General features: G+C 42.4%; 42 protein-coding genes and 2 pseudogenes. 17 read left to right on the forward strand and 27 right to left on the reverse strand.

Annotation, left to right across the window (positions count from 1 at the left end):
* Nucleotides 1-277: 277 nt before the first annotated feature.
* The 3 genes from OSCI_RS18015 to OSCI_RS18025 all read right to left on the reverse strand — a co-directional run bounded on the left by OSCI_RS18015 (nucleotide 278) and on the right by OSCI_RS18025 (nucleotide 6,629).
* Nucleotides 278-1,414, reverse strand: coding sequence for an adenylate/guanylate cyclase domain-containing protein (locus OSCI_RS18015; RefSeq protein ID WP_007356501.1), 1,137 nt, complete (start codon nucleotides 1,412-1,414; stop codon nucleotides 278-280).
* A gap of 35 nt (nucleotides 1,415-1,449) precedes the next feature.
* Complete coding sequence (locus OSCI_RS18020) at nucleotides 1,450-4,974, reverse strand: GAF domain-containing protein (protein ID WP_007356502.1); 3,525 nt, start codon at nucleotides 4,972-4,974, stop codon at nucleotides 1,450-1,452.
* Between the two features lie 101 nt (nucleotides 4,975-5,075).
* On the reverse strand, nucleotides 5,076-6,629 hold the full coding sequence (locus tag OSCI_RS18025; protein WP_007356503.1) for a sensor histidine kinase: 1,554 nt from the start codon (nucleotides 6,627-6,629) through the stop codon (nucleotides 5,076-5,078).
* Between the two features lie 685 nt (nucleotides 6,630-7,314).
* On the opposite strand from OSCI_RS18025, the gene OSCI_RS18030 reads away from it, so the two are divergent.
* Entirely contained in the window at nucleotides 7,315-8,637 is a 1,323-nt protein-coding gene (locus tag OSCI_RS18030) for an AAA-like domain-containing protein (RefSeq protein ID WP_007356504.1), read from the forward strand.
* Nucleotides 8,638-8,805: 168 nt separating this feature from the next.
* On the opposite strand, the gene OSCI_RS18035 is transcribed toward OSCI_RS18030, so the two are convergent.
* Entirely contained in the window at nucleotides 8,806-9,975 is a 1,170-nt protein-coding gene (locus tag OSCI_RS18035) for a LeuA family protein (RefSeq protein ID WP_007356505.1), read from the reverse strand.
* Nucleotides 9,976-10,276: 301 nt separating this feature from the next.
* A complete protein-coding gene (locus OSCI_RS31580; protein WP_157135578.1) occupies nucleotides 10,277-10,432 on the reverse strand; it encodes a hypothetical protein in 156 nt (51 codons plus the stop codon).
* A gap of 64 nt (nucleotides 10,433-10,496) precedes the next feature.
* Between OSCI_RS31580 and OSCI_RS18040 the strand changes: the two genes are divergently transcribed.
* The gene (locus tag OSCI_RS18040; RefSeq protein ID WP_007356506.1) at nucleotides 10,497-14,204 is read left to right on the forward strand and encodes an AAA-like domain-containing protein; all 3,708 of its coding nucleotides are present in this window, start codon (nucleotides 10,497-10,499) and stop codon (nucleotides 14,202-14,204) included.
* 24 nt (nucleotides 14,205-14,228) lie between these two features.
* Here the strand turns inward: OSCI_RS18040 and OSCI_RS18045 are convergent, their stop codons facing one another.
* From OSCI_RS18045 to OSCI_RS18070, 6 genes are all read right to left on the reverse strand, one after another.
* Nucleotides 14,229-16,844, reverse strand: coding sequence for an MBL fold metallo-hydrolase (locus tag OSCI_RS18045; protein ID WP_007356507.1), 2,616 nt, complete (start codon nucleotides 16,842-16,844; stop codon nucleotides 14,229-14,231).
* Between the two features lie 176 nt (nucleotides 16,845-17,020).
* Nucleotides 17,021-17,512 carry a DUF4385 domain-containing protein gene (locus OSCI_RS18050; protein ID WP_007356508.1) on the reverse strand — a complete coding sequence of 164 codons (492 nt, stop codon included), beginning with the start codon at nucleotides 17,510-17,512 and terminating at the stop codon, nucleotides 17,021-17,023.
* Nucleotides 17,509-17,934: a DoxX family protein gene (locus OSCI_RS18055; RefSeq protein WP_007356509.1), complete on the reverse strand. Its 426-nt coding sequence runs from the start codon at nucleotides 17,932-17,934 to the stop codon at nucleotides 17,509-17,511. The genes OSCI_RS18050 and OSCI_RS18055 overlap by 4 nt, the downstream gene beginning before the upstream one ends.
* Before the next feature lie 138 nt (nucleotides 17,935-18,072).
* Nucleotides 18,073-19,356 carry a hybrid sensor histidine kinase/response regulator gene (locus OSCI_RS18060; protein WP_007356510.1) on the reverse strand — a complete coding sequence of 428 codons (1,284 nt, stop codon included), beginning with the start codon at nucleotides 19,354-19,356 and terminating at the stop codon, nucleotides 18,073-18,075.
* A 3-nt stretch (nucleotides 19,357-19,359) separates the two neighbouring features.
* The gene (locus tag OSCI_RS18065; RefSeq protein WP_007356511.1) at nucleotides 19,360-21,195 is read right to left on the reverse strand and encodes a two-component system response regulator; all 1,836 of its coding nucleotides are present in this window, start codon (nucleotides 21,193-21,195) and stop codon (nucleotides 19,360-19,362) included.
* 42 nt (nucleotides 21,196-21,237) lie between these two features.
* Complete coding sequence (locus tag OSCI_RS18070) at nucleotides 21,238-24,933, reverse strand: GAF domain-containing hybrid sensor histidine kinase/response regulator (protein ID WP_007356512.1); 3,696 nt, start codon at nucleotides 24,931-24,933, stop codon at nucleotides 21,238-21,240.
* A gap of 530 nt (nucleotides 24,934-25,463) precedes the next feature.
* On the opposite strand from OSCI_RS18070, the gene OSCI_RS18075 reads away from it, so the two are divergent.
* Complete coding sequence (locus OSCI_RS18075) at nucleotides 25,464-25,745, forward strand: YiaA/YiaB family inner membrane protein (RefSeq protein WP_007356513.1); 282 nt, start codon at nucleotides 25,464-25,466, stop codon at nucleotides 25,743-25,745.
* Nucleotides 25,746-25,951: 206 nt separating this feature from the next.
* On the opposite strand, the gene OSCI_RS18080 is transcribed toward OSCI_RS18075, so the two are convergent.
* Entirely contained in the window at nucleotides 25,952-26,425 is a 474-nt protein-coding gene (locus tag OSCI_RS18080) for a TspO/MBR family protein (RefSeq protein WP_007356514.1), read from the reverse strand.
* 456 nt (nucleotides 26,426-26,881) lie between these two features.
* Between OSCI_RS18080 and OSCI_RS18085 the strand changes: the two genes are divergently transcribed.
* The gene (locus tag OSCI_RS18085) at nucleotides 26,882-27,523 is read left to right on the forward strand and encodes a hypothetical protein (RefSeq protein ID WP_007356515.1); all 642 of its coding nucleotides are present in this window, start codon (nucleotides 26,882-26,884) and stop codon (nucleotides 27,521-27,523) included.
* A 324-nt stretch (nucleotides 27,524-27,847) separates the two neighbouring features.
* On the opposite strand, the gene OSCI_RS18090 is transcribed toward OSCI_RS18085, so the two are convergent.
* Entirely contained in the window at nucleotides 27,848-28,423 is a 576-nt protein-coding gene (locus OSCI_RS18090; protein WP_007356516.1) for a hypothetical protein, read from the reverse strand.
* A gap of 550 nt (nucleotides 28,424-28,973) precedes the next feature.
* Between OSCI_RS18090 and OSCI_RS18095 the strand changes: the two genes are divergently transcribed.
* Entirely contained in the window at nucleotides 28,974-29,288 is a 315-nt protein-coding gene (locus OSCI_RS18095; RefSeq protein ID WP_007356517.1) for an FmdB family zinc ribbon protein, read from the forward strand.
* Between the two features lie 327 nt (nucleotides 29,289-29,615).
* Here the strand turns inward: OSCI_RS18095 and OSCI_RS18100 are convergent, their stop codons facing one another.
* The 3 genes from OSCI_RS18100 to OSCI_RS18110 all read right to left on the reverse strand — a co-directional run bounded on the left by OSCI_RS18100 (nucleotide 29,616) and on the right by OSCI_RS18110 (nucleotide 30,894).
* Complete coding sequence (locus tag OSCI_RS18100; RefSeq protein WP_007356518.1) at nucleotides 29,616-30,077, reverse strand: ferredoxin; 462 nt, start codon at nucleotides 30,075-30,077, stop codon at nucleotides 29,616-29,618.
* Between the two features lie 182 nt (nucleotides 30,078-30,259).
* On the reverse strand, nucleotides 30,260-30,646 hold the full coding sequence (locus OSCI_RS18105; protein ID WP_007356519.1) for a DUF1257 domain-containing protein: 387 nt from the start codon (nucleotides 30,644-30,646) through the stop codon (nucleotides 30,260-30,262).
* 38 nt (nucleotides 30,647-30,684) lie between these two features.
* On the reverse strand, nucleotides 30,685-30,894 hold the full coding sequence (locus tag OSCI_RS18110) for a DUF2997 domain-containing protein (RefSeq protein ID WP_007356520.1): 210 nt from the start codon (nucleotides 30,892-30,894) through the stop codon (nucleotides 30,685-30,687).
* Nucleotides 30,895-31,141: 247 nt separating this feature from the next.
* Here OSCI_RS18110 and OSCI_RS30110 point away from each other — a divergent pair, with 247 nt between their 5' ends.
* The gene (locus OSCI_RS30110; protein WP_155523385.1) at nucleotides 31,142-31,288 is read left to right on the forward strand and encodes a hypothetical protein; all 147 of its coding nucleotides are present in this window, start codon (nucleotides 31,142-31,144) and stop codon (nucleotides 31,286-31,288) included.
* A gap of 94 nt (nucleotides 31,289-31,382) precedes the next feature.
* Here OSCI_RS30110 and OSCI_RS18115 read toward each other — a convergent pair whose 3' ends face one another.
* The 6 genes and pseudogenes from OSCI_RS18115 to infC all read right to left on the reverse strand — a co-directional run.
* Entirely contained in the window at nucleotides 31,383-31,793 is a 411-nt protein-coding gene (locus OSCI_RS18115) for a GFA family protein (RefSeq protein WP_007356522.1), read from the reverse strand.
* A gap of 140 nt (nucleotides 31,794-31,933) precedes the next feature.
* The gene (locus OSCI_RS18120) at nucleotides 31,934-32,530 is read right to left on the reverse strand and encodes a hypothetical protein (RefSeq protein WP_007356523.1); all 597 of its coding nucleotides are present in this window, start codon (nucleotides 32,528-32,530) and stop codon (nucleotides 31,934-31,936) included.
* Between the two features lie 70 nt (nucleotides 32,531-32,600).
* Entirely contained in the window at nucleotides 32,601-33,728 is a 1,128-nt protein-coding gene (locus tag OSCI_RS18125; RefSeq protein ID WP_007356524.1) for a type II secretion system F family protein, read from the reverse strand.
* A gap of 96 nt (nucleotides 33,729-33,824) precedes the next feature.
* Nucleotides 33,825-34,922 carry a type IV pilus twitching motility protein PilT gene (locus OSCI_RS18130; protein WP_007356525.1) on the reverse strand — a complete coding sequence of 366 codons (1,098 nt, stop codon included), beginning with the start codon at nucleotides 34,920-34,922 and terminating at the stop codon, nucleotides 33,825-33,827.
* A 243-nt stretch (nucleotides 34,923-35,165) separates the two neighbouring features.
* Nucleotides 35,166-36,503 (reverse strand): annotated as a pseudogene (locus OSCI_RS18135) (GspE/PulE family protein); the annotation flags it as partial.
* Between the two features lie 42 nt (nucleotides 36,504-36,545).
* Nucleotides 36,546-37,053, reverse strand: a pseudogene (gene infC / locus OSCI_RS31585) (translation initiation factor IF-3); the annotation flags it as partial.
* Between the two features lie 672 nt (nucleotides 37,054-37,725).
* Between infC and OSCI_RS31590 the strand changes: the two are divergent.
* Nucleotides 37,726-38,022, forward strand: coding sequence for an alpha/beta fold hydrolase (locus OSCI_RS31590; RefSeq protein ID WP_007356531.1), 297 nt, complete (start codon nucleotides 37,726-37,728; stop codon nucleotides 38,020-38,022).
* A gap of 1,674 nt (nucleotides 38,023-39,696) precedes the next feature.
* Here the strand turns inward: OSCI_RS31590 and OSCI_RS31595 are convergent.
* Nucleotides 39,697-39,837 (reverse strand): hypothetical protein, encoded by a 141-nt coding sequence (locus OSCI_RS31595; RefSeq protein ID WP_234708771.1) that lies wholly within the window; start codon nucleotides 39,835-39,837, stop codon nucleotides 39,697-39,699.
* Nucleotides 39,838-40,454: 617 nt separating this feature from the next.
* On the opposite strand from OSCI_RS31595, the gene OSCI_RS31600 reads away from it, so the two are divergent.
* The 10 genes from OSCI_RS31600 (at nucleotide 40,455) to OSCI_RS18185 (ending at nucleotide 45,860) form a co-directional block, all read left to right on the forward strand.
* Nucleotides 40,455-40,763, forward strand: coding sequence for a hypothetical protein (locus tag OSCI_RS31600; protein ID WP_234708772.1), 309 nt, complete (start codon nucleotides 40,455-40,457; stop codon nucleotides 40,761-40,763).
* A 125-nt stretch (nucleotides 40,764-40,888) separates the two neighbouring features.
* Entirely contained in the window at nucleotides 40,889-41,014 is a 126-nt protein-coding gene (locus OSCI_RS32050) for a hypothetical protein (protein WP_007356535.1), read from the forward strand.
* Nucleotides 41,015-41,084: 70 nt separating this feature from the next.
* Entirely contained in the window at nucleotides 41,085-41,213 is a 129-nt protein-coding gene (locus tag OSCI_RS32055) for a hypothetical protein (protein ID WP_267880124.1), read from the forward strand.
* A 345-nt stretch (nucleotides 41,214-41,558) separates the two neighbouring features.
* On the forward strand, nucleotides 41,559-42,341 hold the full coding sequence (locus OSCI_RS18155; protein ID WP_007356536.1) for an HAD family hydrolase: 783 nt from the start codon (nucleotides 41,559-41,561) through the stop codon (nucleotides 42,339-42,341).
* 349 nt (nucleotides 42,342-42,690) lie between these two features.
* Nucleotides 42,691-43,908, forward strand: coding sequence for a DNA double-strand break repair nuclease NurA (locus OSCI_RS18160; protein WP_007356537.1), 1,218 nt, complete (start codon nucleotides 42,691-42,693; stop codon nucleotides 43,906-43,908).
* Nucleotides 43,909-43,993: 85 nt separating this feature from the next.
* Nucleotides 43,994-44,212: a hypothetical protein gene (locus OSCI_RS18165; RefSeq protein WP_007356538.1), complete on the forward strand. Its 219-nt coding sequence runs from the start codon at nucleotides 43,994-43,996 to the stop codon at nucleotides 44,210-44,212.
* 273 nt (nucleotides 44,213-44,485) lie between these two features.
* A complete protein-coding gene (locus OSCI_RS18170) occupies nucleotides 44,486-44,704 on the forward strand; it encodes a type II toxin-antitoxin system HicB family antitoxin (RefSeq protein ID WP_019487230.1) in 219 nt (72 codons plus the stop codon).
* Nucleotides 44,705-44,869: 165 nt separating this feature from the next.
* Nucleotides 44,870-45,238, forward strand: coding sequence for a XisI protein (locus OSCI_RS18175; protein WP_007356541.1), 369 nt, complete (start codon nucleotides 44,870-44,872; stop codon nucleotides 45,236-45,238).
* A 110-nt stretch (nucleotides 45,239-45,348) separates the two neighbouring features.
* Entirely contained in the window at nucleotides 45,349-45,561 is a 213-nt protein-coding gene (locus OSCI_RS18180; protein WP_007356542.1) for a hypothetical protein, read from the forward strand.
* On the forward strand, nucleotides 45,558-45,860 hold the full coding sequence (locus tag OSCI_RS18185) for a type II toxin-antitoxin system YafQ family toxin (RefSeq protein WP_007356543.1): 303 nt from the start codon (nucleotides 45,558-45,560) through the stop codon (nucleotides 45,858-45,860). The genes OSCI_RS18180 and OSCI_RS18185 overlap by 4 nt, the downstream gene beginning before the upstream one ends.
* Nucleotides 45,861-46,002: 142 nt before the next feature.
* Here OSCI_RS18185 and OSCI_RS18190 read toward each other — a convergent pair whose 3' ends face one another.
* The 4 genes from OSCI_RS18190 to recG all read right to left on the reverse strand — a co-directional run bounded on the left by OSCI_RS18190 (nucleotide 46,003) and on the right by recG (nucleotide 53,107).
* On the reverse strand, nucleotides 46,003-48,954 hold the full coding sequence (locus tag OSCI_RS18190; protein WP_007356544.1) for an ATP-dependent helicase: 2,952 nt from the start codon (nucleotides 48,952-48,954) through the stop codon (nucleotides 46,003-46,005).
* Entirely contained in the window at nucleotides 48,951-50,036 is a 1,086-nt protein-coding gene (locus tag OSCI_RS18195) for a DNA cytosine methyltransferase (protein ID WP_007356545.1), read from the reverse strand. Before OSCI_RS18195 ends, OSCI_RS18190 begins: the two co-directional genes overlap by 4 nt.
* Before the next feature lie 355 nt (nucleotides 50,037-50,391).
* Nucleotides 50,392-50,568, reverse strand: coding sequence for a hypothetical protein (locus OSCI_RS31605; RefSeq protein ID WP_007356548.1), 177 nt, complete (start codon nucleotides 50,566-50,568; stop codon nucleotides 50,392-50,394).
* Between the two features lie 40 nt (nucleotides 50,569-50,608).
* The gene (recG, locus tag OSCI_RS18205; RefSeq protein ID WP_007356549.1) at nucleotides 50,609-53,107 is read right to left on the reverse strand and encodes an ATP-dependent DNA helicase RecG; all 2,499 of its coding nucleotides are present in this window, start codon (nucleotides 53,105-53,107) and stop codon (nucleotides 50,609-50,611) included.
* Nucleotides 53,108-53,134 lie beyond the last annotated feature (27 nt).

A 53,134-nucleotide genomic window follows, 5' to 3' on the forward strand; every position in this document is an offset into this window, starting at 1 on the left:
GATTGTCATTGTCAGACTCTCCAAATGGGTATGATTACAACGGACGTTTTTCTAATCACAGCTTCCCACCTCATAGCTCTGCGTTAGCAAAAAATGAGTGGATTGTGAATATACTTTACGTTTCTTTACCGCTGCTCATAATTATAAGGGGAAATCTTTACAACAGCAAGGGGAATTTTAAGTTTTGAGTGGGAATTTGGTAGCTGACGGGCAAGACAATAGATGAGCTGGGTTGCTGGGTGCGATTTCTCATCGGTGGCAGCGGCAACGATACAAACTAACTTTTTTTAGCTTTTAGCCAATAGGTAATCATCTCTCCTTTACCTTTAACGGTAATCGTACCCCGTTCCTCAAATACATACTCATCTTTTAAGCGATCGTAAATAGCAGCAGTAACTTGAATGTATCCTGGTAATCCTTGAGATTCCATCCGAAAAGCAACATTAACGGTATCCCCCCACAAATCGTAAGTAAATTTTTTTGTACCAATCACGCCAGCAACCACTGGCCCTGTATGAATGCCAATCCGAATTTGAAAAGGTCGATCGAGATCGGTTTTAAAATCGCCGATCGCTGACTGCATATCCAAAGCCATGTTAGCGATCGCTTCTAGATGATCTAATCTGGGTATAGGCAACCCCCCTGCGACCATATAAGCATCTCCAATTGTTTTAATTTTCTCCAAACCGTGTTTTTCAGTTAGCTGGTCAAATCTTGAAAAAATCTGGTTCAATAAACTTACTAATTCTAGAGGTGAAGTCCTAGCAGCCATAGAGGTAAAATCGACAATATCAGCAAAAAGAACTGTGGCTGAATCAAATCTCTCGGCAGCAGAACCTGCGCCTTTTTTCAAGTTTTCAACTATCGCGGCTGGTAAAATATTTAGCAATAAATGATCGGACTTTTTTTTAGCAATGCGTAAGGCTAGTTCTGCCCTTTGTCGTTCTTGAATTTCGCTTTGCAATCGCCCAACACACTCTTGTAGTTGTTTAGTTTGCTCTTGGAGTAACCGTTGCTGATTTTGAATCATTAATTGATTGGCAACTCGCACCAACACTTCCCGCTCTTGAAAAGGTTTTGTAATATAATCAACACCTCCCACTTCAAAAGCTTTTACCTTATCTAAGACATGATCCAACGCGCTTAAGAAAATCACTGGAATCGATGAGGTTTGTGGTGAATCTTTTAATTTTTTACACACCTCATAGCCATTCATATCTGGCATCATTACGTCCAGCAAAATCAAAGCGGGCGGAAACTCCTGTATTGTTGTCAAGGCCCTTTGTCCGTTTAGTGCTTTGCGAACTTGATACCCTTCCTCAGTCAGGATTGTAGATAAAAGCCTCACATTATCAGGCGTATCGTCAACTACGAGAATACTGGCTTGAATTGTAGAAGCTTGATTGCTGTCCATGCCATTAGTTAGATAAATTTGTTGATGAAAAGATATTAACTCACGGGGTCTGATTCCGTCTGTATGCTGAGTGCCAATTTCGCTAACTCAATAATTTCATCAAATAGGAAATCCTTGGCTAAAGCAGTTATAGATTGTGCTGCCGAGGAAAATTCTACAGGTATTTCCTCACTTAACTGGAGAATTTTGTCGTCACAACATTCATTAGCTGCATCATAAATTTTTTCCACCCACTCTGGAGGCATTTGGGATAGTTGCAATTCTACAGATTGATTGTTGGAAATTATTTCACTCTCCGTTTCCGTGTTGAGTTTTACAGGAATAGGTTCTTCGTAAATGTAGCGCACTCCTAAAAGTTCTTCCATTTTACTAAATAATATATCTACCTGGAATGGCTTACGCATAAAATCATCACACCCAGCGGCTAAAATGGTTTTTCTTTCCTCTTCAAAAGCGCTGGCAGTCAGAGCGACAATGATGGTTTGTTTTCCGAGAGGATGAGCTTTAATTTTTTTTGTAGTTTCATAGCCATTCATCACCGGCATCTGCATATCCATCCAGATTAAGTGCGGTTGCCAATCCGCCCATATAGCAATAGCTTCTTCACCATTTCTAGCTTCGCGCACGAGTAGACCTAGTGGTGACAATAATCTATCTATGACTAAACAGTTATCTGCGCGATCGTCCACCACCAAGATGCGGTATTCTGGTTGATTAGGTTCTAAACCAATTACTTTGCGTTGTGGTTTAAGCAGTTGAACACCGATCGGATCTGCCAGATCCAGTTGAATATCAAAAGCAAATTTACTACCCAACCCAACCGTACTGGTAACGCTAATATCGCCTCCCATCATTTGTACAAATTTGCGACTAATTGGTAAACCTAACCCCGTTCCCTGTTGAGATTTCTGACCAGTTTTTGTTTGCTCAAAGGGTGCAAATAGCTTATTCATTTCTTCTGCTGCAATGCCTGGCCCTGTATCTTCTATTTCAAATTGCAGAGGAAGAGCAAGGGAGGATATCTCATTTTCAGACTTCAGTTTCACTCGCAAGGTAACGCTACCAGTCTCTGTGAATTTGATCGCATTTCCTACAAGATTAATCAAAACTTGGCGCAATTTTCCCTCATCTCCCTTAACAAATTGCGGTACTTCTTTACTCAGATCAAAAATTAGCTGCAATTTTTTAGATTCAGCTTTCAATCGGAATATCTCTTCTAAAGTTCCTAGTAGGCGGATTAAATTAAAACTGGCTTCATTAAGCTGACTTTTGCCGGCTTCAATTTTGGACATTTCCAAAATATCATTAATTAGCGAAAGTAAATGTTCGCCCGCACGATTGATAATTTGTAGGTGTTGCTGATGTTCATTTTTTAGAGATGAATCGCGCACCATCACTTGGCTAAATCCCAGAATTGCATTCAGGGGAGTACGCAATTCATGGCTCATAGAAGAGAGGAATTCACTTTTAGCAAGGTTGGCTGCATCAGCAGCTATGACAGCTTTTCGTAAGGCTTGCTCTGCCAATTTACGCTCGGCAATTTCAGTTTTGGCTTGTTCAAATAGCGTGCATTGCTGAATAGCTATTGCTAGCTGTACAGCAATTTGTCTAAGAGATTCTATCTCAGAAGAGTGCCATTGTCTTTGGCTGGAACAGTGATGAGCAATGAGTAAGCCCCATAAATTTTCCGCTTGTAAAATTGGAACAACTAGGTTGGCTTTAATTTCAAACTGGTTGAGTAAATTAATGTGGCATTCGGAAATATCAGCCGTATAAATATTGTCTATAGCTCGAACACGCCCTTGTTGGTAAACAGAAATATAGCGTTCCCGAAAGCAAGGATCGTTAATATCAATTCCCAAAATCTGCATCACACCTGTTGCTACTGACTCAACGGCTATAAATCCGCTCCAATCTTGATTAAAGCGGTAAATAACTGTGCGATCTGTTGACAGAAACTTACGCACTTCTTCAACAGCCATTGTCATCACTTCTTCTAAGTTGAGAGAGGAGCGAATTCGCTCTTGAATGGAATTAACAAGCCGTTCCCTTTTTAGTTGCTGTTGTAAAGCTGCTTCGGCGTGTTTGCGATCTGTAATATCTACCCCATAACCAACACATTCCACAGGTACGCCAGCAGCATCTTTGACCAACTTAACCTCATCGTAAATCCACCGATATTTACCATCTTTGTGCTGTTCCCGGTATTCATAAGAGATCGACTCTTTTTCTAATAGCTGTTCGTAGGCAGTAGCGACCATTTCTCGATCTTCTGGGTGAACGAGGCTATGCCAATCAAGGGAACCATCAACAAGTTCTCGCGCTTCATAGCCAATTAACGAAACAACGTTTTCGCTGACAAATGTTACGTCATAATTTCCGTCTAATTTACAGCTAAAAATAACTGCCGGAGTCGCAGCTAATAAATGTTGCAATCGCTCAGTAACAGATCGCAATTCTTTCTCAGCTTCCTTACGCTCGCGAGATTCCATTGCTAAAGCTGCCATTTGTGCCAAATAACTAGCGAAGTTTTGTTCATCGATCTTCCAATTTCTTGGTGTCCCCTGATGTTCTAAACAAATTACGCCTACAACTTGTCCTTGATGGGTAATAGAAACATCTAACATGGAGCAGATTCCCAATGGAATTAAATAAGATTCGGTAAACTCTTGAGTACGAGGATCGGTTTTAGCATCAACTGTTACGATCGACTGCTCTGCATTTACAGCTTGAAAATAGTTAGGATAATCAACAACTCTTAGTTCTCCACTCTGGGTATGTTGGTTAGCTGTCAATTCGTAAAGATCGGCACAGCACATCGCTGATTTATCTTCTTTGTAAAGCCAAACGCTACCACGAGCGACATTCAAGGTGCGAGTTGCTATTTGAGTAATTTCTTTGAAAGCATCGCCGATATTTCCTTCGTAAAGGCGGTCACTTTTTGCTAGTTCTAGTAAGCCAATTTGTTGTTCTGTTAAACGGATCTCTCTTTCTCTTAAGGCAGATTCAGCATTAATTCTTTCTCTAATTTCTGCTTCTAAGTAATCATTAGTTCTTTTTAATTCTGCCGTGCGTTCTTGCACTTTGTTTTCTAAGTTTTCGTAAGCATAGCGCAAAGCTAATTCTGCATCTTCACGCACAACAATTTCCCGCTGTAATTTGATATTAATTGCTTCTAATTCTTGAGGAGTTTTTAAAGATAAAAACTGCGGTAGAAGCGTTACCATCTGTCCAGCAGTAAAGCAGGAAACTAGAGCAGTAATTGCTTTCTCGATCCCGGAGAGCCAATAAGCAGAATGCCACAATGTCCAAATTTCTAATAAGTGACCCGTGCCGCAGAGAATAATAAATGCACCAAATAAAGCAAATATTGCTAAAAAAGGAACGTCGCGCCGCTTGTAAACAAAGTAAATTAGCATCGCCGGAATTGAGAAGTAGGCGAACGCAATTAAAAAGTCGCCAGTTATGTGCAGCCAAACCAGAGGCGTTTGCCACAGATAGCAGTGACCGTGCGGTATATACTGAGTTGGATCGAAGATGTTTTTGACTACTTGCCACATAAATATTTCCTGAAAGATAATATCAAGTCGGACAATAACTACATTATACAACCGTATTAATTAGTATGCACCACCCTAAATAGCCCAAAAACTTCCAAATATTACTGCTTTACCAAGACTTTTTCTGAACAGTTTGCTTGTTCGTAGATTTGTGACTTTAAGGGAATTTTAATGATAAACTCCGTACCTTTTCCCACTTCTGAAATACAGCGTAGCTCGCCTTCATGCGTTTTTATAATTTGATAAGAAATTGCTAATCCCAAACCTGTACCATAACCTATAGGCTTACTGGTATAAAATGGATCGTAGAGTTTAGACATTGCGTCAGAAGCTATGCCAACACCATTATCAGTAATGTGAATTTCCACCCACTTGTTATTAACTAAAAGCGTGCGAATGTGAATTGTGAGTCTTGAACAAATAAGTGCTGATAAGTTTTCAGGGGAATTTTGTTGGCAATGGTCTTTGAATGATAACTCCTGCTGGTGCTGAGCTAGCTGTTCCAAGGCATCAATAGCATTAGAAATAATGTTCATAAATACTTGGTTTAGTTGTCCAGCGTAACATTCTACTAGAGGTAAATCTCCATATTCTTTAATGATTTGAATAGAAGGACGATTTCGCTGTTCTTTCAAGCGGTGCTGTAAAATCATTAAAGTGCTGTCGATACCTTCATGGATATTTACTTCTTTCATGTCGGCTTCGTCTAACCGGGAAAATGTGCGTAAAGATTTAACAATTTCCTTGATGCGCTCGGCTCCAATTTTGATAGAAGCAAATATTTTTTGTAAGTCTTCTACGATAAAATTAAGTTCAATTGCGTTAATCTTATCTTGAATTTCTGGGGCCGGATGAGGATAACAGGCTTGATAAACCTCAATCAATCCCAACATCTCTTGGATGTATTCCTGAGCTGGATTGAGATTACCATAAATAAAGTTAACAGGGTTATTAATTTCATGAGCAATGCCAGCTACCATTTGCCCCAAAGAAGACATTTTTTCAGTTTGCACCAGTTGAGTTTGAGTGGATTTGAGTTGTTGCAAAGTGTTTTCTAGCTGATCAGTTTTTTCTAGAAGTTTAGATTGAGAGTAACGCAATGAATCTTCAGCTAAGGATCGATCGAGATTTTCGCGCTGCAAAAGTTGATTGGCAAGTTCTAAAGCCATCGTCCTTTCCTGTACCCGTTTTTCCAATTCTAGGGTCAATTGCGAAAGTGCTTCCTGAGCTTGTTTGCGTTCTCCAATTTCATTTTGTAAAGACAGATTTGCCGCTGCCAATTGAGCGGGACTTGGAATTGCCAAAATTTTGGGAATTAGTTCTATGATGACTGCTGCTGTACATAGCGAGATCAGCGCCGTAATTGCTTTGAGAAAACCAGAGAACCAATAATTAGGATGCCACAGCGTCCATATTTCCATAATATGGGTAATGCCGCAGCAGATAATAAAAGAGCCAAATAACATGAAAACCCAGTCAAAAGGCACGTCTTTCCGCTTTTTTACAATATAAATTAGCGTGAGGGGAATCAAAAAATAAGCTGCGGCAATCAGAGCATCAGACAGGACGTGAAGACTTACTAATCCTGGTTTCCAGAGGTAGCAATGACCGTGAGGAATGAAATAATTTGAAAACATTCCATGAACCATTTGCATTGAATTCAAGCCTGTTATTTGCTAATATTTTTTAGAGGGGCTTTTCTTGAGGATCGCAACCCTGATGGAACTAAAAAATGAATGAGTTTGGTTTTTGTAGTTAACACTTGCGATCGGTAAGATGCAGGAATGTTAGAATATTAAAGTTATATTAACTTAAATTTACTCAGGTTTAACGCTCTTAATTGTCACCTCTTGAGTTTTGCCTTCACAGTCAGATGTGACACCGATATGACATTTTGAAGTTTAAGCAAGCATAATTGAGTGCAGCTTTCTTTCAGATAAGTGCTAGCCTTTCTCAAAAAAGATTAGCAATTTAGACATTGACAAAACAAAAAAAATATGTATAAGGCAGTTAGTGTGGCTTGCGATCGCTCTCAACTTCGGACTCAATCAACTGTGACGAAATCCTTTTCTCAAACAATGTTACTATTTTTAAATGTTTAACTTTGAGTGCAAAGTTCTGATTTTCGCGGCTGGGATAGACTGGAAGCGATTACCTTGCTCGCACAGTAACTATTTCTCAAGCTAATTAGTTATAAGCTAAGTTGAGAAATAAAAATTAACTTATTAGCCTCAGATTATTAGGTAAGGCTGTGGTTAATCCAACCGACTTCTCAGTAATTCTACATTCCCATTTAAGCTAATAACTGGAGACAGTATATTTACGAGCTAATTGCAGGTTATGACCATAGATGATGTGCTACAGCTAACTCGCGCCAGATTGCAAAAAGATTTACATCCCGTACAAGAAATTATTCTCCGCCAAGTTTGGGAAGGAAAAACTTATGCAAGTATAGCATCTGTCTCTCATTATGGAGAGCATTATCTGAGAAATATTGCCTCCTCTTTGTGGCAATCCCTCTCCGAAATTTCCGATATTCCAATTAGCAAATCAAACTTTCGCTCCTCCCTAGAATCCCGTTCTCTGACGACTGAGGAAGAAGAGTTAATTCAGGAATTTACCCGTAGGAAATGCCGAGTAACGCCTTTAGAATTTCCCGGATCTCCAGTACCGCTCGGTTCCCCATTTTATATTCATCATCCACTAATTGAAGAACTTGCGTATAAAGAGATTGCTAAACCTGGAAGTGTCCTCCGAATTAAAGCTCCCCGGAAGATGGGTAAAAGTTCTCTACTATTAAGGATTTTAGACCGTGCTACCTCTCTTGGCTACCGAACAGTAAGTTTAGATATTCAACAAGCCGAGGAAAGTGTTTTAGACAACCTCGATAAATTTTTGCGGTGGTTTTGTGCCAACATCAGTCGTCACCTAGAATTACCACCTCTGTTAGATGATTATTGGGATGAAGATATGGGGAGTAAAGTAAGTTGTACGATCTATTTACAACAATATATATTAGCAGAAATAGGTAGCCCCCTTGTCTTAGCATTAAATGAAGTCAATCGCATTTTCGAGTATCCGAAAATTGCCAGAGAATTTTTGCCACTACTGCGAAGCTGGCACGAAGAAGCAAGACGGGTTGAAAGCCTGCAAAAACTGCGGTTAATCGTCCTTCATTCCACAGAAATCTATATTTCTTTAAAGCTCACAGAATCGCCTTTTAATGTTGGTTTACCGCTGCAATTACCCTATTTTACAGAAGAGCAGATACTTGCTTTGGCAAAGCGTCATGAACTGGATTGGACAGATAGCCCAGATGCCAAGTGGCTGATGGCAATAGTGGGGGGACATCCTTATCTAGTGCGGCTCGCTCTTTACCATCTCTGTCAAAACACTTTAACGCTAGAGTATCTACTCGAAAAAGCTCCCACAATGGCGGGAATTTATAAAGATTATTTGCGGAATCTTTGGGTGACATTGCAAGAATATCCAGAACTAGCAATCGCACTAAAACAAGTGGTGAAGTCCGATCGCGGTGTTGAATTAGATCCGATAGTTGCTTCTAAGTTAGATAGCATGGGGCTAATTCATATCGAAAATAACCGCTGTACCTTGAGCTGCGAGTTGTACCGCCAATATTTTAGTTCCCAAAACTTTATTTAGAAGGTGAAGGAAGAAGATAGAGATTTGTGCCAGGGTTTAGATCGCTAGATTTCCGCTTGCTAGTCGGGAATCTGAGCTAATACCAAATCCAGCTTAAATACCCCTTTATTCTTCAGTCCGCGTAGGCGGACTTTGTTTGTGTAGTAGCGATTTCAATCGCCGAACAATCTAAGTTATCATCTGTGAATCCATACATTGGCTGACAATTATTGGCAATTCTTTCTCGATATTAATTGGAGTACCTCGTTTAGCAACTTCTTTAATTTCCTTAAGGATATAACCAATCAAAGTAGAGTTTGCCGCTAGGTTTTGTCTGCCAATTTGTTTGAGGGCTAATTCAACAGCAGTACGTCCCGATTGCATCCCTAAAACCAAATTACTTTTGCACCCAAAAAGCTCTGGGTTCAGACTTTGGTAAAGCTCTTCATCTTGGGAAATCGCTTTTACATGAACTCCAGCATGATGAGCGAAGGCATTTTTACCCACAACTGGCGAGTGAGGCGAAATGGAGATATGAGAATGTTCGCTGACTAACTCGTACAAGTCCTTTAAATAATTGAGTTTCCATCGGGATTCTGTCCGATCTGTATTCATCAAATTGACAAATAATTCTGCCAAATCTACAATCCCAGTCCGTTCTCCTAATCCCATAACAGTTACATCAATGATATCTGCTCCGGCTCTATAGGCATCCAAGGCATTTGCCAAAGCTAAGCCTCGATCGTTGTGACAATGAACCTCAATTTTTGGATACATTTGTCTTTTAGCTAGCTCCTCCTTTAAAGTTTTTACATAGTAGAAATAGCTGCGATCGGCTTGAAAGGGAGTGGCATATCCCGTTGTATCAGCGATGCTAATAATATTAGAGCCGGCTTGGACGGCTGCACTTGCTGCCTCGATTACATTTCCGATTGATGAGCGCACAGTGTCTTCCGGCGTATAGCGAATCAATAAGTCTGGTTTCTGCGCTCTGGCATAGAGGATGACTTCGACTATTCGATCGATCGCTGCTTGTAAACTAATTTGATAGTCCCGTTCTAAACGTTGCTGTGAAACGCTAAAAAAAACGCCTAAAAAATCAATTTCACAATCTAATGCTTTTTGTACATGATCGATACGGCAAAGAGAATGGACACCGATTTTAGCATTCAATCCACTATGGGCAATACGCTTTACAGAAGTTGCAATTTCGGGGCTAACTGCTGGATTGCCTGCTTCAATAATATCAACACCAACTCTATCTAAAAGTTGAGCGATGGACAACTTAGTTCGAGGGGAAAAATAAACTCCAGGAGTTTGTTCTCCTTCTCTCAATGTGGAATCAAGGATTTGAACCATACTGATTTAAGCTCCGGGAGCGATATGAACGTACAGATTTATTCGATGAGTTTAAAGCATATATTAACTCAAGTTCCTAGTTATCCGTAGCGCTCGCAATTCGATTGGCAGTCTTATTTACCATAGAGTGAAAACTAGAGGCTATAATCGTCACCATCAAAGCTAAGCGCAAACTGCAATAACTAGGTGGGAATAACCCAAAACTAGAAAATCGACTGCAAACCCTAGTAGAGCAGGCAGTTGATGGAGCTATTGAGTAGAACCACTGCTCAGAATAAGAGAAGGGTGTATAGATTAGCAGTCAGTCCCGTGAGGGTAACGCACGATCGCCGATCTCAACCCTGACAGTAACACGATCGCCACAGGCAGGATGATAAAACGGTAACATTTTGGAGGTGTAACGGTACTTTGCGGAGAATTTGTGGTGGCGCGATCGCGGATTGACTCTTCGAGGCACAGAAGGCAGGCATTCTGAGGGAGGCAGTAGGCGATCGCTAAATTATCAAAAAAATCAACTCAAAATGATTCAAGATTATCAATACCAAATCGGCGGTAGTCTCGCCAACGATGCACCTACCTACGTAGTCAGACAAGCGGATTCAGAACTCTATGAAGCTTTAAAAGCTGGCGAATTTTGTTACGTGCTTAACTCGCGGCAAATGGGCAAATCTTCCCTCTTAGTCCGCACTTTGCACCGACTGCAAGCCGAAAATTTCCAATGCAGCACTATCGATATGACCCGCATTGGTAGCGAAAATATCACTCCTTTACAGTGGTATAAAGGCACGATTGGGGAACTATGGCGCGGCTTCAATCTCTTAGGAAAAGTTAATTTAAAAACCTGGTGGCAAGTTGAAGAAGATGTCTCATTTCTGCAAAGATTGAGTCATTTTATTGAAGATATTCTATTAGTCAGATTTCCTCAAGAGCAAATCATTATATTTATTGATGAAATTGACAGCATTCTCAGTCTAGATTTCCCCGTCGATGATTTCTTCGCCCTAATTCGCTTTTGCTATAATCAACGAGCGATTAATCCAGAGTATAATCGGATTACGTTTGCAATTTTTGGAGTGGCCACGCCCAGCGATTTAATTGCCGATAAAAAACGGACTCCGTTTAATATTGGTAGAGCCATAAATTTACGAGGATTTGAACTACAGGAAGCCCAACCATTAGCAGCAGGATTAGCAAGTGTAGTCACTAATTATCAAGCTATTCTTAAAGAGATATTGACTTGGACTGCTGGTCAGCCATTTCTAACGCAAAAACTGTGTTATTTGGCATATCTAGCAACTAAATCTACGCCGACAAAATTGGTGACAATTCCTGTAGGAACGGAGGAGTTTTGGGTAGATCGTTTAGTACGAGAATATATCATTAACAAGTGGGAATCTCAGGATGAGCCGGAGCATTTGAAAACCATAAAAGATCGGATTATTCGCAACGAACAACGGGCAGGCAGATTACTCGGAATCTACCAACAAATATTACAATCCAACCTCTCCTTAACCCCCAACGGATCTGTTTCATTTTGGGACTTTGAACAAATGGATTGTAGGGGCAGTGCCCCCGTGCCTGCCCCAAACTCAAAAGGCGCAACCACAGGGGGATTGCCCCTACAAGAGAATGAAATATCTTTACCTTTGATCGAGGAATCGAGGGGGGTATTAACCGATGACTCTCCCGAACAAATCGAACTATTATTATCGGGATTAGTTGTTAAAAATAATGGTTATTTGCAGGTAAGAAACAGGATTTATGCAGAAGTTTTTAACCTGGAATGGGTAGATAAACAATTAGGAAAGCTCCGCCCCTACTCCCAAACCTTCGATGCTTGGATTGCTTCACAACAAACAGATTATTCTCGATTATTGCGCGGAAAAGCTCTGAAAGATGCTCAAATCTGGGCGCAAGAAAAAAGCTTGAGCAATCTAGACTATCAATTTTTAGCTGCTAGTGCCGAACTCGACAGACGAGAAGTGCAAATGATTTTAGAGGCTGAACGTACCAGGGAGGTTGAAGCGCGACTGGCAGAAGAACATAAGCGATTAATTCAAGAAAAAACAGCCGCTAAACGGCAAAAATTATTGCTATTTGCAGTTAGTATTGCATTGCTAATTGCCAGCAGTTTAGGAGTAACAAGTTATTTTCAGTATCACCGAGCAGCTATTAGCGAACGCGAAGCAAGAATTAGCGAAATTAAAGCGCTGGCATCTTCTTCTGAGGGATTGTTTGCCTCGAATCGGCGATTGGATGCACTGATAGAAGCGATTAAAGCTAAACGTAAACTGCAAAAACTAGGTAAGGCAGACACCAATATTCAGCATCAAGTTATTAATGTATTACGGCAAGCGGTTTATGAGAATGATGAATATAACCGTTTATCGGGGCATAAAGCCGCTGCTATGGCAGTAGATATCAGTCCTGACAGTAAGTTTATTGCCTCTTCAAGTGTCGATAAAACAATCAAAATTTGGCGAAGTGATGGTACAGAAATTGCTACTCTCAAAGGCCATAAGGCAATTGTTAGAGCGGTTAAATTTAGCCCTGATGGTAAGTTTATTGCTTCTACAAGTGACGATGGAACTGTTAAACTTTGGCATCGAAATGGTACTTTGATTAAAACCATCCAGACTAATAATACTGGGTTGTGGGGAGTGGCTTTTAGTCCTGAAGGTCAAACTGTTGCCTCTGCCAGTATGGATAATACAGTTAAGCTTTGGAAGCGCGACGGGGCAGGCACAGGGGTACTGCCCTTACGAACTCTTAAAGGTCATACTGGTGGGGTATCTTCAGTAGTGTTTAGTCCAGATGGTCAACTTATCGCTTCTGGAGGTGGAGACCAAACGGTGAAACTTTGGAAGCGGGATGGGGCAGGCACGGGGGCGCTGCCCCTACGAACTTTTCGAGGTCATACTACTGTAATATCCGCAGTAGCTTTTAGTCCAGATGGTCAACTTATAGCTTCGGGCAGTGGAGACCAAACGGTGAAGTTATGGAAACTTGATGGTACTTTATTACAAACTTTCCGAGGTCATACTGCTGTAATATCCTCAATAGCTTTTAGTCCAGATGGTCAGATTATTGCTTCTGCAAGTCGAGATAAAACGGTAAAACTTTGGAATATTGACGGCACAGAATTGACAACATTTAGAGGTCATAGTGCCGGAATTTGGGGGATAGCTTGGAGTCCCGATGGCAGGTTTATTGCTTCGGCTGGTGCAGAAAATGCTGTCAGACTGTGGCAGAGTCAAAACCCATTAAAAAGGACTATTACTGCACATAAAGCTGGGATTTGGGCGATCGCACTTAGCGCTGATAACAATATCATTGCTACTGGTAGCGAGGATGGTACTACTAAGCTTTGGAGTCGCGAAGGTAAATTACTCAGGACTTTGAGGGGAGATACCGCAGCGATTTATGCTGTTGCACTGAGTAGAGATGGCCAGTTAATTGCTTCTGCCAGAAACGATAATACTGTGAACATCTGGGATCGGAATGGCTCTTTGGTGACAACTTTAGCAGGTCATGGCGCGACAGTCTTTAGTATTGCTTTTAGTCCTGATGGTCAAACGATCGCTTCGGGAAGTCAAGATAATACGCTTAAGCTGTGGCGGCGCGATGGTACTTTATTGCATACTTTGAGGGAACATCATGCTCCAATTTGGCAGGTGGTATTTAGCCCCGATGGTAAGCTGATTGCTTCAGCAGGTGGGGATGGTACAGTTAAGCTATGGCGGCTTGATGGCACCTTGTACAAAACCCTCAAAGGTCACACTAGCTCTGTGTGGAGATTAGCATTTAGTCCTGATAGTAAGATGCTGGCTTCTGGTAGTGGGGACAATACGGTTAAGCTTTGGACAGTTGATGGTCAGTTATTGAGAACTCTCGAAGGTCATACTGCTGCGGTGTGGGGGGTAGCGTTTAGTCCTGATGGTAAGACGATCGCTTCTGGGAGTGTGGATAATACACTTAAGCTGTGGAAGGTTGACGGTACGGAATTAACGACTCTCAGAGGTCACAGTGCGGCGATTCGGGGAGTGGCCTATAGTGGGGATGGGAAGTTTGTCGCCAGCGTCAGCGAGGATAATACGCTGATTTTGTGGAATGTGCAGCAAATACTGAGTCTGGATTTATTGAGTTATGGGTGCGATCGCGTGGGGGACTATTTGCGGACGAATGTGGAGGTGGAAAAGAGCGATCGCTTGTTGTGCGATCGCAAGTAGGAAGAGATAAAAACTTCGATATATTTAACTATTACTGCTAAATTCTCCACAAATTCCAGAGGGATCTACTTGAAATTCAAACAGCGAACTTTCTTCCCCTTTGCAGTATCCTTTCTCATAAAACTTACAAACTGCACAACAATTTTCTCCCTTACTAACAGCATCATCCATCACCTTCTGAATTGATAAATTTCTCTGTGTAATTGGACTCAATTTCAAATGATAGCCTTCCCAAGCAGCTTTCAGCATCCCACTACTTGCCAACAATTGCCACCGAGGATCGTTTTCCACTACTTCCAAAGGAATTTGTAACCAAGCTCCTTCTACTTCTGCTTCTACACTTACCTCAAACTCTTGAGGTAGTTCAATCTTGGCAATTTGCGATTTAGAAATATGTTCTGGTGCTTGTCCATATTCTACTCGCTCCCCGACATTAGGAATATGAATATAATGCTTCGATTTTAAATCTCCCGAATCTGCCAGAGAGTGCAAAGCATTACCGCAACCGTGAATCAAAATCAGGTGTTTTGGGTTCACTTTATTAATGACTTGCGTCAACCCTATTTTATCAGCATGAGCGGACAAATTGAATCTTTTAATTTGCGCTTTGACAGTAATTTTCTTGCCATCTAACTCAATTTCATCTCCAACAGCTAAGTTCTGCAAAAGTCTGCCGGGTGATTCTTCATCCGTGTAGCCTGATATGAAAATAGCTGCATTTTCTCTCTCTAACAAAGTTTTAGCATAATATACCGATGCACCGCCGCTCAACATCCCGGAACTGGCAACAATAACGCTGGGTTTAGCCATTGCTAAGGGGCGTTCTTTGGGATTGCCAATAGGAATAATTGGTGGCATTCCATTCAAATCAAAAAACGGTTCTCGATTGCATTGTTTCACAAAGTTCTTTACTGAATCCGGCAAAAGGTCTAGGTTATCTCTAAAAGTTTCAGTGACGCTTCGCACTAAACCATCAACGTAAACGGGAACCTTTAAAGTATGGAACGTAGTGCTAGTGCGAATAGCTAATAAAATTTCTTGTGCTCTCCCCAAGGCGAAGGCAGGAATTAGCACGTTTCCGCCTGATTTAACTACTTCTGCAATCGCATCAATTAACGCTGTTTCTTGAGTTTTTCTACCAGGGTGAGTATCCCCCCCGTAAGTAGATTCTGTAATTAAAATATCTGCTTGTGGCAAGTCAGCTAACCGCAATCCAGTAGTAGTGCGGCTAGAAGTGGTATTATAATCACCAGTATAAATTAGCGATCGCTCTCCGCAAGTCATATAAATACACGCAGCTCCTAAAATGTGACCTGCATTGATAAATCTTACTTTTAATCCCGGCAAAGGTTCAAAATCAACCCCTACAGGTTGCGTTTCTAATCTAAATAAAGTACGCTCCAAATCTACATCGTCAAAAAGTGGCGTAGAATCTTCATTCAGAGATTGTACCTTCAAACAATCCCGCAACATAATGTGAGCAATTTCTCTAGTCCCCTGAGTGCAAATTATCCGCACGCCGGGATAGCGGTTATGGAATACAGGCACAGCACCCAAATGGTCTAAATGCGCGTGAGAAACTATTAACAAATCGGGATTATTTAGATACTCTAATGCAGGTAAAGGATCGTAACCTTTCGGACGCGAACCGCAATCTAAAACCACCTCATAAGGCCCTATTTCTATGCGAAAACATGAAGCCCCAATCCCTCTAGCTGCTCCGAGAGGCGTAACCACTAAGTGAGTATTCTCAGCTAGATTTGAGTCTTCTTTAGAAGTCAGCGGGTACTGATAAACGCGGGGTTTTTTGTTGCCAACAATCTTGACTCTTGCCCGCTGTTGAGTTAAGGGGTGAAAAGCCTCCCATTCCCATGTTTTATTTGAACGTAGCTTGGGCGTGTCTAGGTTCCAATCTTCAAGTTGAGTTTCTGCAATTAAGGCCAAGATTGCGGCTTCAGTGGGAGGAGAAACATTATTTTTAGCAGAAACTAGCGGCTGATTATCTCCAGGAGTTACAATTAGTAAATCGGTAGATTGTGGCTCTAAAGAGATAGCAGGAAATCCATTTTCTTCTGTAAGATTAGCGATCGCTAACTCGCCCTCTGACTTACCAGATTGCTGATTTTGAGATGCTAAAATAGGTAAAGCTTCATCTAAAGAATTATGCGTTTCCTCAATCAGGCTACCTGATTGAACGTGCAGGAAGGCTCCTTGACGGACAGCAATTATCTCCCATAAATGACCCACTTTCATGCGACGATCTGGAGATAGTAAGGTAACTTTTAATATTTTCTCCCCTGGTCTAGTTACCTTAATCTGAACAAAATTGTATTTCTTACCTAGCTGTACAATTCGCCCCGATAACAAGCATTTATCTTCTTGATTTTCCTTGAGATTAACTTTCGAGAAATTTAACAAAGTTAGATTGGAAATCTGACCAGTCGAATCGGTACTGGGTATCGCTTCCCACAACATAACTTCAGAGGAATATAATGCTGGCAGCGAACTAACAGGAAATTTAGTATCCTGTCGGCATACTAGATAATTTGTTCCTTCTCTCGACTCGATATGTCCAACGAGAGTGAACTTAAAGTTGGAGGAAGTAGAGGAAGTAGAGAGAGTATCTATTTGTGAAGTCATTTTTAGGCGGTAGAGTGAAAGATAGTTGTGGCAATGCGGTACTTTAATAGTATCAGATTTGCCAACATTAATAAAACTGCGATCCTTGCACTTCATTGACCAGAGAGCGGCGTTACCAGCAATCTTCCCTAAATACTATATTATAATTTCAGCGACTAATTAGCCATATACCTACTTTAACTGAAAGCTACTGTATGTTTTGCTAAAAGCTGAAGATACTTTTCGTTAGTTTTTGCCAGTATCCATTTCTCTTTAAAAATAACCGCCGATTCCGCTTTTACCACATCTATTTCCAGAGGCAATATATCTTTTCTTGCTAACATTTCCGCTTCAGCAGAGCTTTCCTTCTGAGGATTTGACTTATATTTTTTCCCGCTTTTATGATTAGCATAGCGGCGGGAGCGGGTATAGCCCATCTGCAAAAACTTGCGAGCCATATCCGCTCCTACAAAATCCTCCTGTTCCAAATACTCTAAAAACATGGAGTAGATTTTATTGCTAGATTCCCTCGCAATTTCAGGAGTTTTAAATCTCCAATAAGGCAGAATTTCTCCTTTGTAAGGTTCCACCAATAGCACTCCCTGCTCCCCTTTACCAACGCGATAAAGCTCAGGATGTTCTCGAAAATTGAGGGTTTTGAAATCCAGAGAATAATCAAACTTTTTCATTTTGCATCTTCAGTGCCGTAGGGAATAATTGAAGCACGGGGCCGATCTTCATCAGGTTGAGTGTATAGCCACGCCCAGTAAATAAAGACAGCTTGGAAAGGCAGCCTTAGCCAGTACAATAGTTGATTTTGGGGAATTCCATCTATGGGAATATTGTTAACTGCCATATTAATATTGGCGGGAAATACGGCAATAAAGAGGGCAATTAAGCCCCACGCTGCGGCACGGCTCACTGGCGGAACTAACAGCCCAATTCCTCCTAGAATCTCGAAGAAACCACTGATATAAACTAATTCTTTGGGGTAGGGAAGTTGCGGCGGTACAATTCGGACAAATTGATCCCATGATACAAAGTGTAGCACTCCTACAACAGTCAAGGATACTGCTAGAATGACTCGCCAGAGTTCTTTTTGGTTTTTCATTGAATTTCAGACAGATTTTTACGTAATTCATGTTAACATTGAGCTAGGCTAAACTGAACCACCCTTAAGGCGTAAAATAGCTATTGCCAAAGTAGTACGCACGCTTGGAATTAGTCATATTCGTAGACTAATTACCACTTAACCATTAACTGTTAACACCTTCACTGGAATATCGACTTTAAACTCTGCACCACTTCCCAAGGAAGAGTGACAAGTTATCTGCCCTTTGTGCTTCTCCACGATAATTTGATAACTTGTTAATAACCCTAGTCCGCTGCCTTTTCCTACTGATTTAGTGGTAAAAAATGGATCGAATAACTGAGATTTGACCTCATCGGCAATCCCCACGCCGTTGTCTTTAATTCTAATAGTAATAGTGACTGCATTACTTAACTCTGTGGTAATCCAAATTGTGGGTACTGAAGATTTAGAGTTATCTTGCTCATCCTTTGACTCTAAAGCATCAATAGCATTACTTAATAAATTGAAAAATACCTGATTGAGCTGACTAGCATAACAAGTAACTAATGGTAAATTTCCATATTCTTTAATAACTTGAATCGCCGATGATTTCCCCTCTGGCTTCAAGCGATGCTCTAACAATAGTAGAGTGCTGTCAATTCCTTGGTGAATATCTACAGCTTTAATATCTGACTCGTCCAAACGAGAGAAAATCCGTAAAGCAAGAATTGTTGTGCGGATGCGATCCGTACCCTTTTGCATCGAATCTAGGAGTTGTTCCAAGTCAGGAACCAGAAAGTCTAAATCTATCTCATCAATAACTTCCTGAATATTCGTCGTCGGAGTGGGGTAAGCTTCTTTATAAAGAGCAATCAACTTTAATAAGTTTATAATATATTGACGAGCATGATTAATATTACCAGAAATAAAGTTAATTGGATTGTTTATTTCGTGAGCTATCCCTGCCGCTAACACACCCAAACCGATCATTTTTTCTTTCTGAACCAGTTGTAATTGAGTATGTTTTAGTTCTTCCAATGCTGATTCGAGCTGTGCATTCTGCACTTGCAGTTTAGTTTGAAGAGTTTTAATCTTAAGTTGGCTTTGAATTCTCGCTAAAATTTCTTCAAGTTGAAAAGGCTTAGTGATATAGTCTACACCACCTATCTGAAAAGCTTTAACTTTATCTACTACACCATCCAAAGCACTTAAAAAAATCACAGGGACAGCAGAAGTTTTAGCATCATTTTTGAGATGTTCGCACACCTCATAACCATTCATACCGGGCATATTAATATCTAACAATATTAAATCGGGTAAAACCGCTTTAACTGCGGTCAATGCCATTTTCCCATTGAGGGCTTTACGAACATTATATCCTTGTTCTACCAACAGAGAAGATAAAAACCGAATATTATCGGGCGTATCATCAACAATTAGAATGTCAGCAGTTTTAGTCATATCTTACCACCGAGGAGCCGATAGAATTAAATTTGTTGCTGCTGTTGCTTCCAAAGGTTTAGAAAATAGATACCCCTGACCAAAAGGGCAATTTAAACTTCTAAGTTGGGCTAACTGTTCTTGGGTTTCAATTCCTTCTGCAATCGCATTCATTCCCAAAGCCTGACTAATACTCATAATTGCTGATATCAACCCCATATTTTCCGCTTTTCCATCCAAACGTTGCACAAAAGAGCGGTCAATTTTTAAATTGTCAACAGGAAAAGAATGTAGGTAACTCAGGGAAGAATAACCCGTGCCGAAGTCATCGATACTCAATTGAATGTGCCGTTCTCGGAGTTTTTGGAGAATAACCGCAGCAGATTTAGCATTTTCCATAATAGCACTTTCTGTAATCTCCAATTTGAGAAACTTGGGATTAAGTTGTGTTTGGGTCAAAATTTGGTCAATTTGCTCAATTAAATCTGGCTGTGCAAATTGCCGTACTGAAAGATTAACACTCATCGTTAAAGGATAGTCAGCGACTTTTTCCCGATCCCATAGACGCAACTGGCGACAAGCTTCCCCCAAAACCCACTTGCCAATAGAATTAATCAAACCAGTTTCTTCTGCTGCGGGAATAAATAGGGCAGGAGAAACTAGACCTTTTTGAGGATGCTGCCACCGCACCAGCGCCTCAAATCCAAAAATTCTGCCGGTATTTAGAGCAACAATTGGCTGATAGTAGACAATAAACTCCTGTTGGTTGACAGCTCTACGGAGGTCATTTTCTAGCTGCAAAACTTTAAGAGCAGCATCGTGCATTGCTGGATCGAAAATTTGATACTGACCTTTGCCTAAATTCTTAGCTCGATACATTGCGGTATCCGCATCCCGCAATAAATGCTCTGGCTGTTCGTAATTAAAATTACCTACAGCAATCCCAATACTGGCATTAATAAAAACTTCATACCTTTTAAGTTGAAACGGCAAAGCAAGTCTCTGAAGTATGCGTTCTGCTGACTGGGTGGCAGTAGTAATATTTTCAATATCCACGATCAAAACTGCAAATTCATCGCCCCCCAATCGAGCTAGGGTATTTTTGGGATGGAGAGATTTTTCTAAACGGCGAGCGAGGGCAATTAGCAGTTCGTCGCCAACGGGATGACCAAGAGAATCATTAATAACTTTAAAGCGATCGCAGTCTAAAAATAGCACTGCAAACTGATAGCCTTTAACTTCTTTTGAACAATTAAGAGCTTGTACTAAACGTTCCATAAATAACACTCGGTTGGGCAAACCAGTGAGGGCATCATGGAGCGCCATTTTTAGCAGTTGCTCCTCTAAGAGTTTCCGTTCGCCTATCTCCCGCTTCAGTTCAGAATTAGCTGCTTCTAGTTGGTGAGTGCGCTCTTTTACTCGCTCTTCCAATTGATAATTTAGTTGTTTTTTTTCTAGTTCTGCGGCTCTAAGTGCAAGTTGATTTTGGACGCGAGCTAACACTTCTGCAAGTTGAAATGGCTTCGCAACGTAATCAGCACCTCCTACGGCAAAGGCTTTTACTTTATCAAAAGCATCGCTCAGCGCACTCAAAAAAATCACAGGAATTTCCGCTGTTTTCGGATCGGCTTTCAAATGCGTACAAACTTCATAGCCATCCATTTCTGGCATCATAATATCGAGCAAAACTAGATCCGGCACAACAGCTTGCGCGGCTGTTAATGCCATTTGCCCGTTTAATGCCTTGCGAACGTGATATCCCTTTTTAGTCAGCATTTTAGAGAGAAGGCGCAAATTGTCTGGGTTGTCGTCAACAATTAAGATATCTTCTTGGACGATGCCAGCCTGATTCCCATCCATTTTAGCTTTTCCCTACTTGCTTAGATTTGAATTTTTAACTTTTTAACTGATAGTTAGTTGAGCTAATTCTAGAATTTTATCAAACCGGAAATTCTCAACTAAGTCACCTATGGCTTTAGCAATAGCAGAATTTTCTGCGGGGATTTGTTCAAGGAGCTGATAAATCAGAGAGTCGCTGCCTTGAGAGGCAGCTAGATATAGCTGTTTTATCCATTCCTTCGGCATTAATTGCAAGGTTTCTGGCTGAAGGATTCTAGAAAAATCACATACTTCGCTTTCAGAATTTGTGATTAGATCTTCCCCATCATTTTCGTATAGGTAATTCACTCCTAAATATTGACTCATTTTAGCTAGCAGCTCTTGTTCTTTAAAAGGTTTACGCACCATATCATCACATCCTGCTGATAAAATCAGTTGTTGCTCTTCTTCAAAGACGCTAGCAGTTAAGGCAATAATTACTGTTTCGCGACTCTTTGACTGAGCTCTGATCTTTTTGGTAGCTTCATATCCATCGATAACGGGCATCCTCATGTCCATCCAGATTAGGTGCGGCTCCCAACTTTCCCATAGGGCTATGCCTTGTTGACCATTTTCGGCTTCGCGCACTTCAAAGCCTAGTGAACTGACTAACCGAACTAGGAGTAGGCGGTTAGCAGGATTGTCCTCGACAATCAAAATTCGGTGGGCCAGTTGGTTGGGCGCTAAACCGAGGATTTTTTTATTGATAGCCTGAGCTTTCTCACTCTCAATTCTATCAACGGAACTAGCCTGAATGTCAAAGGTAAATTTAGCACCTTGACCCAGTTGGCTGCTAACGGTAATTTCTCCGCCCATCAATTGTACGAACTTTTGACTGATAGGTAAGCCTAAGCCTGTACCTTGACCTGATTTCAAACCTGTTGCGGTTTGTCCGAAGGCTTCAAATAACTTGTCGAAATCCTCTGGAGCAATACCAGGGCCAGTATCTTCAACTTCAAACTGAAGGAAGAAGGAAGAAGGAAGAAGGAAGAAGGAAGAAGGAATATTTGTATTTTCTTTCTGTTCGTTATTACTTCTTTCTCTGCCGGCAACTTTTACTCGCAGGATAACGTTACCTTTTTCTGTAAATTTTAGTGCATTTCCTATCAAATTTATCAAGATCTGACGTAGTTTGCTTTGGTCTGTTTTTACAAATTTCGGTACTGTTTTATCTCGCTGAAAAGTCAGTTTCAAAGCCTTAGATTGAGCTTTGAGTTGGAGCATATCTTCAAGATTGTCGAGTAAGTTGTAGAGATCGAATTCATTTTCATAGAGTACCATGCGCCCCGCCTCGATTTTTGACATTTCCAGAATATCGTTAATTAATTCCAGTAAATGCTCCCCGCTGCGGTTGATAATATTTAGATATTGTATGTACTCTGTTGATAGCGATCGATCGCGGTTCATCAGTTGGCTAAAACCAAGAATGGCGTTGAGCGGAGTTCTCAATTCGTGGCTCATGTTGGCAAGAAATTCGCTTTTGGCGCTGTTAGCGGCATCAGCAGATTCCTTTGCTATTTTAAGTTCTGCCGCTTGCTTTTGAGTTTGAGCTAACAATTCTGCTTGCTGTATGGCAACTCCTAATTGAGCGCCAATTTGAACTACCATTTTAATTTCTGCTTCCCGCCACTCTCGAATATCGGAATTTTGATAAGTTGCCAGTAAGCCCCAAAGTTTACTGCTACAAAAGATAGGAGTGATGATGTAAGCCCGTGCCTGAAATTGCTCCAATAGGTCGATGTAACAGGTATCAAATCCGGCTTGGTAAATATTGGGAACGGAGCGATAATATGTTTTTTGTTGGTAAAAACCGCCTTGATTTGCTTGCAGGTAAGTATCTTCTATGGGTTCCCCAGTAATGCTTAATGTTTTGGTGGCACAATTCTCTTTTTCTATAGTTGTTTCTGTTCGCTGAGGCTGATTTATTGGTGAATCTAAAAGGACTTTCCAGCCTGATGCTACTGACTCAGCAACGAAATTTCCACTCCAGTCAGGGTTGAAACGGTAAACTCCAACGCGATCGCAGTCGATCGCTTGTCGCAGTTCAGAGGTTGCTGCGCTGAAAATCTTATCAATTTCTAAGGTTTGGCGGATTCGCTGCATCATAAATGCAATTGCCTTTTCCCGTTCTGCTGTCTCCCGCAAAGCTAATTCTGCCCGTTTGCGATCGCGTGACTCCATCGCTAGAGAAGTCATATAAGCTAAATAACTGCTAAAGTTTTGCTCTTCAATTGCCCAATTTCTAGCCGTTCCTACCTGTTCTAAACAAATTACTCCTACACTTTGTCCCTTGAAATTAATCGGAGTGTCTAACATAGAGGCAATTGATAGAGGAGTTAAATATAATTCGCTAAACTCTTGAGTTCGCGGATGAGTATGAGCGTCGTTGGCGACAATCACTCTGTCTGTTTCTAAACCTTGAAAATAGTTGGGATAGTCAGTAGCAGAAAGTTTTGTACCTTGACTGTGCCTGTTAGGAGTAACTTCGTACAAATCAGCACAGTAAATCTCTGATTTGCCCTCGCTATAAAACCACACGCTAGCTCTTTCTACGCTCAGAGTCCGGGCTGCCACTTCGGTGATTTCCCTCAAAGCTCCCTGGATATTTCCCTCATAAATACTTTGTTTTTTTGCTAATTTTAGCAGCCCATCTTGTTGTTTGCGTAGGCGGATATCGCTTTTTCTTAAAGCCGATTCTGCCACAACTTTTTCTCTAATTTCAGTCTCTAAAATTGCATTTGTTTCTACTAGCTCTGCTGTCCGTTCTTGCACCCGATTTTCTAAGTCTTCATAGGCGCGGTTCTTAGCACTTTCTGCCCTCTGGCGCTGAAGTTCAGCGGTGGCTCTACCAGCAAATACTCTCATAATTGCCTTGGCGCTTTCCTCATTCACCAAAGGCCGATCGCTGTTGATACACAGTATCCCAATTACTTCTCCCTTCGCCGAAAGTAGCGGTACACCCAAATAGCAAATAGCTTCCATTTTCTTTAAATCTATAGCTTTTGGGAAAAGTTCCTGTACTCGCTCTGGGAAATATTGCAGCGATGCTTGCTCGATCGCGAGTTCGCAAGGAGTATCGGATAATATATATTCAAAGTTGTCTTCAATATTGTTACCGTTCCAGAAAGCCAGCGCTTTCAATTTCTGGGATTCCTTGCTCACTATTTCGGCAACAAAGGCATAGCGAACGTCCAGAGCTTTTGCTAGATATTGCGTTAAAGCTGAGAAAAATTTCTCTCCCGTTACTGAAGCTGTGGCAGCGACAATACTTTTGAGAGCTTCTTCTGCTTTTTGCCGTTCAGCAATTTCGTGTTCTAATTCTTGGTTAATAGTTTCTAATTGTTCTGAGTTCCTCAGAGCAAAAAATTTAGGTAGCAGCGTTACCATTTGTGCTACCGTGTAACAGAAAACCAAACCGGTCATCGCTTGCTCAACCACACTCAACCAGTAAAGCGGATGCCATAGCGTCAAAATTTCGAGCAAGTGACCTGTACCGCTGAGAAGGGTAAATACTCCAACTAAAATAAATATCCGTAGAAACGGAACATCCCTGCGCTTGTATACGAAATAGATTAACATCGCCAGAATTGAGAAATAGGCGATCGCGATCGACAAATTCGATAAAATGTGAAGCCATAGCAGTTGAGGTTGCCACAGGTAACTGTTACCGTGAGGGATAAACTGACCTGATGAAAAGAACTCCTCGAAGATTGTCAACATAGGTTTTTTGTTCTAAATATGCCACCTGTCGGTCAATAATAATAGCCAATTATAGCTAAAGAGGCTGGAGTGGAGCTCTTGTATATACAAAGAATGTCTCCTGTCTCTGACGGTGAGAGAGATTATCAATTGCTTTGGGTTGAGCGCAATTAACTGCTCTCCTACGATCGCCTAGAGATGAAAAATTAAAATATCGATCGTTTTTAAGAAAGTAGAGCAGCTTGAAATTTATTAAAATTCTATTGATATGATTGAGAAGACTGATGGCTGTATAAACTATAGTAGATCGTAAATAAAGCCCTTGCCTTTTCTGGCTTTCCCTACCTTACCTTAGTCCAGTTTCAAAACTGTCCACTCTCACTCCTATTGATTGGAAGCTCAAACCCTATCCTCAGCGTTTTTCCCCCGAAACTAAAAGTCCAATTGCATTGTTCAGTTTTACAAAGTGTCCTTGTCACCTACCGCCTTTAATTAACTATGTCTATTGTGTAACTTAATTAACTAATCGGCAAATCACAACCAGAGGGAATATGCCACAACCAATTGCACAGCAAAAAGATACAGCAGCTTGGGTGATTCAGTGTTGGGCTTCTTTTATTCTTGCCCTTTCCGCGACTACTTTTGGCATTATTTATTTGCCAGTCGATAACTGGGTAAAAGGGTTTATGGGGATGGGATTAACTTTCTCTGTCGGCTCCTCTTTTACGCTGGCAAAAACCATTAGAGATAACCACGAAGCTACAAGATTAACTGCTCGTATTGATGAAGCCAGAGTTGAGAAAATCCTCGCCGATCACCATCCTCTTAAATAATATCGACTCGGATAATTCCTGTAACAAGAATAAGATTTATGCACTAAAATGTAAGAGGGCGGTCGCCGTGAATAAGCTCATAACTTATCATCAATATTTGTTGGCGATCGCTCACCTTACAAGTTCTAGCTGAAAATAGTATACAATTAGCAATTACCAGTTACCAGTTACCAATTAACAGTTAACAGTTAACTGTTAACAATTACTCAAGCATCTGCCGGATTAAGATTCATCATTTCCCAAGTAGTATAAGTACCAATGGGACTCCAAACTATATAAGGAAGTAGCAGCAAGGCCGCAGAAGTCGAAATTGGCCAGATAGTCAGAGCTACTATAATACTTAAAATCGCACCCGTTCCCCCAATAATAGTACCAACTTTGAGGCTGCGAACAATGCACATCACAGGCGTGTAAGCTATTGTTACTAATTCTAAAAGTAGGTACAATCCCATTCGCAGCCAAGTTGCTGAAGTTCCCGGTTCTTTTTCCCAGACGATAACTGCTGACCAAGCAGCACAAATAAAAATTACCGTCCAAATAACTGGAATTGCTTTTTCAAACACTAACCATTTGGGTCGTTGCAAGCGGTTGAACCACTTGATGTCGCGAGGTCTAATTAAACTACTAGCTAAGGCTACTAAAAAGGCAACGCCTCCAATTACCATCCACGATTTAATCATTTTTCTACCCTTTTGCAAATCATACCGATCGATTTTAGAGAGGGACTCTAAGTAATTATAGAGCGATTGTGGCACATAAAGAAGAGTCTGACATCAGTCTGTAGTTAGAATTGTGACTGAAGATGGTGTTCGAGAATAAAGTTTTTGGGATGAGATGAATTTACAAGCAAAGATAGCGAAGTTAGAGCTATAAAACAACCTACAGCAGACCAAGGTCAAAGATTATTCTGTCTATAGTAATAAGGGTTAAGCTTAGTCGATGGGTTTTTCTATAAAAATAGAGGTAGATTGATTTATATAAATTGGTGGATTTAATGTTTTGTTACAGAAGCTTTAATAGATAAATCAACCAGAAATATTTAGTGGATAGTTTGCAAATAGATTTTTGTTGAACTTAACCAGATACAACAGCAGAATATTTGCTCAAACTATCAGATAGTAACAGGAGAAAAAAAGATGCCGGTCAAATTAGTAAATCGCATCAATTCGTTTAGGATTCTTACCAGTTTGGTAGGAATTGTGGGTATGGGTTCGCTAGTCGGTGTGCCAGCATTTTCCCAAACCAATGAATCACCCACCGACGCTAATACTCTGCCAAGGGGTACGGTGGATGCCCCCGCCCCCTCGAATCCAAATTCTACTAACAACTACCCAGTCAACCAAAGCACTCCTGCTACAACCAATCAGGACGGCACGATGATGACACCGGAGTGTATAAATCCGAATCAGAATGGTACCCCTGCTACTACTAATCTGAACAACAGAAATACTGAGCCTGATTTAAATAACCAGACTGCTAGGGATGTTGCACCTACTACACCTCTTCAGGACTGCGGTACTAGGATGACACCTAGTACCACTAATCAGGATGGCACGGTCGTGCCCGATGGCACTAATCAGGATGGTACAATGATGAGGCGCGATGGCACTAATCAGGATGGTACGAGTATGCCTGATAGCAATAACCAAGAAGGCCCTAGTGTCGGGCCTGGTTTTAATAACTCAGATGACAATGTAGCCCCACCGGGTGCTACTAATGCCCCAGATCCTAATCTTGAACCTCGTCTAGATAACTCAGGAGAGGGTCGTTCTCGGTAGTAGTTTGTAGGACTTAGGCAGGGAGTCCCAGAAACCGGGTTTTTGAGAGAATCTATGGGTAACAACCAAGTATTTTCTTCAAAAAACCCGGTTTCTTTGGTTGGGTGCGTAAGTCCTGTTTAAAACAGGTCATAGCGCTCGAATTTATGAATAAAAAGTTACCTTTAGGAGAGTCATAAGGCCGCTCTTAGAGGTAACTTTTTAGGGTTGCAAAAAATAAACAAATTGCAAAAATTATGTCGGAGTCAAGCTAATGCAGATTTTTTTGGCTTTTAATGATGACTTCGGGCGTATCAGCTTCGCCTTTGCAATTGTGTCTAATTATTAGCCGAGTCGATGGTGGTGTTCAAGTTCGATACTAGATTCCTCATTGTGTTTAGGTACCAGTAGTGTATTGCCGTTAGGTTGCATCACTGCTTTAATGATTTGGACAAACCGATTAGGTCTAGCCTGACCGTTGAGTTTTCGTCGGTCTTGTACCTTTTTAGCGAGATGTCGCATCACCGATAAATCTAGCTCGTCTACGAAATGATCGGCAATTCTTTCACCCATCAAATCTATTGCTTCTGAGTATTGTTCCGTCAGCATTTCGATAGCATCATAAGCTTCATCAGCGACCTGATTAGCAATAGTTTTATTTGATTCAGCAGCAGGTTGGGAATGGTTGCGGCGGCGGTCTAAAAGATTTTGGTAGTCAGCTATGCTCATTCCCAAATTGTAAATATGGTGGTGAACGTGATCGATTAAATCTACTTCGCTAGGATAGTAAAAACCTCGACTGCTATTGATGCCGTGCAGCTTGGCCCAACGCCGTAGGATTGCTTCATCTTCTAACTGGTATCGCTCTAACATTTGAGCTATATTTAGTTCTACTTCTGGCGTAACTTTGAAATCACTCATGGAGAAATCCTCGGTAGTAATAGATAAATCAAACTGAAAGTTAGACAGTGCGATCGCTTGAGTATCGCTAGCAAACTATGGTAAATCTTTTAGGAGCTTGAGAGTAATTTTTACTGCCATTAGTTTACTGGTAATAGAGCCATACTTACTTTAAAGCACAGGGGATTCAAGAGGAAATATCGCAAAAGGCAGAAGGCTGCTATGCTGGAGGCAGAGGAAAGATGCAATCAAAACAGTAGCTTCAGCAATTAAGAGCCTTCTAATCACTTTGGCAGTTGCTATATTTCTCTGAGCAGGTTCGATCGTTTAGGAAGAGCTAGCCTGCTAGGGTTAATTATATGATATCGCTATCCCTATCCCTATCGCTTTCAAAATTTAATTGCGATTCCGATTGTGATTAAGATTACAATCGAGATTTATGGGTAAATTGGGAGCAAACAAATCCCTAGTTTAAAATTTTTCTCTTGCAATTCGGGGTATAGTTGAGCTAAAATAGCAGAAATGTAGTCTAAAGCCAGTAATCTGAGTCATTGCGATCGAGATTATTTCCATGCCTATCTACGATTATTTTTGTCCCACCAATAACGAACGGGTCGAAGTTTGGCACAGTATGAACCAGCAAGTGACTACTTGGGGGGAACTGTGCAAGTTAGCTAAATGCGATCCCGGAGATACTCCAGAAGACGCTACTGTGCGCCGTTTGCTGAGTGCGCCAAGACTGATAATGCCGACATCAAATACTGATTACAAGAGCGCTGGGTTTAGCAAGTATGTGAAGCGCGATGAGGGTGTTTATGAGGATGTTACGGCTGTTGATGCAAAAAGTCGCCTTATTAATCGCGAGGGAAAGCCGATTCAAGGCTGAAAATTTGAAAGGAAAAAGGAAGAAGGATTTAGTTATCTAGGAGATTAGTTATCTAGGAGATAATGATTTAGTTATCTAGGAGATAGGGAGGAAAGAAAACATACGCAGCCAGCTTTTTAGTCCTCTGTTTTTTACGTTTAATGAGGTGGATTTACTTATAAATTTTGTAAGTATATGCCGCAAACATGGAGGGATATTTCATGATTTTAACTTGGGAAAAATTCAAGTAGCTTGTAGGGTGAGGGTGCTGGATTACCTATATTTAGCGATCGAAGTATAGTTTGTAGCAGCGCCCACCCTTTGATTTTGTGAGAAATAGTGATAACTTCAATCGGCGCGTTTGCGATCGCGCCTCGCTTTTTGGCGTTGGCGGATTTGAGCCTGAACCGTAGCACGATCGACGGGAAACCCGATCAGGGGGATGATCTGATCTTTGCGCTCGTTTTCCAATTTCTTAAGTTCAGTGTAATCAACCCAGTGGATGCAATCAACTGGACAAGTGTCGATCGCTTCCTGAATTAAGTCCTCAGAGTCCCCATCCTGTCGTACCACGCGCGATCGCCCATAGTCCGGCTCAATGTAGAATGTATTACGAGCAACGTGGGCGCAATGTTTGCAGCCGATACAGGTAATTTCATCAACATAAACCCCCTTCTGTCGCAGCATACCGCCCAATTCGGGTTCTAAACCCGAACGCTGCGGCGCATCCCGCAAAAATCCGCCCAACTCCGGCTCTAAACCAGAGCGATCGCTCATACTTTCTATTGGTATTGGAGAAAGTTCTGACATTTATACCTCTTCCAATAAATAATAAGTCCGCCTGCGCGGACTTTAATTCGACCTCTGACAAAAGCCTCGAAAAACTAGATCGTAGTAAGGACTTAAGTCTTTTCTTGCCAAACCTACAAGTAAGGGCTAAAGTCCTGACTACGAACTTCTGGTAATTTTGAAAGGTTTCCACCTGTAAATTTTTAAGCGCACCAACGCTGCACTACCAAGCGGATTGAACCATCTTGATTTTGCTTTTGTTCCGCAACTTGAAAACCTTGCTTCGCACTCTCATTCACAACAGTATGATAAGCGTAGCGCACAGTCACCTTATTGAGAAAGCGATCTACAGACCAAGCTTGCTGCCAAAATTGCAAATCAGCAACCAATTCGTACTCAGTACCGTTCCAGCTAAATCCAACGTCATAACCGTTTTCTTGTTCGATCGCTATTTCAGCAGTGTTAGTGAGGCCGCGATAGCCGCGTACTTGGGAAGGGCCTGCTTTCCAGTTGATACCGAGATCGGTCAAAGCAGCTTGTAAGGAGGTCAGATTGCGGATTTGGGTTTTGATTTGGCTAAAGTGTGACATGGTGATATTCAAGTAATTAAAGAAGTTAACAAAACAATTTACCAATCGCTCAAAGCTACTTTCGCTGTAGCTTCCGCTGACTGATGCAGTTGAGCTGCGAAATATTCAGAGGTTGACTCCTGATGGAGGACTAAGCCAAGCTGGGCTTCGATCGCAGCAGTTACCTCAGCGCAAGATGCACCGACGATGCCAGTGACTTTTTCCTGCACGCGACCATCTGGATAAATCACAAATTCTAGTGTTTCCATAAATCCTGGCTAGTTGCTAGGTCGTTGTGGGAGTAGACACCGGCACCAGTAAGCTAGCGGCGATGCCTGCTGAAGTCGCTTCAAGAAGATTGGCTGACTCGCAAACCTTTAGATTAATTGTGACTAATTGAGAGGTTGCGAGTCATAACTTAACAAAAGTTATTAATATCGGGAAGCAGTACGTCAGTTGTCTGTTAAGTTTCGCGTAGTTCGTGACGTTAGTCAAGTCATACATAAGTCGTGATTTTTGGCAAGATATTTTTGGGAGCGATCGCTGAGGATAGTTGGTCTAGATGGTCTGGGATGGCGATTCGGGGGTGAGGTGCGATCGCGATCGTTCCATCAGCCTATTTTGCTTAAAATAAACACAAATTATAAAACTCTCAAAATGTAGCATTCTGTTGTCTTACACAAACTCACAAGCTCTTGTTCGCAAAATTGTCTGACTACAGATTTGCGGGAATCTAAATCCATCTGAGAAACTGACTTCACGACAGCGGAGGAAACTCTGGATAGCGAGGCAAATTATCTGCAAACTGCACCCATGACAAACATTTTGAATCCCAGTAATGCAGCATTGGCTTAATCCGATCGGGGTCATCCAAACTACCAATAGTAATATCAATCAAACCTGGTAAAAAATCCGCAGTAAAGCTAATTTGTGTCCCACACTCAGAACAAAAACCACGTTTCCCCTCCACCGATGAATTGTAAGTCTTCGGCTGTGCCTTAATGAATTTAACCTGTGACTGCTCAAACATAGCCCAAGCCACAAATGGAGCAGCATGAGCACGCCGACACATAGAACAGTGACAAATAGCAGCCATTATCGGCTCACCTATGACTTCATATCGAATGGCCCCGCATTGACAACCACCATTTAATTTCTGAATAGTCATTACCACCTCCGATCAAGGCTAACGTTTAAATTTACTTACCACAAACTATTAATAATATTAATAATATATTATAAATAATTAAGAATTAGAGGGCATAGTTATCCCTAAAATCAGCGCTAGCCACAACCATTTACCACCAACTAATCGCTAGTTATCGGCGGACTATCAGCCGAAAAAGACTCAGATTCCTCATCCTCAATAGCCGCCTCAAAACTTTCGATCACAAACGGCAAACCCGCACCTTTCAACCCCCGCTGAATCCGTTCCGGCGTATCTTCAAACAACACAAATAGCGGATGAATCTCCTCAGCTTCCTCACTGTAAATATGCCTATAACTGTGGGACATCACCCACTCATAACCCTTATCCAACCAAACTTGAGCCTGCCGCCAGCGACCCAGCAATTCTGAATAATCCTCCTGATAGCGGTGGATAAAAATCAAAATTTCTACCCCTGTTTTCACCTTCCACTCAGGATCGCACATCAAAATCGCCACATCGCAAGGCAAGCAAATAGCCTGTCCAGGTGCTATGCTGACACCGCTAATCCCCGAATGCGAAACACCGTCGCGCAGGCGCACAACTGGCAGTGGAATAGTAATTACACTCTCGTGAGCTCGGCGCATACTCGGAATCATTTCCAGATAAAGGCGATAGCGTTTCAGCAGTGCGATCGCTGCCGAGGATTCACTGTACTCTGCCAGCAACGCTTCGTAATGTGATTGTTTAATAGGCATCTTCAAATATTAATTAGTAATTTGTAAACAGTTAACCATGAACAGTTAACTGTTTACAGTTAACCATTTTCTACATCTTCTGAAACACTGCGAACATTGGCAGATACATAGACAGCAAAATCGAAGCCACAATACCGCCAATTACAACAATCATCAGAGGTTCCATCATACTCGTGAGCGCTTTAACTGCCTCTTCCACTTCCGTTTCATAAAAAGCGCCAACTTTCATCAGCATCTTATCTAATTCTCCCGTCTCCTCACCAATAGCCATCATCTGAATTGCCAAGGCCGGGAAAACAGCCTGTTCTTGCAAAGCAATACTAATCATACCCCCACCCATAATCTGAGTCCTTGCATATTCGATCGCATTCGAGATCGCTTGATTTCCCGCCACATCTCTCACAATTTCCAAGGAATTTAGAATCGGAACCCCCGATCGCGTCAGCGTCCCAAAAATGATGCAAAACCTCGCCACCGCCGATTTTTCTAGCAGATCCCCAAGCACAGGCATTTTCAACATAATTTTATCGATTTGCAAGCGGCCTACTGGAGTCTTGTAATACATCTTATAAGCAAAAGAAAGACCGATAAGACTGCCAATTACCGTCATTTGCGGAATGGGTGGCCAAGTTGTACAGAAAGCACTGATGCTTAACATAAAAAGGGTAAATGCTGGCAAATCTGCACCAATGTCCTTGAAAATCTTAGCAAAAGTTGGTAGCAGAAAAATTGTCATCGCGAAAAAAATTATAATCGCTATGAATAATACTGTCTTCGGGTAAGACATCGCAGACTTAATTTCGCTCTGTGTCTTATGATTTTTCTCCATCAAAACTGCTAAGCGTTCCAGCACTTCATCGAGCACGCCACCTACCTCTCCTGCGCCCACCATACTTAGGAAAAGCTGATCGAAAACATCAGGAAATTTTCGCATCGCCGTCGAAAGTTCGCTCCCTTGTTCCACATCCGCACTAATACTTGTGAGCGCATTCTTCAACTTCGGATTAGAACACTGCTCATTTAACACTGCAAGGCATCTGACCATCGCCACACCTGCGTTGAACATTGCCGCAAATTGACGGGCAAAAATAGCCAAATCCTTAATCGTAACACTGGACATTGCCAGCTCGATTTTATGGCTAATTGCCTCAAAACTAAGACCAGCTTTAGGTTTCTCACGGAGAACATTGGTAGCCATTTCTTACCTCTGAAAATTTTAGATTTTAGATTTTAGATAGTAGATTTAGGATGGCGAATTTCAGCTTAAATTCCCATCCCAAATCCCCCAAGAAAATTAATGGTGTGCTCCAGCCTTAGCCCCTGCGGGTGCCGGCCCGATCAAGCGTTCGAGCTCGTCCGGTTTGCCACTTTTACCCATTCCTGCTTCCCAGCTAATCTTGCCCGCTTTAAAAAGTTCAGCTAAAGCCATTTCCATCGTCCTCATCCCCAATTTCGCTCCCATCTGGATTTGGGAGTAAATTTGAGCAGTTTTTCCTTCCCGGATCAAGTTAGCCATAGCGGGTGTATTCATCATTATTTCCATCGCGCAGCAACGACCGCCACCAATTTTTGGCACCAAGTTTTGAGAGGCGATTCCCACCAGGGAACCAGACATTTGTGCTCGAATTTGTGGCTGTTGAATCGGAGGGAAAACGTCCAGCATCCGGTCTACAGTTGCCGCAGCGGAGTTAGTGTGCAGCGTTCCAAATACTAAGTGACCCGTTTCTGCGGCCGAAATTGCCAAGCCAATAGTTTCCAAGTCCCGCATTTCTCCCACGAGAATACAGTCTGGATCTTCCCGTAAAGCTGCCCTTAGCGCATTCGCAAAGCTCTTAGTATCTTCACCCTTTTGCCGCTGGTGAAATAAGCTTTTAATATTAGGAAAAACGTATTCAATCGGGTCTTCAACTGTCAAAATATGTTCCGATCGCGTCCGATTCACCAAATCCAGCAATGCCGCCATAGTGGTAGTCTTACCAGAACCAGTTTGGCCAGTCACCAACACCAAACCCCTCGGTCTTTCCGTCATATCCCGCAATACTTGTGGTACTCCCAGTGCATCTGCATTAGGAATCTTGGAAGCCAAAGCCCGCAAACAAGCGGCCCAACAACCCCGCTCCCGGTAGACATTCACCCGGAAACGAGCTAAGCCCTTCACGCCGTAAGCACAGTCTAGCTCCCATTCCATCTCCAAGTGCTTGCGCTGCATATTGTTAAGCATCTGGAAGATCAGCGTTTGGACTTCCTCAGCAGCTAAAATTTCCCCAAATTGTGGCTGAGGGGTCAGTTTCCCGCTGACGCGGAAGAAGATCGGTGCGCCGGCTTGGATGTGAATGTCCGAACCGCCTTGCTCTACAAGGGACTCCAATACGTCCTCAATCATCAAACCCATAGATACGTCTCCCGAATCAGATTGATACTTACAAACCAATGTAACTCATATTCTTAGTTGGGCGGAGCTTGGCAAAGCTAATTGCTAATTGCTAACTGCTAATTGCTAACTGCTAATTGCTAATTGCTAATTGCTAATTGGGGAAAAAGTTTTCTCATCTCCCCATCTCCCCCCATCTTCCACATCTCCCCCGCCCCTCTGCTCCCCTGCTCCCCTGCTCCCCCTACTTCCCTGCTCACCGGATTAATCTACAAAGCGTGGTGTCAAGCAGTAGGGACAATCTAACATTTCTGGCTTTAATTCAGCGTGGCACGTCTTACAAGTGAGCCCCTGTTTACGTTTAGCTTTCAATTCAGCCTCCAAACCAGTATCAGTAAACGTTACTCGTTCTACTTCTTCAAAAGTAGTCGCACCTTCACGCACTAACTGTAAACTGTAAGCCAGCAAAGTTTTCATCCCTTCTTCTACCGCTGCTTCCTTAATTTGTTCCGTCGGCGCACCTTGGGTAATTAGGGTTTGCAGTCGCTCTGTAACTTTCAGAAATTCATAGACACCAACGCGCCCTTTATAACCCCCACCGCCACATTTTTTGCACAATTCTCCCCTTTCTGCCAGCGCTTTCCTGTCATCTACAGGTACTATGTTGGCTTTGTAGAAAGTAATATCCACTTCTTGAGAAGTTGACAAGCCGTAGCGACCGAGTTCTTCAGGGGTGGGGGTGTAGGGAACGCGGCAATCGCTACAAACCCGACGCATTAAGCGCTGAGCTAACACGCCTAAAAGAGCGGCCGACACCATGAAGGGTTCTACGCCCATTTCGTCCAAACGCGCGATCGCACCCGCCGCATCATTCGTGTGTAAAGTTGTTAACACTAAGTGACCCGTCAATGCAGCTTCCAGGGCCGTCTTTGCCGTTTCTTTATCCCGCGTTTCCCCCACCAGCAACACATCTGGGTCTTGCCTTAAGAATGCCCGCAAAATGTTAGAAAAAGTCAAGTCTTTTTCTCGAATTACTTGACACTGAGTTAGACCGGGCAAAGCATATTCAATTGGATCTTCTGCCGTACTAATATTAATTCCCGGATCGTTCTTTTCTGCCAGAATGGAATATAGCGAAGTTGACTTACCAGAACCAGTCGGGCCCGTCACCAAAATCAATCCAAAAGGCCGACTCGCAGTTTCTCTAACTAAAGCCAAAGTTTCTTGGTCAGAGATTAACAAACCTAAACCTAATTGAGTGCTGGAACTATCCAAAATCCGCAGCACAATTTTCTCACCATAGCGAGAAGGCAAACTATTAACCCGGAAGTCCACCGTCCGCCCTTCAAACCTACGCCTGATCCGACCATCTTGAGCTTGCCTACGTTCGGCAATATCCATATTAGAAAGAATTTTGAAACGGGAAGTAATTGCGGGTACTACCTGTTTTGGAAAGCGAAAATATTCTTGCAGCACTCCATCTTTCCGCATCCGAATTCGCAGATGTTCTTCTTGGGGTTCTACGTGGATGTCAGAAACTTTTTCTGACAAAGCTTTAGCTAAAATGACGTTTACAGCTTTAATTACGGGAGCTGCTTCAGCATCATCTATGGACACAGCAATGTCTTCTACATCCCCTACTGATTTTTTCGGAGATAGGAGCATCATCATGCTCCGTCACCTCTTTTTTAGGAGCTTTGCTGCACTTCTCGCCAGTTCCTGCAAATACAGTTGCCATCCGTTTAAGCAAGTCCTCTGCTAGGTTACTATGTTGGATTTCCCGACCTCGGAACATAATCGTGGCTTTAGTACTTTATCGCCAGCTTTGAGCTAAAGCGGTCGAGCTTGAGAAAGACGTACTTGGTAGTCGTGCTCCTCAAGGTTGTCTGTATCCGCCATTTTCACTTCCTTGACATCGGCTCGTGTGCTGCTTCTTTCTTAGCATTCACCGCTCTTTCTTGTCCTTCTCGAACGTTAAATTTACCGTAGTCCATGATCCGACATACAGGTGGATCGGCCTTGATCGCTGAGAAGAACGAGGTCAAGGTCTTTTTCCTCCGCCAGCCGCAGGGCATCTTGAGGAAGCATTATCCCCAGTTGAGCACCATCGGTATCGATGACGCCGAATTTTGGGGAATCGAATGTTGGTCATTGATCGCTGAGGTTGATTGCGGTTTTGCTCTTTTTTCGACTCACAGGCATTTAAGTTGGTTATGCTTAAGCTGCTCTGTATTGACTTAATGTGGCTGAATCCTTGTATTGCCATTCTACTCACTATGACTAAGTGTTCTGGTCTACTATTTAGATCTAAAATCCCCAGATCGACTGTAAAAATAAAAGGTTCGATCGCGCGCTAGAGGGGGGTGAGTTTTGAGTTCTGAGTTAAATAAAGTCAGAAATTTTTGGATCTGTTTACTACTGTCCATCCTTCCCCTCTACCGCATCCTCACCCATTTCATACCATCTTCCCCATCTCCCCCACTAGAATAAAAGCATGAGAAGAGTTGTAATATTTATGTTGAGACTTGAGGCAAATATTAGCAGCCACATTCTGGACATTGGCATCAAAGGATTGGACTTCAAAGAGTACTGGGTTTGGCGGGGTTGGCAGAACTCGGTAACACTTATCTGCGGGCAAGTGGGCAACTTTCCCAGCTAGAGCAAATTGAGCAGGGGAGCAGGGGGGCAGGGGAGAGGGGGGGCGGGGGAGCAGAAGTAACGGAGGAAATACAATACTCTAATAATCTGTACTCTCCCCAATTTCCTTTTGGTAAAGAGGCAAAGCACCGCAGAGTTAATTTTAAGTCGGGAACGCCCTTGATATTTGCAATGCACAGGATTTGGGGCTTCTATTGGTCACTGGCGGCATCAATATGGCTCAACTTGCACTGAGTTCCATGACTGTGTACGAACATTAGATTTGTTGGGGTTTGGGGCTTCGCAGAAAGCTCCTGCCAACTATGATGTCTCTATCTGGGTGGCTCAAGTCTACGAGTTTTGGCAGACTTTTATCAGACAACCAGTAGTTTTAGTGGGAAACTCGATTGGTTCGCTGATTTGTCTGGCAGCCGCAGCAGCTTCACACCTGATATGGATACGCAGGATCATTGTGAGTGATTAGTTTGCCCGATCCATCTGTGCGTGCTGAGGCAGTACCCCCGTGGTTGCAACCTGCGGAATTCGCAAGCGCAAGTAATGAAAATGAGTTTTTGCTTCTCCGCCACGTGCTCAGAGCCGCTAGTTTTACTTTGTCCGCCGTCCCGCCCTTGTCCGTCGCTGGGTGCAGACTTTGAGACCTACGCCAATCCCGATGCCATTAGCGACGAAGTTGAGTAGAAATTGCTATCGGGGCCGAGTCGCGATCGCGGAATTCCGCCCGTGCTTTTTGTGCTCTGTTTAAAGCTGTCGGCTAGTTCACATATTATGCGGCAAACTGGTGTCAAGACAGTTTTGCACTTTAGTTAAAAATTCCTATATATGTTAATGCTAGACGGGTCAACAAGATCGGATGATCCCGCCCCGCTTCGCCCGTCCCCGTCAGTTCATGGAGTACAACGCTAACTTAAAGCTCGTTGAGTTAGAAAATGCGGGCCACTGCCCCCATGATGACATGTCCCAGAACGAGTAAATGCAAGAAATATTTGAATTGGATGGCGATCGCTCTTGCACCATGAAAAGGTAAGGTGGCAGCAGCTCCCGAAGCAGCTGCAGTATTAGTAGAGTTAAAGTCCCCATTCTGCTAGGCTAGTCTGAAGTATGCTCCCTGTCGCAGTTAATTTCCAGAGGTAGTGCTGACTTTGGGCACTATGCACTCAGAAGCGATTATTCCCGATCCAATTGTCTGCTTGTGGACATAATTCAATGGAAATTAATGGCAAAGTTGCTAGAACAAAGGCAAGTGCTTCCTGCTTCTGGATTTCCTCGTGCGATCGCTGATTTCTCAATCTTTTTGATAGATGTTATGTTTTTTTAGACCCGCCTCCTTACAAGGCAGTAGTGCCAGTCTGATTTTTCGGTAATTCTACCCTCAGCAGCTTGGCTAGGAAAATTCAAACTGAACACCTGCTGATCGTTATGGTACTGTTCAACCAATTTAAGTATCCGAGATGTCCCACCAAAGAAATGGAACTAGCTCCTAATTGCGATACCGGAATGCAACCATTTTGGATACTCTCAATTCCCGCTCTGGGAAAAGTCGGTGGCATTGATCTAGATCCTACCAATCGTTGCTTCCCCTCTCTTCCCCTAGCCCCTAGCCCCTAGCCCCTAGTCCCCTAAAATTTCTAGGGCTGTTCGATGAAAGTCAACTTAGCATTGTAAGCGGAGATCGCTCTATAAGAGTGTCGAAAGCTTATTAGCTGCAACTCGCAAACGAGGAAAAACTGTCGTGAGATTCCACTGGCTATTACCCAGTTTCTTAAGTGTGTTTTTGCTGTCATCTGCCGTCGCTGGGAAGACAGCGCAGACTGCAATCTTGGCGATTTGATGCCTACATCAGAATCGGCTGCTACTTCACTACCGTTGATGTCGGAGTTCAACCAAAAGCACAACTGATTTTTAACCCAACGACGCTTCGGTCAATTGACCTGCCAGAAACTCAAGCATTAGGACGATTCTTACTGTAACTCAACCAGTTACAGGAGCGGTAATTAGAATCCCAGTCCGGGTCAGGGCAGTTTGACGCGCAAACCACTAGAATTGTGGTGGAATTGAGTCGCCGGCTTATACGTCTTGCGGACCCGCAGCAAGTGCGATTTCGGGGTATCTCTCCTAGCCAGTTGGACGGTAGAATTGCCTAGACCAACTGCGATCGCCACAGGTGACTAGGGAGACGAAACCTATCCCACCTCCTACCACCAACTCCCCAACGGCACAAATCGCCGCCGCCGGGACCGCTGGTAGAAAATGTCCAAGTAACGAAAGACGGTTTTTTCATCCGCACCAGTACGGCGGTAAACCAGAAACTTTCCCTTCTAGCAAAGTCGTGCTGGAGATCTTGGCAGACAAATTGACATTGCAGGCGCTAATATCTCTCCTCAGCTAACTGAGCAAGAACAGGTAGTTAACCAACATGGCGTAGATCGCATCGAAGTCAGGCAACTTGCCAACCGATCCACCCATGACTCGACGTTACTCTACGGACTGACGGAGACTAATACTAACTCGGCGAGCCTTTTTCAGCAATATGGGCGGCTATTGTGGTCTTACCGACTAATAGACCCAATGTCAGTAGCCGTCCTCCTTTACTAGCACCCCGCCGCAATACCAGCAATTTAGCTGGGATTCAATCTATTTGACTTGGACAGTCTAACTGGCACGCAACTTTTAATTAGAACCGACCGCGCTGTAAGCATATACTCAGCGGATGGAATCAGCAGTCGGGCGCTTATTGGCGTCGAGGATATCACCAGAAGCCTCAACTTGCTGGTCAAATACCTCAGTGTACAGGCAGAGACTTAGTCCTGTAGGGTATAACTGCTACCCAAGAAGACTCGGAGACGGTAGGTAATTTGGGTACCAACCTGCGGCGGGCGTGCAAGTGACTAAGATGTATTGCAACCGACTCCTCAAATCCTTTCGGTGCAATTGCGGCGTACAGGTGTTTCCTCTGTAGAACCTCACGGTAACGAAGTCCTACGCTCCGTCTCTCAACCCAATGAAAGCTATCCTAAACTCCTGAGCTGCCCCGGAATTCTAATGGGCGGATTGTGGTTGCGATCGATCCGGGACACGGTGGCGGAGATCCGGGTGCGGTGGGGATCCTGGAGGTTTACAAGAAAAGAGGAATTGTTCTGGCATATTTCTCAGCAGGTGGCTGCAATACTGGAACAGCAAGGTGTGAGCGAAACAGATTTTGACTAGGACTGCACGAGTCGCAGAAATTGATTTACAACCGAGAGTGGATATGGCGGAGCGGGTCAATGCTACTTTGTCTTGTCAAGCATTCACGCCTATATGCTATTCGATAATGAGTCGCCCAGATGTCAATGGTAATTGAAACGTATTACTTTAGCGACGTGGCGAAAATCGTAGCCCGGACTATCCACAACAGCATTTTACAGGGTACGGGGGCGCGCGATCCTGACAGCGGGTACGAGGACATGAAGCAATAGATTTTACGTTTTGAGGAAGAGTTCTATTGCCTGGGTCTGCTGTTTACGTTGCAAGTAGGCATGGGTCTTTGTGACGGGCGCTGAGGATGCAGCTAGACTGAGAGATCCAGCTTACCGATCTCAAATGGCGGCATCGATCGCTCGTGGCATTTTACTTTATTTGCGCCAAGGCAAGCGAGTCGCAGTAGCTCCAAGCTAGGAACTAGGGGCCAGCAGATACCCGAAGTTGATGAAATGAATCCTTTTGCGATTGATTCCACAACTTCCTAGTATGGGGAGATGGGGAGGATGGGGAGGATGGGGGAGATGGGGAGGATGGGGGAGAAAATCCGCCATTCTCCCCAATTAGGAAATACAGGACTTACGCACCCAACCTCATAAACCGGGTTTTTTTGACCAAAATACTTCGCCCTCACCCACAGATGCTCTCAAAAACCCGGTTTCTGGAGCCCCATAGTAAGTCCTAAATTAGCCATTAGCAATTAGCCATTACCAATTACCAATTACCAATTACCAATTACCAATTACCAATTACCAATTACCAATGATCCCTAACTTTCCAACTATTTTAGCCCTAGATTTTGACGGTGTAATCTGTGATGGTCTAGTTGAATATTTTCAGACAGCATGGCGGACTTATTGCCAAATTTGGCAACCTATTAATACAACCCCGGATTCCGACTTAGCCTTAACTTTCTACAAGCTACGGCCTGTGATTGAAACTGGTTGGGAAATGCCACTTTTAATCCAGGCTTTACTGTTAGATATTCCGCAGGAAAAGATTTTGCTAGACTGGCCAAGCATTGCTCAGCAATTATTGCTAGAAAATAATCTGACGGCTTTGGATGTGGGTACTAAGCTAGACAATTTACGCGATGAATGGATTGCCAAGGATTTGAATGAGTGGCTATCTCTACATCTGTTTTATCCGGGAGTGACGGAACGTTTACAAGAGTTATTGAGTAGTAATGTACAACCAATAATTGTGACGACTAAAGAAGGTAGATTTGTGCGCGAACTTTTGCTGTTAGCAGGGGTGAAAATGCCTGAAGGATCGATTATTGGTAAAGAGTATAACAAACCTAAGCATCAAGTTTTGCGAGAATTGTTGGCGAAGTCTGGGGAAGATGGTGTAATTTGGTTTGTGGAAGATAGACTGAAAACTTTGATTTCTGTTAAACAGCAATCTGACTTAGCTGGGGTCAACTTATTTTTGGCTGATTGGGGATACAATACTTTAGCTGAACGAGATTCGGTAGCAAAATATCCTCCTGTAAAACTTTTGTCTCTATCTCAGTTTGCTCAGGATTTTTGTGGGTGGTTGTAGAATAAACTTTGTATGTTAAGAAAAAGGAAGAATCATATATTTCTGTCATTACGAGCGAAGCGAAGTAATCGCAACCCTTTATTTTTAGCTAACTCCGTAAGTTTTGTTAAAAAATTTTTCGGTAACTGATTTCGTTGGTGTCGGCGACAAAAAAATTGAGATTTTGGGGTTGACTTGTACTCCTAGACAAGGTATATTTATATAATCGGATGGGTGCAAAAATAATATTTTTAGACCAATTTCTATTATAAACTAAGTATACTGTCAAGTTCTGAAAAATGCAAGGGGTGGAGCAAAAAAAAATCAATTTTCTTATCATTATTTTTTAAATTTTTGGGACTTCATACTAATGCTTGATTTAACCAAAGTAGCTAAGGCAATGCAAGGAATGAGCCAACATCTAAGCGCGGAAGCTGTGGCGGCTGGTAAACGCTTAGAGGTAGCTTTAAATTTGCTTGAGAAAGCGGAATCTGCACAGGAAAAGTTGGTAAATTTACAGGAAACTTACCGCGAGCGCATCTTATTTAATGCTGCAACTCCTAGAGAACCTTTGGATGGCGGCGGCTACATTGTGGTTCCGCCAATTGCTCATACGGTATTGGCAACAGATGGATCGCAAATTGCCCCAAATCACCACGAAATTGCTTATTGCTATTTGCTAAATGTCGGTCGCGTAACCCTGCATTATGGCCAAAGTCGCCACCCAGTTTTAGATAGTTTGCCAGAGGTTTTTTATAAGGCAGAAGACCTGTATATTGCTCGTCAGTGGGGAATTAGAACTGAGGAGTGGATGGGTTATCGGCGTAGCGTGTCGGAAGCAGAAGCTTTGGCGGAATTAGGCTGTAAGTGGGCGGCAATTAATGGCAATAAATTGACAGCGCCAACTTTAGCAATGGTGGATGGTTCGTTGATTTATTGGTTTTTGGAGGGGTTGCCAAATGAAGCTCGCGATCTTATTTTGCAGCCAATTTTAGCAGCATGGGAAAAGTTACGGTTAGCAGGAATTCCGCTATTAGGTTATATTAGCGCTTCTCGTAGTGCTGAAACTTTATCTTTTCTACGTTTGGCAGCTTGTTCCTATGACGTACCTGACTGTATAACTAATTGTCCTAATGCGATCTTTGCGGCGAATTTACCGAATGCGGAGAAAGCACCTTGTCAAGTGTTTGAACCGTTGCGAGATGTGATTTTATGGGGTTCAATTTTGTTACCAGGACAAAGAACTCCTTTGTGGCGATCGCAAGCTCGAATTTTGGAGTTATATGGAGAACAAAATATCTATTTTTGTTATGTTCATGTAGGGACTGAAATTGCTAGGATTGATATGCCGCAGTGGGTAGCTGAAAATCCTGTATTATTGGAGTCAGCTTTAAGTTTAATGTTAGGTCAGGTTCACAAGGGTGGTGGCTATCCAGTAGCTTTGGCAGAGGCTCATAATCAAGCGGTAGTGACGGGGGGAGATCGAGGTAGATTTTTTGCTTTGTTGGAGCAACAAATGATTAAGGCTGGCTTGAGAAATGTGGGAATTTCTTATAAGGAAACTAGGAAGCGGGGGAGTATTGCGTAATTGTTAACGGTTAACTGTTAACTGGTAATTGGATGGCGTAAAATTTAAGTTAGATAAATGGGAATAATTTTGTTTGGGGGTGATTATGCCATTGGAATTAGTTATTTTACTTGCGGCATTGATTGTTTCTTGGTTGGCGTTTAATTGGGCAATTAAGGTATTAAAGGCTAGTCTTGGTACGGCGGTTGCGATCGCGGCTATTGTTCTCGTGTTACAATTAGTTTTTGGGATTGGGCCGAATCAGCTTTTGCAGCATATAATTAATTTGCCACAGACGCTTTGGCAAATGGTTCAGGGGAAGTGAGAGAAATTAAAAAAAAGATTTTTCGGTTATATTGTCTGCAATTATTGCGGCAAAATTTCTCTCAATCTCTCCCGAAACAAACGCACAGCAGCCCTTTGTCCAATACTTTTACTTTCGATGTGGCTGGACATAGACAAAATTCATGCTAAGGAAAATTAGAGACTTGAAAGGTCAGATTGCGCGTGAAGGTTTTGTTTATCTACCCAAACGCGGCAAAGGTAGCCATGAACGTTTATTAACTGAACTGAATGAGTTAAGGGAGGGCGAGGGTTTATGAGTCGATATAGTATGATTGTTCAATGGTCTGATGAAGATCGGCTTTTCCTAGTCACAATTCTAGAGTTTTCCGAGCGCGTGGTGATGCCTTGTACTCATGGTAAAAGTCGTGAGGAAGCAATTCATAACGGCGAAGAAGTGATTGAAATGTATCTGGAAGCTTGGGAAGCAGAAGGTGAATCTATCCCTGAACCTAGTACGCTTCAAATTGCTTGATTGGTATTGTCAAACTCTGTTGGTGTGGTGGAGAGGAAAGGCGCGATCGCACAGCTAAACTGTTGAAAATTATCAGTTTGAAGGAGAAATGTTTGGTCAGATATTGTTAGACAATAATCGCCTAAATCTTGTTGTTTTCAACCCCAAAACGGAGGAAATAGTACAATGGATAGCTTAAATAATTATCGCCAACTGGTTAAGCAGATGCTTACTGAATATGCTGAGATTCCAAGTTTTGACAGTGGGACGCAAAATGAAACAATTTTTGATGTAGAAAATGACCGTTATCTGTTACTAAATATAGGTTGGTTTAATGACCGACGCATTCACCATTGCATAATTCATATTGATATTATTGACGGTCAGGTGTGGATTCAAGCAAATAATACTGATTATTTGATTGCTGAGGAGTTAGTTGCAGTGGGTATTCCTCCCGAATCAATTGTTTTGGGACTTCAACCACCTGATGTTAGACTTTATACTGCTTATGGAGTGCCTTCTAAACAGCATCAGCGAGAATCGTTGAAAGTATGATGGAGTGCGATTTGAGTGGGAAGGCGATCGCGCTTTCTTATTTTCAGCAAATTCGATTAAACTCTAGTAAAATAAGACATAGTTACCATCACCGCCAAAGCTAAATCACCATGCAAACCGTAACATTTGACATTATTTTAGACGCGATCGAAACCTTGTCTACTGATGAACAAACCACTCTACTTGTCATCATGCAGCGGAGACTTAGCGATCGCCGTCGTACCGAAATTGCTGCTAATATTGCACAAGGAAAACAAGACTATCAAGCTGGAAACGTTTTTAGAGGTACGGTTAATGATGCGATCGCGGAGCTAAATCGTTGAAAGTTATTACTTTTGCTCAATCGTTTAAACGTGCTTACAAAAGCCTGATCCGCAAACACCCGGAACTACAGCCTAAAGTTGAAGGTGTTTTGACACTTTTGGCAGAAAACTCTTTTGAGCCATCACTGCAAACACACAAACTCAAAGGTCAATTAGCTGGCTCTTGGCCTGTACTGTGGAGTATGACTGTCGGATTGTATTTGATTTTGTTGAGAATCCAGAGTCGGGAGATGAGGAAATTCTCTTGCTTGATATTGGCAGCCATGATGAAGTTTATTGAACGCGATCGCGCTTGGTAGTAGTTAAAAAATATAGAGGGAAGCGCGATCGCACGGTAAAGGCTTTTTTATAAGCAGGGAGAGATTACAGAATCAGTGAAACTAAATCGCTGCAAGAGTTTCAACTATTTTAACTCATCTTAAGTATTCTTGGTCACTTTGATTATGAGAGCCTAAATCCAGGACAAATTTTTTTGAAATCACATTTTGAACATCGAGGCGGGTCAGACTGACTACCTGTGAGAGGAAATAGTCCAGACTTTATTCCTTCTACGGCTTGTCTAACCTCTTCTCTAACCTGATTCTGATACTCATCGCCAACATCCACTGTAAACCTTTCCTCAACCCCCAGGTTTACAAGCTCTGAATCTGGAGGTTCAGGAGCGAGAAAGTGTGCATCAGCGCCGTTGTCTGGATCGTAACCTAAAGCATGACGAACAGCAGCCGCATACAACCGGAGTTGCCTAGTAACATCATTTCTTCTTTCGCGATAACTTTGAGGATCTTTCTCCCACTTTTGACTTTTAAAATCAACTACACAAACAGGAATTGGATACTCTTGTTGTCCGCCAGAATCTACTATTTGCAATAAATCAATCGTCCCACTAATTAATGCGCCACTTTGCCGATCAACATATTCAAATGGTTTTTCTGCTTCAAAAGCTAATTCAGCACGATCTCTATAGAATTGCCAATACCTAATTATAGACCGTTTAGCAGCATTTTTTAGAGCTTCTAAAGGTTTCCCTCGTGTGTAACGAAGATTAAATTGTCGCTCAACTAAGTTTTCTAAAAAATCCTCTGTAATTGACAAATGTGCCTCTGAATTTTGTGCTATTCTCTGGTGAATTTCAGCTAAAATATTATGAACTTGTTGACCATAGCCAAAATCCTGTTTGACACTGGGCCCAAATCCCATTAAGCAGCGAAGTTTATAGTCGAATGGGCATTTCCAGTAGTAGTTTAAGTCAGAGTATGTTGTGGGGAGTAACTCGGTATTGACTGGGGCAATAGGAATATCACGCCGACGAAATGTTGGATCATTCCCATCTCCTTTAACATAATCATGTGTAATTTCTTTATAAAAATCACTTGGTTTTTTTCTATGCCTATCTTGGCTAGAAATATGTAAAAATTTTCTGCAACGGGTAAGTGCTACATACCAAAGTCTCCGCTCTCCTGCATCACCACCTGCATATTCAGAGCGATCAAACTCCTGTGAAGTTAAAAAAGTTTCTGGCCCCTGATTACGACGGCTGCTTGGAAAGTTGGAACTAGACACACGAGGGACAAAAACAACAGGCCATTCTAAACCTTTGGCAGCATGAATTGTCATAATTTGTACGGCATTAGGTGTGGTAATTTCATCAACTCCACCATCATCAGTTTTACCTGCTGCCCAACCACCTAGAAAAAGGCAAAGAGGAGTGAGATCCCTTGGTTCTATCCATTGCTTAACTGATTCAAATTGCGTCAGAAGGTGGCTAAAGCGCCCTAAATTGTATAAAATATCGTCTGACCAAGGTTGAGTTTCTGCACTAGCTCCCAGTTCCTCAAGCATTTCCTGAAAAATATCTTGTGGGTAGATACGTCTACTAATACCATCGCGCTCTTCTTTTGGTAAACTCTGACGATTTAGTTTTTCACGTTGTTTAGCTATCCATTCCAAAAAGGAAGTAGCATCTGCTTGTGACATTTGCTGTCTGTCACGTAGCCGTCGAACTGTATCTCGAACAAACTCTCTTGTTTTATTGACAGTGAATGAGTGGAATTTTCCAGTCATATCAGTATAAGAAAATTCCCTTTGTGCTAACTGACAAAATGCTGCCTGGACAAGTAAAACTTCATCATGGCTAAATAGACCTCTTGTTCCTTTGACTACAAAAGGTATCCCTTGCTCGCGAAGGGCATCAACGAATACTTGCCCGGAAGAACGAACACTCCGCAGGAGAATTGCCATATCAGCATAGTCTATCGCTCGTTCAGTGCCATCTTTTTCCTCAATTACTGTACCTCGCAAATACTTAATCCGTTCAGCTACCCACGCAGCTTCGGCTTCATCTGAGGGAAATTCCTGCCTGCGAATATCGCCCAGCTCGGCCATGCGCTCCCTAAGAACTACAACATCTTGTTCAGATTGCCAGTACCTAGCAACCATCGCCTTGTTTAGCCGACAGTTAACAGGAAGCTGTCTCACAGCTTTATTAGCAATTTCAACTATTGCGTGAGTGCTACGGAAATTGTTGATTAATTCAATGCGAGTTACATTTGGATATCGCTGTTCAAAAGTTAATATATTTTTGATATCTGTTCCGCGCCAGCCATAGATTGCTTGGTCATCATCACCTACAACACACACTGACATTCGAGTTCCACCGTCTGAAAGAATACGAATCAATTCTTCTTGACGAGGATCAACGTCTTGATATTCATCTACAATTAAGTAACGGAACTTAGAGCGTACCTGCTCTAACAAAGCTGGCTCTGACAAACGAGATAAAAGTTCTCCAATAATTGTATTAAAATCAAAAAAGCAGTTGGGGCGCTCTTGGGCAAGTTGTTTATAACGTTGAACCGCACCACTCAAATGCTCAGTTTGAAGATTTTCTGGGTCAATTCTTTTGAGATGAATGACATTTAGGGTTGTAGTAAACCAATCAAGAGCATCCCAATAACCCTCTCCCCTTATCTGTTGACGAAGCTGATTAAGTCCAATTCCTTTTCCACTATCTTCATAATAATGGTAGTTGGCAGTTATTAGCGCTGCTTGTCGAACATCATCCATTACCTCAAAATTACGGTATTGAGTATCAATTTCTTTAAGTAATTGTAAACAAAAACTATGGATTGTCCCAACATACATATCTCCAAGGGAGGCATCATCTGGGTTAATATCTTCTAAATGACCTCTAATTCGAGTTTTTAGCTCGCGAGAGGCTCTTTCTGTAAAAGTGAAGGCAATAATAGATTGTTTCGATACTCCTTCATCAACCATTTGTGCAATTCGCTTAGAAATAACCTCTGTTTTACCACTTCCTGCACAAGCAATGATCAATAGGTTTCCTTCACGATGTGCAATAGCTTGTTGCTGCTCAACTGTATAATTTAATGTCATTTTCTACCTCTATTTATAGCAATCCTTAAAGAGGGAGCTAGTGCTTCCATTAACTGAACAGGCACAGCATTTCCAATTTGTTCAGTTATTTGAGACTTAGTTCCTACAAATTTATAATCAAGCGGAAATGATTGGAGAATAGCAGCTTCACGAAGAGTAATAGCTCTATCATCTTCTGGATGGGAGAATCGTCCGCGAGTTACATCAGTACAGCCTGTAGTTAGTGTTGGTGCAACATCATCCCAACGCATTCTTCCATAGACATCTCCATGACCTTTATGATTTTTATGGCATTTGAGTTCTAATTCAGGTGGCAATGAAAAACGATTTCCACCATCTTTAGGAATGTGTTGTAAGCGCTTTAGAGCTATGGGCAAATGTGAACTGGCATAATGAAGAGGATCGCCTGGATCTTTCTGCCCTGATTTTAGCGATCGAAGATTACCAATTGCTTGTCTTACTGTAATTCGACTCCCAGTTGGAGTTATAGGTGGGGGTATAATAGGTAATTCAGAATTTAAAACAGCAAAAAGAATACATCTAATACGACGTTGAGGTACACCGTAGTCAGCCGCATCAACTCGAATAGGTTCACCTAATTGATAGCCAAGTTCCAGTAAATCATGTTTGAGTTTATTGATTATTTCTCTATATTTTTCTGTTGCAAGTCCAGGTACATTCTCAAAAAAAATTACCGAAGGACGTAAGTCTCTTGCAAATCTAACAGCCTCAAAAATTAAGTTTGAACGTTTATCTTGTTTTTTGGTACGATTTTGACTGCTGAATGGTTGGCAGGGCGCACAGACAACTAGAATATCCACATCAGCTCCCTTTAAATCATTCTGGCGAATATCCATCGGATCAAGTAATGCAATATCAGACTCATAAAGATTCACGTTTGGATGATTGATTTTATAGGTCTTACATACAATCGGATTATTATCAACAGCAGCTACTACCCTAATATTATGATTCGTTAATCCTTCCGTCACTCCACCACACCCACAGAAAAGATCCACCGCAGTCAGCAATCGCTTCGCTGAATGATTATTATTTCTATCTTTTACTTTTACACTTCTCATGGTTTTTTAGACGCTCATACTCAATAAATTATCAATTAGATTATAGAATACGTATGTACAGACTTTTCTTGATTAATAGTATTTATTGGATCGATAAAGATTCTTAATTAAATTTGCCCACCTTCTTAAGTTTAGCAGCTAACCGCTGGTAAATTACATTCAACCACACTGTTACTACACGGTACTCCTCCGACCAAGTTAGTGTCAATCCCAACTTCTCTAAATTATCTATCCTACCCCACAAAAGACTTCAACATCCAACCAATAATAATTCCCACACCCCCAAACCGCACAGCCTGCCAAAAAGGTTCCTTCAAACTTCCCCAACTAAACAGACTACTTTCCAAATTAAGTTCTATAGTTTCCAATTCCTGCTGAATTTGTCGCAATTCTGCCCCTTAAACTCAGGTAAAGGATTTCGACGTTGCTGCTGACGAATATCCTCCCGTCGATGTCCCAGTTCAACCTGGCGATCGCGATCGCGCTTCACCTGTTCGTAACGTTCCTTAACATCCGCAAGCAATCTATCCACTTCCTGTTCCTTCTTCCTTCTTCCTTCTTCCTCCTCAAGCTTATGTCAAAATAGAACCACTCATCATCCGCTGATATCTCCGCTCTAATTCATCTCTAATTGCAGGCATTTGATTCAACCTTTCATCCTCATCAATCACCCTCTTCGCCGCCTCCCTTGCCAATTCCAAAACCTCTTGATCTTCCACTAAACTTGCCAAGGCAAAATCCGGTAAACCCGCCTGTCTAGTGCCTAAAACCTGACCTGGCCCCCGCAATCTCATATCCATTTCTGCAATAAAAAACCCATCTTGCGACTGTTCTAAAACCTTCATTCGCTGCAAAGCTTCCCCAGCATTAGAACCCCGCATTAACAAACAATAAGAACGATCGCTTCCCCTACCCACACGACCTCGTAATTGGTGCAACTGCGACAAACCGAAACGCTCACAATTTTCAATCAACATCACTGTTGCATTCGGAACGTCAACACCCACTTCTACAACAGTTGTCGATACCAAAATGTGAGTTTCTCTATCCCGGAACTTGGTAATTGCCTCATCCTTTTCTGCACTTGTCATCCGACCGTGTAACAAACCTACTTTAAACTCAGGAAATATCGTTGTCTTTAGTTTCTCCTGTTCCTCAATAGCCGAACGTAAGTCTAGTTTTTCTGACTCTTCTACCAAAGGCAAAACCACATAAACTTGACGACCTCCCCCCACTTCCCGCCGAATCAATTCATAAGCTTGACTGCGTTCTTTTCCCGTCAATATTGTTGTTTGAATTGCCTGTCTTCCGGGAGGTAATTCATCAATTAAACTCACATCTAGATCGCCGTGTAAGGTTAAAGCTAGCGTCCGAGGAATAGGTGTTGCGGTCATCGTTAATACGTGAGGAGACTCGCCTTTTTGCTGCAACTTTGCCCGTTGCTGTACCCCAAATCGGTGCTGTTCATCAATTACAACTAAACCCAATTTATCAAAATTAACTGTATCTTGAATCAAGGCATGAGTTCCAACTAAAACTTTTAATTGCCCCGTTTCTAACTGCGAATGAATTTCTCTGCGTTTCGCTACTTTGGTCGAACCAGTTAACAGTTCAACTGGCAAGTGCATTAAATTTAACCAACCTACTAACTTGCGATAATGTTGCTCTGCTAAAACTTCAGTCGGTGCCATCAAAGCTGCTTGATATCCAGATTGAATTGCTGCTAGTATTGCCACCACCGCTACCACAGTTTTACCCGCGCCGACATCTCCTTGTACCAGCCGATTCATCGGTTCTGGTGATGCTAAATCATTGAGGATCTCATTAATTACTCTTTGCTGAGCATTTGTTAACTTAAATGGGATGATATTATAGAAATTATTCAGCAATTCCCCATTCGGAATTAGCACTGCACTCGCTTGAGCTTTGCGGTGCATTTGGCGGCGTTTTAACAGTCCTAATTGTAAATAGAAAAACTCATCAAAAACTAAGCGGCGACGGGATGCTGACAGACAATCTCTATCTAGAGGAAAATGAATATTACTAAGGGCATCGGCTATCCCCATTAAACTATAGCGATCGCGCAAACTTTCAGGTAAAGACTCTTGTACTTGCTTAACCGCCGGTAAAGCCGCAGCCATCCCCCGCCTCACCACCCCCGCATCTACCCCATCCGTCAAGGGATAAACAGGTACTAACCGCCCCACCGTAGCTGATTCTATCGTGCCACCGTCGGAGTCGAGCACTTCTATTTCGGGATTTTCCAGCGTTACCCCATATTTCCCTTGCTTCACCAACCCCGAAGCCGCTACTACCGCACCCACTGGATAATAACGCTTTTGCTGTTCCTGCCAGCCACGATTGCTGTAGCGATTGCCATGAAAAAAGCGATTCAGCTTGATTTGACCCGTCCGATCCGTTAAAATCAGCTCTAGAATCGTCAATTTATTGTTTTTTGGGCTACTAAAGCAGTTGCAGCGCTTCACAGTTGCCACTAAAGTCACAGTTTCTCCCGCTGCGAGTTCGCGGATGCTCACTTGCCGAGCATAATCAATGTGATCGCGGGGATAATAGTATAATAAATCGTATACAGTTAATAACCCCAATTTGCCTAAACGATTGCCATTGTTCGGCCCGATACCTGTTACACGGTTTAGAGGTTGATCGAGAGAGAGGCTTGGTGGTGGAGGGTTTTGACTCAGCGGCGCAGTTCGGGTATTGGGTACTGGGGAAGAAGGAGTATATTCCGGTGTCTGTTCTCTCACTTTCTGTCCGATACCAAAGTTCTGGTGTTCGCAGACTCGCTGGACTTGCATGAGAAAACGCCGTGTTTCAGCGACAAGAGATTGGCGCTCTTCTAGTTCCATTTCAGGATAACTGACAAACTGCGCCGCCAGATGCAGACATCGGTTGCGATCGCTAAACGGTATGATATCAGTGGCTTGACTCAAACTCAGACTTAGAAAGTCACTGAAGCGGTGTTGAGAACCTTGTAAGTCAGTAAATCCACGTTCCGCCTCTACGGAGAGAGCTTTTTGCAGTCGCACCCAATCTGGTTGATCCGTCATCATTATTATATAGCTAGGGGCTAGGGGTTA

It is taken from the genome of Kamptonema sp. PCC 6506 (assembly GCF_000180455.1).
GTDB lineage: Bacteria > Cyanobacteriota > Cyanobacteriia > Cyanobacteriales > Microcoleaceae > Kamptonema > Kamptonema formosum.

Coding starts and splice junctions, on each gene's coding strand:
- OSCI_RS18165 (WP_007356538.1), top strand. CDS start 43,994: ATGCCATTGGAATTAGTTATTTTACTTGCGGCATTGATTGTTTCTTGG.
- OSCI_RS18120 (WP_007356523.1), bottom strand. CDS start 32,530: ATGCCTATTAAACAATCACATTACGAAGCGTTGCTGGCAGAGTACAGT.
- OSCI_RS18050 (WP_007356508.1), bottom strand. CDS start 17,512: ATGAAAAAGTTTGATTATTCTCTGGATTTCAAAACCCTCAATTTTCGA.
- OSCI_RS18060 (WP_007356510.1), bottom strand. CDS start 19,356: ATGACTAAAACTGCTGACATTCTAATTGTTGATGATACGCCCGATAAT.
- OSCI_RS18045 (WP_007356507.1), bottom strand. CDS start 16,844: ATGACTTCACAAATAGATACTCTCTCTACTTCCTCTACTTCCTCCAAC.
- OSCI_RS18085 (WP_007356515.1), top strand. CDS start 26,882: ATGCCGGTCAAATTAGTAAATCGCATCAATTCGTTTAGGATTCTTACC.
- OSCI_RS31595 (WP_234708771.1), bottom strand. CDS start 39,837: ATGAAAAAACCGTCTTTCGTTACTTGGACATTTTCTACCAGCGGTCCC.
- OSCI_RS18170 (WP_019487230.1), top strand. CDS start 44,486: ATGAGTCGATATAGTATGATTGTTCAATGGTCTGATGAAGATCGGCTT.
- OSCI_RS18035 (WP_007356505.1), bottom strand. CDS start 9,975: ATGGTTCAAATCCTTGATTCCACATTGAGAGAAGGAGAACAAACTCCT.
- OSCI_RS18020 (WP_007356502.1), bottom strand. CDS start 4,974: ATGTGGCAAGTAGTCAAAAACATCTTCGATCCAACTCAGTATATACCG.
- OSCI_RS18155 (WP_007356536.1), top strand. CDS start 41,559: ATGATCCCTAACTTTCCAACTATTTTAGCCCTAGATTTTGACGGTGTA.
- OSCI_RS18075 (WP_007356513.1), top strand. CDS start 25,464: ATGCCACAACCAATTGCACAGCAAAAAGATACAGCAGCTTGGGTGATT.
- OSCI_RS18090 (WP_007356516.1), bottom strand. CDS start 28,423: ATGAGTGATTTCAAAGTTACGCCAGAAGTAGAACTAAATATAGCTCAA.
- OSCI_RS18125 (WP_007356524.1), bottom strand. CDS start 33,728: ATGGCTACCAATGTTCTCCGTGAGAAACCTAAAGCTGGTCTTAGTTTT.
- OSCI_RS18080 (WP_007356514.1), bottom strand. CDS start 26,425: ATGATTAAATCGTGGATGGTAATTGGAGGCGTTGCCTTTTTAGTAGCC.
- OSCI_RS18110 (WP_007356520.1), bottom strand. CDS start 30,894: ATGGAAACACTAGAATTTGTGATTTATCCAGATGGTCGCGTGCAGGAA.
- OSCI_RS18100 (WP_007356518.1), bottom strand. CDS start 30,077: ATGTCAGAACTTTCTCCAATACCAATAGAAAGTATGAGCGATCGCTCT.
- OSCI_RS18195 (WP_007356545.1), bottom strand. CDS start 50,036: ATGAGAAGTGTAAAAGTAAAAGATAGAAATAATAATCATTCAGCGAAG.
- OSCI_RS32050 (WP_007356535.1), top strand. CDS start 40,889: ATGGTAATTGAAACGTATTACTTTAGCGACGTGGCGAAAATCGTAGCC.
- OSCI_RS18055 (WP_007356509.1), bottom strand. CDS start 17,934: ATGAAAAACCAAAAAGAACTCTGGCGAGTCATTCTAGCAGTATCCTTG.
- OSCI_RS18190 (WP_007356544.1), bottom strand. CDS start 48,954: ATGACATTAAATTATACAGTTGAGCAGCAACAAGCTATTGCACATCGT.
- OSCI_RS18040 (WP_007356506.1), top strand. CDS start 10,497: ATGATTCAAGATTATCAATACCAAATCGGCGGTAGTCTCGCCAACGAT.
- OSCI_RS18025 (WP_007356503.1), bottom strand. CDS start 6,629: ATGCAAATGGTTCATGGAATGTTTTCAAATTATTTCATTCCTCACGGT.
- OSCI_RS18130 (WP_007356525.1), bottom strand. CDS start 34,922: ATGGGTTTGATGATTGAGGACGTATTGGAGTCCCTTGTAGAGCAAGGC.
- OSCI_RS18175 (WP_007356541.1), top strand. CDS start 44,870: ATGGATAGCTTAAATAATTATCGCCAACTGGTTAAGCAGATGCTTACT.
- OSCI_RS18105 (WP_007356519.1), bottom strand. CDS start 30,646: ATGTCACACTTTAGCCAAATCAAAACCCAAATCCGCAATCTGACCTCC.
- OSCI_RS18160 (WP_007356537.1), top strand. CDS start 42,691: ATGCTTGATTTAACCAAAGTAGCTAAGGCAATGCAAGGAATGAGCCAA.
- recG (WP_007356549.1), bottom strand. CDS start 53,107: ATGATGACGGATCAACCAGATTGGGTGCGACTGCAAAAAGCTCTCTCC.
- OSCI_RS18115 (WP_007356522.1), bottom strand. CDS start 31,793: ATGACTATTCAGAAATTAAATGGTGGTTGTCAATGCGGGGCCATTCGA.
- OSCI_RS18070 (WP_007356512.1), bottom strand. CDS start 24,933: ATGTTGACAATCTTCGAGGAGTTCTTTTCATCAGGTCAGTTTATCCCT.
- OSCI_RS18030 (WP_007356504.1), top strand. CDS start 7,315: ATGACCATAGATGATGTGCTACAGCTAACTCGCGCCAGATTGCAAAAA.
- OSCI_RS18095 (WP_007356517.1), top strand. CDS start 28,974: ATGCCTATCTACGATTATTTTTGTCCCACCAATAACGAACGGGTCGAA.
- OSCI_RS18180 (WP_007356542.1), top strand. CDS start 45,349: ATGCAAACCGTAACATTTGACATTATTTTAGACGCGATCGAAACCTTG.
- OSCI_RS18065 (WP_007356511.1), bottom strand. CDS start 21,195: ATGGATGGGAATCAGGCTGGCATCGTCCAAGAAGATATCTTAATTGTT.
- OSCI_RS18015 (WP_007356501.1), bottom strand. CDS start 1,414: ATGGACAGCAATCAAGCTTCTACAATTCAAGCCAGTATTCTCGTAGTT.